Source organism: Pseudomonas sp. KCJK9058 (genome assembly GCF_046230975.1).
Classification (GTDB): domain Bacteria; phylum Pseudomonadota; class Gammaproteobacteria; order Pseudomonadales; family Pseudomonadaceae; genus Aquipseudomonas; species Aquipseudomonas alloputida.
In genome coordinates, this window is the sequence record NZ_JBJJLR010000034.1 from 1 (window position 1) to 57,344 (window position 57,344).

Sequence of the window (57,344 nt, forward strand, 5' to 3'; positions counted from 1 at the left end):
TGTAGGCGCGGGTTTACCCGCGAAGAGGCCCGCAAGGTAGAATGCCGCTTTTTGCCAGCCTGCGATCCGCCATGACCTCGCCCATCGACACCCTTGAGCAACACCTGCTTGCCGCCTTCGACCCTGCCCCACAGGAAACCCGCCGCCTGTTTCACGGGCGCGGCCGCTGCTGGCAGGGCCTGGAGCAGGTCACCGTCGACTGGCTGCAGGGCGTGCTGTCGGTCGCCTTGTTCCGTGAGCCGCCCGAAGGCCAGCTCGCCGAACTGGAAGCCATGCTGCGCAGCTTGGCCGAGCGCCCGCAGTGGACGGGTCAGGCAGTCATCATCCAGCACCGCTACCTGCCCGACAGCCCGGGCCAGTGGCTGCTGGGCGAGCCGTGCCAGCAACGCGAAGTGATCGAGGACGGCCTGACCTACCTGCTGGACTTGGGCGTGCGGCAAAACAATGGCCTGTTCCTCGACATGCGCTATGGCCGCCGTTGGGTGCGCGAGCAGGCGGCGGGCAAGCGCGTGCTGAACCTGTTCGCTTATACCTGCGGCTTTTCCGTGGCAGCGATTGCCGGTGGCGCTGAGCAGGTGGTGAACCTGGACATGGCCAAGTCGGCCCTGTCGCGGGGCCGGGACAACCATCGCCTCAATGGCCACGATGGATCACGGGTGGCGTACCTGGGGCATGAACTGTTCAAGTCGTGGGGCAAGGTGCGCAAGTACGGGCCTTATGACCTGATCATCATCGACCCGCCAACCTTCCAGCGTGGCAGCTTTGTGCTGACCCAGGATTACGCAAAGATCCTGCGGCGTTTGCCGGAGTTGTTGAGCGAAGGCGGGACGGTGCTGGCGTGTGTCAACGACCCGGGGATCGGGCCTGAGTTTCTGATTGAAGGCATGGCAGAGCAGGCGCCTTCGCTGGCTTATGTCGAACGCCTGGAAAACCCGCCGGAGTTTCCGGACGTTGACCCGGCGGGGGGCCTGAAGGCCTTGGTGTTCCGCCGGGTTTGATGTTGCTTGTGCGTTACTGACCGGTATAGATCTGGTCAAACACCCCACCGTCATTGAAGTGGGTCTTCTGCACGGTACGCCAGTCACCGAAGGTTTTCTCCACCGACAGGAAGTCCACTTTCGGGAAGCGGTCGGTGTACTTGGCCAGTACCGTCGCATCACGCGGGCGCAGGTAGTTGTTGGCGGCGATCTCCTGGGCTGCGGGTGACCACAGGTACTTCAGGTATTCCTCGGCCACGGCCTGGGTGCCTTTTCTGACCACCACCTTGTCGACCACCGTCACCGGTGGCTCGGCTTCGGCCGATACGCTTGGGTAAACGACTTCGAACTGGTCGCGGCCGAACTCGCGGGCGATCATCTCGGCTTCGTTCTCGAAGGTGACCAGCACGTCACCGATCTGGTTGGTCATGAACGTGGTGGTGGCGGCACGGCCACCGGTGTCCAGCACGGGTGCCTGTTTGAACAGCTTGCCGACGAAGTCGCGGGCTTTGCTTTCATCGCCGCCTTGCTTGAGTACGTAGCCCCAGGCCGACAGGTAGGTATAGCGGCCATTACCCGAGGTTTTCGGGTTGGGCACGATCACCTGCACACCGTCCTTGAGCAGGTCGGGCCAGTCTTTGAGGGCTTTCGGGTTGCCCTTGCGCACGATGAACACAGTGGCCGAGGTGAACGGCGCGCTGTTGTTCGGCAGGCGGGTTACCCAGTTGTCGGGCACCAGCTTGCCGTTGTCTGCCAGGGCGTTGATGTCGGTGGCCATGTTCATGGTGATGACATCGGCCGGCAGGCCATCGATCACCGCACGGGCCTGCTTGCTCGAACCGCCGAAGGACATCTGCACGTTGACCTTCTCGTTGTGCTCGGCTTCCCAGTGCTTCTGGAAGGCCGGGTTGTAGTCCTTGTAGAAGTCGCGCATCACGTCGTAGGAAACGTTGAGCAGGGTGGGGGCGGCCTGGGCGAGGTTGCCCAGGGCCAGGCCTGCGGCGAGCAGCGAGGCGGTGAAGAGTTTTTTCACGTTGCTTCCTTGTTCTTGAAGGGTGTTGGGGCAGATTGCCAGCGACTATAACGGGTGGGTTTATACGGGTTAAAGAACAAAAAATGCTTTGGTTATGCTTCTGCCTGTGCCGGCCTCTTCGCGGGTAAACCCGCTCCTACGGGGGACCGCGCACGGTCCCGGCCTGTTGGTAGGAGCGGGTTTACCCGCGAAGAGGCCGGCGCAGGCGCTATCATGCTTTGGGAAACAACCCATTCCCACAGCGAGAACAGAACGCTGCCCCATGCTCGTGGGTCTTCTTGTGGCAGGTCGGGCAATCATGCTGCAGCTGCTCCCCACGCATGGCATTGGCCAGCTCGGCGGTAAAGATGCCGGTCGGCACGGCAATGATCGAGTAACCGGTAATCATCACCAGCGACGACAGCACCTGCCCAAGCGGCGTCTTGGGCACGATGTCGCCAAAGCCCACGGTGGTCAGGGTAACGATGGCCCAGTAGATGCCTTTGGGGATGCTGGTAAAGCCATGCTCAGGCCCTTCGATCACGTACATCAGCGTGCCGAACACCGTTACCAGCGTCGATACTGTCACCAGGAACACGATGATCTTCTGCTTGCTGCCGCGCAGCGCCTCCATCAGGTAATGGGCCTGCTTGAGGTACGGGCTGAGCTTGAGTACACGGAAGATCCGCAGCATCCGGATGACCCGGATGATGAGCAGGTACTGGGCGTCGCTGTAGTACAGCGCGAGGATCCCCGGCACGATCGCCAGTAAATCGACCAGGCCGTAGAAACTGAAGGCATAGCGCAACGGCTTGGGCGAGCAGTACAGGCGGGTGATGTATTCGGCCAGGAAGATTGCGGTAAAGCCCCACTCGATGCCGGCCAGCAGGCCGGCGTAGCCCTGGTGCACCTCATCGATGCTGTCGAGGATCACCGTGACCAGGCTGGCCAGGATGATCAGCAACAGGATCTTGTCGAAGCGGCGACCGGCTACGGTGTCGGTCTGGAAGACGATGACGAAGAGCCGCTCGCGCAGGCTCGCTGGGTTGTTCATTGGCTCGTTCCACAAAAGCGATGGGCTGAGCCTAGGGGTTGCGTATCAGCCGTGCAAGCGGCTGGCGTTGCGCTGCCTGGGTTGCGCCAGGTGACTGCCCAAGTGCATCAGCCAGCAGGCGGCAACGAAGGGGGCGGTCAGGCCAGGCACTGGCAGCAGCTTGAACAGCGGTTGCAACAGCAGGGCCAACGCTATCGCCAGCAGCGTCACCCAAGGTTTTTCACCTTGCCTGCTGAAGGCCAGTGCCGCCAGTGCGCCATTGAAGCCGTACAGGCCTAACCAGGCGGCTTGCGCCTGATCGGTGAGCAACGCCACCCCGCCGCCAATGGCCGAGCCGATCACCGCCCACAGCGCCGCATAGGGGTTGGCGATGAACATGCCGACGATGATCAGCAACCCGGCCAAGGGCTGGTCGAGCAGGAAGATCTGGCCCACGCCGCGGGCCAACGCGTACAGCGGGTCAGCTTCGACGAAGCCGCTGGGTGAGGGGCTGACGACTAGCAGTGTGCCCCAGCCCAGCAGCACGAATGGCGCGGTGTAGGCGACCAGCAACTTGCCGCCGCGCTTGCGCCACTGGTGGGTGATGATGCTGGACAGGCCGCCGGCGGCGATGATCAGGGGGGGCAATATGACCGACCAGGGCAGCACGGCGCTGATCAGGATGCCGATCAGCACGCCGTTGTAGCAGTACAGCCCGGCCTGGCGGTCGGCACGGTCATAGCCGCGTGCCTGGGCGGTGAGCAGGCCGGCCAGGGCGCCAAGCAGCGCGCCGCCGACCAGGTTGGGCGCCGTCAGCAGGATGGCAAGCAGGCAGCACAGGCCGCACAGGGGGTTGCGCAGCAGCAGCACCTGGCTGAAACCGTTGAGTAACGCCGTGGCCCAGTCGGGGCACGGGTTGACGAAATTTTTGGTGTACATGGGGCAGTCAGTGAGGTTGATGGGGGAGCGGTGGGCCTCTTTGGGCCTCGGTTTTCCGCGGTCGGGTAGAGCGGTATTCAGGGAGGGCTTTGCCCTCCAATCGCGACACAAGGCCGCTCCCACAGGGATCGCATTCCCTTGTGCCAGCGTGGCCCTGTGGGAGCGGCCTTGTGTCGCGAAAGGGGCGCAACGCGCCCCCGGCAATCTCAGATCAAAGTCTCGATCCGCAGCGTGTTAGTCGTACCCGGCTTGCCGAAAGGCACGCCAGCGGTGATCAGCAGCGTGTCGCCACGGCTGGCCATGCCTTGCGCCTGGGCAATCTCCAGGGCGGTGGAAACCACCTCGTCGACCTGACGCAGGCGGTCGTTGACCACCGAATGCACACCCCAGGCCACGCTCAGGCGGCGCGCGGTGTTCAGGTTCGGCGTCAGGTTGAGGATCGGTGCCCGTGGCCGTTCACGTGCCGCGCGCAGGGTCGAGGCACCCGACTCGCTGTAGTTGACCAGCACCGCCACTGGCAGGATGCCGCTGATGCGGCGGATCGCGCAGCTGATGGCGTCCGACACGGTGGCCTCGGCCTTTGGCCGGCCGACGTCGAGCTGGGCCTGGTAGTCCGGGCCGTTCTCAACCTGGCGGATGATCTTGCTCATCATCTGCACGGCTTCCAGCGGGTAGTCACCCGAGGCGGTTTCGGCCGACAGCATCACTGCATCGGCACCTTCGGCCACCGCGTTGGCCACGTCGGTGACTTCGGCACGGGTTGGCGCTGGCGAGAAACGCATCGACTCGAGCATCTGCGTGGCCACCACCACGGGTTTGCCCAGCTGGCGGCAGGTGCCGATGATGCGCTTCTGGATCTGCGGCACGCTCTCGGCCGGTACTTCCACGCCCAGGTCACCACGGGCCACCATGATCGCGTCTGCCAGCTCGGCGATGGCTTGCAGTTGCTCGACGGCCGATGGTTTCTCGATCTTGGCCATCAGGTAGGCGCGGTCGCCAATCAGCTGGCGCGCTTCGACGATGTCCTCAGGGCGCTGCACGAACGACAGGGCGACCCAGTCCACACCCAGCTCCAGGCCAAAGGCCAGGTCGCGGCGGTCTTTTTCGGTGAGTGGGGAGAGGTCGAGCACCGCTTGCGGTACGTTGACGCCCTTACGGTCGGAAAGCTCGCCACCGTTCAGCACCTCGGTGTCAATCGCGTCGCTGTGCTTGGCGGTCACGCGCAGGCGCAGCTTGCCGTCGTCCAGCAGCAGGTCCATGCCGGGCTCAAGGGCGGCAATGATTTCGGGGTGCGGCAGGTTGACCCGGCGGCTGTCGCCCGGGGTTTTGTCCAGGTCCAGGCGCAGGGCTTGCCCGCGTTGCAACTGCACCTTGCCTTCGGCGAAGCGGCCAACGCGCAGCTTCGGCCCTTGCAGGTCCATGAGGATGCCCAGCGGGTAGTTCAGCTGTTGCTCGACTTCGCGGATCCACTGGTAGCGCAGGGCGTGGTCGGCATGCTCGCCATGGCTGAAGTTGAGGCGAAAGATGTTCACCCCGGCTTCGACCAGCTGGCGGATATCGTCGATGCCGTTGATCGCAGGGCCAAGGGTGGCGAGGATCTTAACTTTTTTATCAGGCGTCATGATTGGGCAGTCTCGAGGATCAGGATGGCGCGGAAGTCGTTGACGTTGGTGCGGGTCGGTTCGGTGACGATCAGCGCATCCAGCGCGGCGAAGTAGCCGTAGCCGTTGTTGTTGTCCAGCTCGTCGCTGGCCGACAGGCCCAAGGCTTCGGCGCTGGCGTAGCTGGCCGGGGTCATGAAGGCACCGGCGTTTTCTTCCGAGCCATCGATGCCGTCGGTGTCACCGGCCAGGGCGTACACGCCCGGCAGGCCTTTCAGGCTTTCGGTGAGGCTGAGCAGGAACTCGGCGTTACGCCCGCCACGGCCATTGCCGCGCACGGTCACGGTGGTTTCGCCACCCGACAGGATCACGCAGGGCGCTTTGAGCGGCTGGCCGTGCTGAACGATTTGCCGGGCGATACCGGCATGCACCTTGGCCACTTCGCGCGATTCACCTTCCAGGTCGCCGAGGATCAGCGGGCTGAAACCGGCCTGACGGGCTTTGACCGCGGCGGCCTCGAGCGACTGCTGGGGTTTGGCGATCAACTGGAAGTGGCTGCGGGCCAGGGCCGGGTCATCGGCCTTGACGGTTTCCGAGGCCGGGTTGTTCAGCCAGTCGATGACCGCTTTGGGCGCTTCGATGTTGTAGCGTTTGAGGATGGCCAGGGCGTCGGCCGAGGTGCTAGGGTCGGCCACGGTGGGGCCGGAAGCGATGACCGTGGCGAGGTCGCCCGGTACATCGGAAATGGCATAGGTGTAGACCGTGGCCGGCCAGCAGGCCTTGGCCAGGCGCCCGCCCTTGATCGCCGAGAGGTGCTTGCGCACGCAGTTCATCTCGCCGATGGTGGCGCCGGATTTCAGCAGCGCCTTGTTGATCTGCTGCTTGTCGGCCAGGGTCAGGCCTTCGGCAGGCAGGGCCAGCAGCGCCGAGCCACCGCCAGACAGCAGGAAGATGACGCGGTCTTCTTCGTTGAGGTTGCTGACCAGTTCCAGCACGCGCTTGGCCACAGCCAGGCCGGCAGCGTCCGGGACCGGGTGGGCGGCTTCGACCACCTCGATCTTCTGGCAGTTGGCGCCGTGGCCGTAACGGGTCACGACCAGGCCGGAGACTTCGCCCTGCCAGCTTTTCTCGACCACTTCGGCCATGGCAGCTGCGGCCTTGCCGGCGCCGATGACGATAACCCGGCCGCTGCGATCGGCGGGCAGGTAGGGTTCGAGGACTTGACGGGGGTGGGCGGCGGCGATGGCTGTGTCGAACAGTTCGCGGAGAAGTTTTTGCGGATCGACCGACATGGCAGGCTCCCAATTATTGTTGTTCTGCAGAATCAAAAACGCCCCTGGAACTGCCTCCGTGCAGGCCGAACCAGGGGCGGGTGTTGCTCGATGCCACCATTGGGCCTGTGGTCGCAGGTTCAACGGCGTTGGCTTCTTCGCGGACAAGCCCCGCTCCTACATGCACAGCTCTGAGCGATTGTGCGGTATTTGGTAGGAGCGGGTTTACCCGCGAAGAGGCCAGTGAAGGCTAAAAACGACTTATTTGTCGTCGCGGATCGAGAAGTTGGCCATGTGCTCCAGGCCTTTGATCAGCGCCGAGTGGTCCCAGTTGCCGCCGCCCAGTGCCTGGCAGGTGTTGAACACTTGCTGGGCATTGGAGGTGTTGGGCAGGTTGATGCCCAGTTCCTTGGCGCCTTGCAGGGCCAGGTTCAGGTCCTTCTGGTGCAGGTTGATGCGGAAGCCTGGGTCGAAGGTGCCCTTGATCATGCGCTCGGCGTGCACTTCGAGGATTTTCGACGAAGCAAAGCCGCCCATCAGTGCTTCACGCACCTTGGCAGGGTCGGCGCCGTTCTTGGCGGCGAACAGCAGGGCTTCGGCCACGGCCTGGATATTCAGGGCGACAATGATCTGGTTGGCCACCTTGGCGGTCTGGCCGTCACCGTTGCCACCGACGCGGGTAATGTTCTTGCCCATGGCTTCGAACAGCGGCAGGGTGCGCTCGAAGGCTTTAGGGCAGCCACCGACCATGATGCTCAGGGTCGCGGCCTTGGCGCCGACTTCACCACCGGACACCGGGGCGTCCAGGTAGGCGGCACCGGTAGCCTTGATTTTTTCGGCGAAGGCTTTGGTAGCGGTAGGGGAGATCGAGCTCATGTCGATCACCACCTTGTTCGGGCCAACGCCTTCGGCCACGCCGTTTTCACCGAACAGGACGCTTTCGACCTGCGGGGTGTCGGGAACCATGACGATGATGAATTCGGCTTCCTGGGCAACTTCTTTCGGGTTGGCCAGGGCCACGGCACCGGCGGCGATCAGGTCGGCTGGCGCGGCGTCGTGGTGGGTGGAAACGAAGATGCTGTGACCTGCTTTTTGCAGGTTCTGGGCCATGGGCTTGCCCATGATGCCGGTGCCGATGAAACCGATTTTAGCCATGAGAGATTACCTCTTTGTAATTGTGATATCTCAAGCAAGCTTTGGCCCCCTGTGGGAGCGGGCTCGCCCGCGAAGCAGACAACTCGGTGGATGGCACCGGCTTTGCCGGTGTTCGCGGGCGAGCCCGCTCCCACAGGGTCCCGAGTTGTTCCTCAGATTGCGTTGTGGGTTTTCAGCCAGCCCAGGCCTGCTTCGGTAGTGGTCTTGGGCTTGTACTCCGCGCCCACCCAGCCCTGGTAGCCAATGCGGTCCAGGTGTTCGAACAGGAAGCGGTAGTTGATCTCGCCGGTGCCTGGTTCATTGCGGCCGGGGTTGTCGGCCAGCTGGATGTGGTTGATCAGTTTCAGGTTGGCTTCCATGGTGCGAGCCAGGTCACCTTCCATGATCTGCATGTGGTAGATGTCGTATTGCAGGAACAGGTTGTCGCTGCCCACCTCGGCCTGGATTTCCAGGGCCTGCTGGGTGGTGTTCAGGTAGAAGCCTGGGATGTCGCGGGTGTTGATCATTTCCATGACCAAGCGAATACCGGCGCCCTTGAGCTTGTCAGCGGCGTAGCGCAGGTTCTCGACGAAGGTCTTGCGCACGGTGGCGCAGTCCGGGCCTTGTGGGCGGATGCCCGCCAGGGCGTTGACCTGGGTGTTGCCCAGCACCTTGGCGTATTCGATGGCCTTGTCGACACCCGCGCGGAATTCCTCGACGCGGTCAGGGTGGCAGGTGATACCGCGCTCACCTTTGGCCCAGTCGCCGGCCGGCAGGTTGAACAGCACCTGGGTCAGGCCGTTGGCCTCCAACTGCTGCTTGATTTCAGCTGCGCTGAAGTCATAGGGGAACAGGTATTCGACGCCGCTGAAACCAGCATCGGCGGCAGCCTTGAAGCGGGCCAGGAAGTCCTGTTCGGTGAACAGCATGGACAGGTTGGCAGCGAAGCGAGGCATGAGTTGTCTCCTTGCGATGAAGGCCCCCAGGGCGTGCCTGGGGGCGTCAGGCGATCAGTCCAGCAGCGAGATGGCGGTTGGCGCGTCGTTGCCGACCAGGGCCAGGTCTTCGAACTCGTTGACCGCGTTGATCTCGGTGCCCATGGAAATGTTGGTCACACGCTCGAGAATCACTTCAACCACCACCGGCACGCGGAACTCTTCGGCCATCTTCTGTGCCTTGATCAGGGCAGGGGCGATTTCTGCTGGCTCGAACACACGGATGGCCTTGCAACCCAGGCCTTCGACCACGGCGACGTGGTCGACACCGTAGGTGGCAGCGTCGGTCGAGTTGATGTTCTCGAACGCCAGTTGTACACAGTAATCCATGTCGAAGCCACGCTGCGCCTGGCGGATCAGGCCCAGGTAGGCGTTGTTCACCAGTACGTGAACGTACGGCAGGTTGAACTGCGCACCCACCGCCAGTTCTTCGATCATGAACTGGAAGTCGTAGTCACCCGACAGCGCCACAACCTTGCGCTTCGGATCGGCTTTGACCACGCCCAGTGCAGCAGGGATGGTCCAGCCCAGCGGGCCGGCCTGGCCGCAGTTGATCCAGTGGCGTGGCTTGTACACATGCAGGAACTGCGCGCCGGCGATCTGCGACAGGCCGATGGTGCTGACGTAGCAGGTGTCTTTGCCGAATACCTGGTTCATTTCTTCGTAGACGCGCTGCGGCTTGACCGGCACGTTGTCGAAGTGGGTCTTGCGCTGCAGGCTCGACTTGCGCTCCTGGCACTCTTCCAGCCAGGCCTTGCGGCACTTGAGCTTGCCGGCGGCTTTCCACTCGCGGGCCACTTCCAGGAACACGTCCAGTGCCTTGCCAGCATCGGAAACGATGCCCAGGTCCGGGGTGAACACGCGGCCGATCTGGGTCGGTTCGATGTCGACATGCACGAACTTGCGGCCTTCGGTGTAGACATCGACGGAACCGGTGTGGCGGTTGGCCCAGCGGTTACCGATACCGAATACCAGGTCGGACTTCAGCAGGGTTGCGTTGCCATAGCGGTGCGAGGTCTGCAGGCCAACCATGCCGACCATCTGGGCGTGGTCGTCCGGGATGGTGCCCCAGCCCATCAGGGTCGGGATCACGGGTACGCCGGTCAGTTCGGCGAATTCGACCAGCTTGTCGCTGGCGTCGGCGTTGATGATGCCGCCACCGGCTACCAGCAGTGGGCGCTCGGCGTCATTGAGCAGCGCCAGGGCTTTCTCGGCCTGTACGCGGGTGGCGGATGGCTTGTTGACTGCCAGTGGTTCGTAGGCATCGATGTCGAATTCGATTTCGGCCATCTGCACGTCGAACGGCAGGTCGATCAGCACCGGGCCTGGGCGGCCGGTACGCATTTCATAGAAGGCCTTCTGGAAGGCGTAAGGCACCTGGCCTGGCTCCAGAACGGTGGTCGCCCACTTGGTCACTGGCTTGACGATGTTGGTGATGTCGACAGCCTGGAAGTCTTCCTTGTGCAGGCGGGCACGTGGCGCCTGGCCAGTGATGCACAGAATCGGGATGGAGTCGGCCGAGGCGCTGTACAGGCCGGTGACCATGTCGGTGCCGGCAGGGCCGGAAGTGCCGATGCACACACCGATGTTGCCCGGGTTGGCGCGGGTGTAGCCCTCGGCCATGTGCGAGGCACCTTCGACGTGACGAGCGAGGACGTGATCGATGCCACCGACTTTCTTCAGGGCCGAATACAACGGGTTGATGGCAGCCCCCGGGATGCCGAACGCGGTATCTACACCTTCACGGCGCATGACCAGAACGGCTGCATCGATTGCTCTCATTTTGCTCATGGTTTGTGCCTCATCGATTTTGTAATTGTATACAACTTGCTTTGCGACAGAGTGTATTCACGCCTGGCGGCTCAGGTCAATGGGTTTTCATCGGGTGGGCTCGCTTTCGTCAAAGCGGCCGTGAAAACGGCTATTTGCGCCATCGCATACGATCGTTTCAAAATATTGTATACAAAAATACATCTCGTTGTGTTCTATTTGCTCTATCGGTTTTCAACTGCCCTTAGGGCTTCTCACAACAAGAAGAGGACCTTTCCATGAACGTCTTGAACCTGAAAATCGCTGTCAGCCTGGTAAACGCCGCACTGGCGGCAGGCCGCAAGATCAACGCTGCGCCACTGACCGTTGCGGTACTGGATGCCGGCGGGCACCTGCTGGCGTTGCAGCGTGAGGATGGCGCGAGCCTGATTCGGCCTGAAGTGGCCACTGGCAAAGCCTGGGGTGCGATTGCCCTGGGCAAGGGGTCGCGCTTGCTGGCGTTGGATGCGCAGCAGCGGCCGGCTTTTTTTGCCGCGTTGAACGGGATGGGTGAGCGGCCCGTGGTGCCGGCGCCAGGTGGGGTGCTGATTCGTGATCAGGACGGCAAGGTGCTGGGTGCCGTGGGGATCAGCGGCGATACGTCGGATATCGACGAGCAGTGTGCGATCAGTGCGATCGAGGAGGTGGGGTTGCGGGCAGATGCCGGGGTAGCGGCGTAAGGCTCAAGTCAGCTGGGGCCGCTTTGCGGCCCATTCGCGACACAAGGCCCCCACAAGGACTGCGCCAGGCTTTAGATGTGTACGGCGACTTTCAGGGCTTCCAGCGCCGGCTCGACCTTGATACCCAGCGCTGCACCCTGCTCCATTACCCAGGGTTGATGGGCGGGTTTGCGGTGATGATGTTTCTCGACACTGCGCTGGGCTGAGGCTGAACACCGGCCTGTGGGAGCGGCCTTGTGTCGCGAAAGGGCCGCGAAGCGGCCCCGGCATTATTTGCATCGACGCTGAACCCCCGGGGCTGCTGTGCAGCCCTTTCGCGACGCAAGGCCGCTCCCACACGGATCGCGCCAGCTTTCAGAAATTGAGCAAGAGAGTTGCTCCCACAGGGGCGTGCGACCCCAGTGGAATGCGGTCCCCATTGGCCATGTCAGGCCACCTCTGGCTCACAACCCTTGAGCACCATGCGGATAATGGTTTCGGCCGCCGCGTCATAATCACTGTCGGCCAGCTTGGCCTTGCCGGTCACCGCAGAAATCTGCCAGTCGAAGTCCGCATAGGTCTGGGTCGCCGCCCAGATGCTGAACATCAGGTGGTGCGCGTCCACATGGGCGATCTGCCCGCGGTCGATCCAGCGCTGGATGCACTCGATGTTGTGCCGGGCCTGCTCGTTCAACTGCTCTACCTGGTTTGCTGACAGGTGCGGCGCGCCATGCATGATCTCGCTGGCGAACACCTTGGACGCATGGGGCAGGTCACGCGAAATGCGAATTTTCGAACGAATGTACGCACTCAGCACTTCCTTCGGGTCGCCGTCTGCATTGAACGGCGTGGATGCCTGCATGATCGGCGCGATGATGCTTTCCAGGACCTCGCGGTAAAGGTTGTCCTTGGACTTGAAGTAGTAGTACACGTTCGGCTTGGGCAGGCCGGCCTTGGCCGCGATATCGCTGGTCTTGGTGGCGGCGAAGCCCTTGTCGGCGAATTCCTCGCTGGCCGCGCGCAGGATCAATTCCTTGTTGCGCTCGCGAATGGTGCTCATGGTCAGGGATCTTCCTCGTGTCTGGCCACCTCTAAGGGGGATCGGGCATGGTAGCACCGGCCTCGACGGGCGCTCAAGGCAGCGGCTTTGGGCTAGAATCCGGCACATTGACTTATTTGGATACAAGCAAACATGGCAGGAAGCAGTCTACTGGTACTGATCGACGATATCGCCACGCTGCTGGATGACGTCTCTCTGATGACCAAGGTGGCGGCAAAAAAAACCGCAGGCGTGCTGGGTGATGACCTGGCGCTGAATGCCCAGCAGGTCACCGGCGTGCGCGCCGATCGCGAACTTCCGGTCGTCTGGGCGGTGGCCAAGGGGTCGTTCGTCAACAAGGCGATCCTGGTACCGGCCGCGCTGCTGATCAGTGCGTTCATACCGTGGGCGGTTACGCCGTTGTTGATGCTGGGTGGCGCGTTCCTGTGCTTCGAGGGTTTCGAGAAGCTGGCGCACAAGTTCTTGCACAGCAAGGATGAGGACGACGCGCAGCACAAGGCTCGACAGCAAGCCGTGGCGGACGCCAATGTCGACCTGGTGGCCTTCGAGAAGGAGAAGATCAAGGGCGCGGTTCGCACCGACTTCATCCTGTCGGCCGAGATCATTGCCATTACCTTGGGGATAGTGGCGGATACGCCGCTGCCGCAACAGATCATCGTGCTCTCGGGCATTGCCATTGTCATGACCATCGGGGTATACGGGCTGGTCGGCGGCATCGTCAAGCTCGACGACCTGGGGCTGTGGATGACCACGAAGGCCTCGCGTCTGGCTCAGTTGGTTGGCAACGGCATCCTCCGGGCTGCGCCCTACATGATGAAGAGCCTGTCGGTGGTTGGTACTGCGGCGATGTTCCTGGTAGGGGGTGGGATCCTGGTGCATGGCATCGAGCCGCTGCATCATGCCATCGAGGCGTTCAGCGAAGGGCGTGGCGGGGCGTTGACCGGGGCGTTGCTCAACGGCGGGGCCGGAGTCATCGCAGGTGCTGTGGTGCTGGCGGTGGTAAGCGTTGCGGGGAAATTGTGGCGGGCGGTTCGGCCAGCCAATTGAGGCGTGTGGCCGGGGCTTTGCCCCGGTTCGCGGGTGAACCCGCTCCTACAGGGGATTGCTTGTTTCTGCAGGAACGGGCTTGCCCGTGAGCACCGGCAACGCCGGTGCCATCGCCGTATTGCAGGTCTACTGTTCGGCCACCGCCCCTTCCTCCTGCGGCTTCCAGGCCAGCAACCCCTTGCTGAAATCGTTGGCAGCACTTTGGTAATAGGCAATCGCCCGGCGGATCAGCGGGTTGTCACTGTCTGCACTCATTTCCCGGCTGTTGCCCAGGGCATCCTGGTGCACCCGCATGCCGCCGCGTGGGCTGAGGATCGCCAGGTCCTTGCCGTCGAACAGCCCCAGATGCTGGTAGTTGCCGATCAGTACCCGGGGTGGCAACTGGTTATTGCGCAGCAGGTCGCGGCCGAAGAAGGTCGAGGTATAGCTCAGGTTGAGCAGGCCGAGCAGGGTGGGTGCCAGGTCGATCTGGCTTGCCAGTTGCGGATCCTCGCGCGGGGCGATCAGCTTGGGTGCATAGATCCACAGCGGAATCTGGTAATTGCGCACCGGCAGGTCTTCCACCCCGGCGCTACCGGCGGTGTGGTCGGCGACAAACACGAACAGGGTATTGTCGAACCATGGCTTGCCCTTGGCTTCCTGCAGGAACTGCGCAATGGCATGGTCGGTGTATTTCACCGCACCTTCGCGGCCATCGCCCGAAGGAATGTCGATGCGGCCGTCCGGGTAGGTGTAGGGGCGGTGGTTGGAGGTGGTCATCAGTTGCAGAAAGAATGGCTGCTGCCTGGCGTGGCCGGCATCGGCCAGCCTAAGGGTCTGCCGGTACAGGTCCTCGTCGGCCATGCCCCAGGCGTTCTTGAAGCTGATTTCGTTCTCGGGGACGCTGCTCTGGTCGACGATGCGATAGCCGTTGCCGCTGAAGAAGGCGTTCATGTTGTCGAAGTAGCCACGCCCGCCATAGACGAACACTGCGTCATAGCCGACAGCCTTCAACTGCTGACCAAGGCTGGCATAGCCGCTTTCGCGGCCGATGCGCTTGACGATCGAGCGGCCGGGGGTAGGGGGGATTGACAGTGTGATGGCTTCCAGGCCCCGGTCGGTACGGGTACCGGTGGCATAGAAGTTGTTGAAGTACAGGCTCTGCGTGCGCAGTACGTCCAGGTTGGGCGTGAGGTTGCGCGGGTCGCCGTTGCTGCCCATGTACTTGGCGCTGAAGCTCTCGATGGTGACCAGGATGATGTTGGGCTTGCGTGGTGCGCCGCTGGCGTTGATATGACGGCGAATGTCCTCAGTTTCGCTGGCTTTGAACTGCGTGTTGGGCTCGGCCAGCTCTTGATGCATCTGCGCTCCGACTTCGCTGGCGTTGAGGCTGGCGTAGAACTGGGTGTAGTCCAGCTCGTTGTTCCGGAACGCGGCAAAGAACTGGTACGGGCCGTTGCTTGCCAGTTCGCGCTGATAGGCGTTACCGCCCTGCCCGCGGGGGAACTGCTGGTCGATCAGGAGTACGCTGAGCCCGCCCAGCACTGCCAGCAGGGCAAGGCCGCCAAGGCGCTGGCGCAGGTTGGCGCTGGGCGCAGCGAGTGCACGGGAGAGCGGTTTGCGCAGAATCAGTGCGAGCAGCACGGCCACCAAGGCAATGCTACCCAGCAGGGTCGGTAGCGGGTACGACTCGCGTATATTGTCCAGCACTTCTTTGGAGTAGACCAGGTAGTCGACGGCGATGAAGTTGAAACGCACACCGAACTCGTCCCAGAACAGCCACTCGGCCACGGCGACGAACAGCATCACGAACAGGCTGACGATGAGTGCGCCGCCCATCAGCCTGCGATGTAAGGCCGTGCGCCACAGTGCGGCCGGGCATATCGCCAGGTACAGCCCCAACGGCAGTGCAGCGTAAGTGAGGAAGCTCAGGTCGTACACGGCACCACTCAAGAATAATGAGAAGTAGTCGCCATGTACTTCATCAAGATGGGTGACCAGCAATACCAGGCGGGTCAGCAGGAAGATGCCGAACCAGAGTGAGCAAACTAGCATAAGATACCGCCACGGGGCGGCGAAGTGGGTGCGCATTAAGTAGGCCTGTTTTCTTTTTGGAATGGTGCGAAGAAAAGCAGATTAGTTCAGGCTATGCAAAAAAAATGTCAAAAGTTTGAGCGGTGGCCATGAGGCGTTCTGCGCGTGGCCAGCAGACGCCACCACAGGGCTGCGTCGCCGCTGCCAGACAAAACGTCGCACCAGTGGATAAATGCCTGTGAGCGTGTAAGTTAAAGCTGATTTTTTACTGCGTAACAGCGCCGCTACATAGCGGCGCTGTTAACTTTTCAGTGCGTCAGAAGTGCACTTTCACCAAGAAACTCATGGTGTTCTGGTCGGTTGTAAAGGCATCGCTGTCCTTGATACCGTACTTGTTCTTCCAGTAATCGTACTCCACACCCACATACAACTGCTTCTCGCCCAGGTGCAGCGCCTTGCCCAGGTCATACTTGATCTGCGGGTTGAAGTGCAGGTTGGCCTGGTAGGTGCCGCGGCGGTTCTCGTCGTTGTCCACCACCCAGTCCATGAAGCCGTCGATCAGCACGTCGGAATCACCGACCGGAATGGTGTACGACCACACCGGGGTGATCTGCCACACGTTGTCGCCAGCGCGGCTGCCGTCGGTGGTGCGGTTGTAGAAGTTCAGCTGGAAGTAGTCGAAGCCCGGGATGGCCAGGTCGAAGCCCGGGCCGATCAGGTAAGACTCGGTGTCACCCTCGCCAAACTCGTAGGTCATCGCCAGCAGCACGTCCTTGACCGGGCCCAACTCCAGCTTCTGGTCGAAGATCTTGCCGAACGACAGGCGTGGGCTGAACTCGCCATAGTAGGTGTTAGGGCCGTTGCTGGCGTCCTTCTTGCCTTGGTAGAAGATCTTGTCGACGAAGAAGAAGTTATCGCCGTACTTCCACGCGTCGGCGTGTTCGAAGGTGAATGTTTGCTGGGTCTCGGGGTTGACCTTGAAGTTCTTGCCCCACAGGTAGGTCAGGCTGTTGTTCTGCCATTGCAGCAGGTCGCCGCCGAAGGTGGTGCCGCAGGCCAGCAGGCCGCCGGCAAGGATCAGGCTGTTGATGGTACGCATTGCGAGTGTCGCTCCCTTGATTGATCTGTTGTCAGCGCTCGTTGTTGGCGCTTTTTTGTCTTTTAAGTCAGCTTTTTTCGATAGGCCACAGCTGTTTGGCAAGGGTCGAGCCAACTTTTCCGGGTTGGCAAAACCTTCCTGCTCGACTTCGTTCTGAACGGATGAAAAGGGTCTTTCAGGCTGGCAACACGTTGGCCAACCGCCCGTATTCATTGACTGAGCGGTCAGTAAACGCAGGCAGAATCCGTTCTGCCCTGATCGAGGGGGCGCGCAGATTACTGGCTTGCGCGCCGCGCCTCAAGTGCTCCGTCCTGGAGCGGGGTGATTCAAACTTGTGCGTTTGGTCAACTTCCTAGAAGTGCACCTTGATCAGCGCACTGGCCACGCTCTGGTTGCTGTCCAGGTTGCCGCGGCTGTCAATGCCGTACTTGTCTTTCCAGTAGCTGTATTCAAAGCCGACGTAGAGCTGCTTGGCGCCCAGGTTCAGCGCCTTGCCCAGGTCGTATTTAACCTGCGGGTTGAAGTGCAGGTTGGCGTGATAGGTGCCACGGCGGGTCTGGTCGTTGTCGGTAACCCAGTCCATGTAACCGTCGATCAGAATGTCTGACCGGCCGACAGGGAGGGTGTACGACCAGCCGGGGGTAATCTGCCAGACGTTGTCACCGGGGCGGCTGCCTTCGGTGTTACGCACGTAGAAATTGAGGGTGAAATAGTTGAAGCCGGGGATGTTCAAGTCAAAGCCTGGGCCGATCAGGTAGGCCTCGTTGTCGCCTTCACCGCGCTCGTAGGTCATGGCCAGCAGCACGTCCTTGATCGGACCGAAGGCAAGCTTGCGGTCGAAGATCTTGCCCAATGACAGGCGTGGGCTGAACTCGCCGTAGTAGGTGGTCACACCTTTGCCGGGGTCGGCCTTGCCGTTGTAGAAAATCTTGTCGACGAACATGAAGGTGTCGCCGTACTTCCATTTGTTGGCGTGCTCGAAGGTGATGGTCTGCTGGATATCAGGGTTGACCTTGAAGTCCTTGCCGTACAGGTAGGTCAGGCTTTCGCCGTGCCACTGCAGCCATTCGCCTGCGTGCGAGGGTAGGGTGGCCAGCAGGCTGCTGCCCAACAACAGGGACGTGGTGATGCGCTTCATGTTGTGATTCCCGGACTTATTGTTTTTGTTGGCGGTTTTTTTGGCGCGCAGGCGCCCCGGGCGACCCATTCCGGCGGGTCGACGGCGTAGCGGTTACTGCAGAGGTAAATGAGGGGCGGTCATGCACCGCCCCTTTTGGCTCAATGCTGGTGACAGACGTCGTTGTGCATTGCGCGGTCGGCACCGCCAAGGATGTTGAACAGAACGTTCAACACCAGGGCACAGACCGTGGCCATGGCGATACCGCTGTGGGTGATGGGTTCCATCCACTGTGGCATCTGGGCAAAGAACTCCGGACGCACCACGGGGATCAACCCGAAGCCGACGCTCACGGCAACCAACAGCTGGTTGCGGCGGTCGCCGATGTCCGCCTCCTGAAGAATCTTGATCCCGGTGGCGGTGACCATGCCGAACATGGCGATGGACGCGCCGCCCAGTACCGCAGGCGGGATCGAGGCAATCAGGAAGGCCGCCTTGGGCAGCAGGCTGAGCAGGATCAGCAGTGCACCGGCCACGATGGTGACATAGCGGCAGCGCACCCCAGTCATCTGCACCAGGCCGATGTTTTGGGCGAACGAGGAGTGGGTGAAGGTGTTGAAGAAGCCCGCAATGAACGACGCACCGGCATCGCACAGCAGGCCGCGACGCAGCATGCCAGGGGTGACTTCGCGATCGGTCACCTTGCCCAGGGCCAGGAACATGCCGGTGGACTCGACGAAGATGATCACCACTACCAGGCACATGGACAGGATCGGCGCCAAGCTGAAGGTCGGCATGCCAAAGTGCAGCGGGGTGACCACCTGCAACCACGGTGCTTCATTCAGACCCGACAGGTCGACCATGCCGATGGAGCCGGCCAGGATGTAGCCAAGGCCCATGCCCACCAGTACCGACACGTTGACCCAGAAACCGCGCATGAAACGGTTGATCAGCAGGATCACGGCCAGTACCAGGCCGGCCACCAGCAGGTAGATCGGCGAGCCGAACGTTTGAGCGTCCTGGCCGCCACCGGCCCAGTTGACGGCCACCGGGAACAGCGACAGGCCAATCGAGGTGATCACCGTACCGGTGACCAGTGGGGGAAAGAAGCGGACAACCTTGGACATGAACGGCGCGATCAGCATGCCGAAGAACCCGGCAGCGATGGTCGCGCCGAAGATCCCCTGCAGGCCCACGCCGGGCATGCCGGCCATGGCCACCATGCTGCCGACGGCAGCGAAACTGGCACCCATCATCACCGGCATGCGGATGCCCACCGGGCCGATACCGAACGACTGGATGATGGTAGCGACGCCAGCGACCAGCAGGTCGGCGTTGATCAGGAAAGCGACTTCTTCACGGGACAACCCGGCAGCCTGGCCGATGATCAACGGCACGGCGATCGCGCCACCGTACATCAGCAGAACGTGTTGCAGGCCAACCAGGAACAGTTGGAACAGGGGCAAGGGTTCTCGCGGCGGCGCAATGGGGATATACGCCTTGCGTGACTCGGACATGCAGCACCTCGAGTTTTGTTTTTATTCTCGGATCCAAGCGGCAGGCCTCATGCCTGCGCGCTCGATGCTTGCTTGTTGCGTAACACATGGAGCTTGAGGCCGGGGCTTCCGGCCTCTTCGCGGGCAAGCCCGCTCCTACAGGGGAAGGTGATTCCCTTGGGGGGCGGGTTGCCTGGCGAGGTGCTGTCAGTTGACCTGGGCGCCTTTGGCGATCCAGTCGCCGACGAGCTTGCGCTCTTCGGTGGTCATCTGGGTGATGTTGCCCAGCGGCATGATCTGGCTGGCAACCGCTTGCGCCTGAATGCGCGCGGCCTGGGCCTGGATCTGCTGCGGAGTGTCGAACATCACGCCGGCAGGAGCGGCGCTGAACAGTGGGCTGGTCGGCTTGGACGAGTGGCACACGGTGCAGCGTTCCTGGATGACATTGTGGATCTTGTCGAAGTCGCCACCACCGGCCTGGGCAGCGGCCTGGGCCGGTGCCTGCGCAGGTGCGGCGGGTGCTTCGGCAGCCTTGGCGGCGTCCTCGGCACGCTGCTCGGCAGCGGTCTTGCCACCTACCGCAGTTGCCGGCAGCGGTTGGTACTCGATCTTCGCTGCGGCTTGCTCAGGGCTTACGGCCATCGGTTTCGGGCCGGTAACGTAAGCTAGGCAGATCATCGCCAAGGCGCCGACGGGCAGGGTCCAGGCGTACTTGTTGCTGTCGTGGCGGGTGTTGAAGTAGTGGCGGATCAGAACCGCGGCTACTGCGATACCGGCCAGGATCAGCCAGTTGTACTGGCTACCGTAGGTGCTCGGGAAATGGTTGCTGATCATGATGAACAGCACCGGCAGGGTGAAGTAGTTGTTGTGACGCGAGCGCAGCAGGCCCTTGGCCGGCAGTACCGGGTCGGGCGTCTGGTTGTTCTCGATCGCCGCCACCAGCTGGCGTTGGGCCGGCATGATGATGCGGAACACGTTACCGACCATGATGGTGCCGATGATCGCGCCGGTGTGCAGGTAGGCACCACGGCCGCTGAACACCAGGCTGAAGCCCCAGCAGGCTGCGATGATCAGCACGAACAGCACACCACCGAGCAGCGCTGGCTTCTTGCCCAAGGGCGAGTCGCACAGGAAATCGTAGATGAACCAGCCAGCGATCAGCGAACCGATACCGATAGCCACGCCTTCGGCACCGCTCAGGGTGCTGCCAGGCGCCAGCAGGTACAGTGCCGGGTTCCAGTAGAACACCACGCACAGCAGGGCGATACCGGACATCCAGGTGAAGTAGGCTTCCCATTTGAACCAGTGCAGGTTCTCGGGCATTTTCGGGGGGGCGAGCTTGTATTTCTCCAGGTGGTAGATACCACCGCCGTGAATCGCCCAGAGATCACCCGACAACCCATCGCGCGGGTTGCTTCGATTCAGGTGGTTCTCCAGCCAGACGAAGTAGAACGATGCACCGATCCAGGCAACGCCGGTGATCATGTGAACCCAGCGAATGCTCAGGTTCAGCCATTCGTGAAGGTGTGCTTCCACAGTATGTACCTCTGCCAGTCACCGAGAAGATGACTGACCTTTTCTTATTGGTGGGGATTGAGGATCAGCATCTGTTCCTCGGTGAAGTAATGCTCATCGCAGTTGTTGCCAGAACCACTGCGATCAACCACCAGGAAATCATCCCGCTTTTCGATCGTCAGCACCGGGTGGTGCCAGACGCCGCGATGGTAATTAACGCCCTGCCTGCCATTACTGCGGAAGGCTCGGACCAAGCCTGATACAGGTGCATCGCCAACGGGCGCGACCACGATCAGAAAGGGGTTGCCGAGCAGCGGGATAAAAGCCTGGCTGCCCAGCGGATGGCGTTCCAGCATGCGCACGGTCAGCGGCATGTCCTGCGCGTCGGCGCGGAAGATGCTGATGATCGCCTTGTCTTCAGGCTCGGCGGTTTCGACCGTGGCGAGCTTGTGAAAGCGCATGGTCGAGCCGTTGTTGATCATGAAGTGGTCGCTGCCGTCGGTTTCGATCACGTCTCCGAACTGGGCGAAGGCTTCTTTGGTCAAGGGCTCGATCATCAGGGTGCGCATGCGGTTATCTCTTCTATTGTTCGTTTTCTGAATAAGGTTCGGCTGTTGCTTACAGCTGCAGCAGGCGGAACAGGGCGATCAGGTTGATCTGCGCCAGGGCTTCCTTGAATTCGGCATCGGCATCGTTGTGGATGCGTTTTTCAAAGGCGGCGAGAATCTGGTGCCGGTTACTGCCCTTCACCGCCATGATGAACGGGAACTGGAACTTGGCCTTGTAGGCATCGTTCAGTTCGGTGAACCGAGCGAACTCTTCGGCGGTGCACTGGTGGATACCGGCACCGGCCTGTTCGTTGGTGCTCGATTCGGTCAGTTCGCCCTGGATGGCGGCCTTGCCTGCCAGGTCCGGGTGAGCATTGATCAGCGCGAGCTGGTCAGCGTGGTTGGCGCTGAGCAGGATGTCGCTCATGCGCTGGTGCAGCGCCTCGATCTCGTCCAGCTCGCCCAGTTGGCCCAGGTCATAGGCTTTTTCGGCAACCCACGGCGAGTGCTCGTAGATGTCGGCGAAGGCCTTGACGAAGGCGTCGCGGTCCAGGGCGGATGGTTTGAGGGTATTGAAGGCGGTCATCAGGCGTTCTCTTTCTTGTACGGGTGGGTGGTGTGCCAGTGGCGGGCGATATCCACGCGACGGGCGAACCAGACCTGGTCATGACTTTTTGCGTAATCGACGAAGCGCTTGAGTGCAGCCAGGCGTGCCGGGCGGCCGACCAGGCGGCAGTGCAGGCCGATGGAAAGCATTTTCGGTGCTTCGGCGCCTTCGGCGTACAGCACATCAAAGGCGTCTTTCAGGTACTGGAAGAACTGCTCGCCGCAGTTGAAGCCCTGTACCTGGGTGAAGCGCATGTCGTTGGTGTCCAGGGTGTAGGGGATCACCAGGTGCGGCTTGCCGGTGGGGTTGTTCGGCTCCCAGTAGGGCAGGTCGTCGTCGTAGGTGTCGCTGTCATAGAGGAAGCCACCTTCCTCCATCACCAGGCGGCGGGTGTTCGGGCCGGTACGGCCGGTGTACCAGCCCAGCGGGCGCTCGCCGGTGAGTTCGGTGAGGATACGGATGGCTTCGAGCATGTGCTCGCGCTCCTGGGCCTCGTCCATGTTCTGGTAGTCGATCCAGCGGTAGCCGTGGCTGCAGATCTCGTGGCCGGCTTCGACCATGGCGCGGATCACGTCGGGGTGGCGCTGGGCGGCCATGGCCACGGCGAAGACGGTGAGTGGCACGCCGCTGTCCTTGAACAGCTTCAGCAGGCGCCACACACCGGCACGGCTGCCGTATTCATACAGCGACTCCATGCTCATGTTGCGCTGGCCCTGCAGGGGTTGGGCAGCGACCATCTCGGACAGGAAGGCTTCGGATTCCTTGTCACCGTGCAGGATGTTGCGTTCGCCACCTTCCTCGTAATTGAGGACGAAAGACAGCGCGATGCGGGCGTTACCCGGCCATTGCGGGTGAGGAGGGTTGTTGCCGTAACCGATCAGGTCGCGAGGGTAATCAGCGCTCACTGCAGTCTTCCTTCTTGTGCGTTAGTGCGGGGGGTGGGCGGGCCGCGTCGGTATGTCGCACCACCGGATGGGCTGATTGTATACAACTTCTGAAATCTTTTGTAAGCCTGTTTTTCCGCATTTCTTCCCTTTTGTCGCCTGACAGCGACCTGGAAATACAGTGCAAGAAACCTGCCTGTTTGGTCAGCTAATGAGGTTGGCATCGTTATGGTGCGTGTATTTGCGACCGATGGGTCGTTTATGGGCAGCAAAGGGAGGGTGTGACAGAGGGGATTAAAAAATTGTGTACAATCCTTGGATGGAATGTCTTAATAACGTCATTCCCGCCTGCCGCAGGCGCTAAGCTGGTGCGATGGCTGAGTATTTTTTGCCCACAGATTGAACAAGAGGCGACACGCAATGGGACGTTTGACCACACACGTACTGGATGCCGCGCATGGCTGCCCGGGTAGCTCGATCAAGGTCGAGCTGTACCGCGTCGAAGGCCAGCAGCTGGAGCTGGTGAACACCGCCCTGACCAACAGCGATGGCCGCGTCGACGCGCCGCTGTTGCAGGGGGACGATTACCGCACTGGCGTTTACCAGTTGCAGTTCAGCGCTGGGGATTACTACCGCGCCCGTGGCGTGCAATTGCCGGCCCAGGCGTTTCTGGATGTTGTCGTGCTGCGCTTTGGCATCGACGAGTCGCAGGAGCACTACCACGTGCCGCTGCTGATTTCGCCGTACAGCTATTCGACCTATCGTGGAAGCTAGTTGGTCGCTAGAAGAATCTTCGTAGGTCCTTTGGCCCGCTCTCACACTGGCGGGCTTTTTTTCGTCTGCTGTTTTTGCGTTGGCTGTGCCGGCCTCTTCGCGGGTGAACCCGCTCCTACGGCGGCCTGCGCCCAATCACCGATGTGTGTCCACCCCCGATCAGGTGTAGGAGCGGGTTTACCCGCGAATACGGTAGCGGCGGCAACGGTGAACGGCGGGTGGAGATTGGCCAGCAGGCCCGGCCCTTTCGCGGGTGAACCCGCTCCTACACGACGGCCTGTGTCCAATCACCAATGCGTGCCCATCCCCGATCAGGCGTAGGAGCGGGTTTACCCGCGAATACGGCAGCGGCGGCAACGGTGAACGGCAGGTGGAGATTGGCCAGCAGGTCCGGCCCTTTCGCGGGTGAACCCGCTCCTACGGCGGGCTGTATCCAACTGTCCATCCCCGTTGTAGGAGCGGGTTTACCCGCGAATACGGTAGCGGCGGCAACGGTGAACGGCAGGTGGAGATTGGCCAGCAGGTCCGGCCCTTTCGCGGGTGAACCCGCTCCTACGGCGGGCTGTATCCAACTGTCCACCCCCGTTGTAGGAGCGGGTTTACCCGCGAATACGGTGGTGGTGGCAACGCTGAGCGGCAGGTGGAGATTGGCCAGCAGGTCCGGCCCTTTCGCGGGTGAACCCGCTCCTACGGCGGGCTGTATCCAACTGTCCATCCCCGTTGTAGGAGCGGGTTTACCCGCGAATACGGTGGTGGTGGCAACGCTGAGCGGCGGGTGGAGATAGGCCAGCAGGGCCGGCCCTTTCGCGGGTAAACCCGCTCCTACGGGCGACCGCGCAGGCCTTTCAAATGTTGAGCAAGGGCGCCATATCGCGGCGTACCAACTAGGCGTTCGCGCGCGTACCTCGCAGGCATTAATGGCCCGAAACAAGCGTAGGAACGACCTTGGTCGCGACGCGCCGCGCGTGCGGCGCTCGAGTTTGATAACACTGGAAATCTAAAGCCAAGCGCTCTCGGTCAGAGGAACACGAACTTGGCAATGAAGATCGCGCACAGCACCCACAGGCTGGCCGAGATTTCCTTGTATTTGCCGGTACCCGCCTTCAGTGCCACATAGCTGATGAAGCCCAGGGCAATACCATCGGCGACCGAGAACGTCAGCGGCATCATGATCACTGTGACGATCGCCGGAATGCTGTCGGTGGCCTCATCCCAATGAATGTGCGCCATGCTGCCCATCATCAGCATTGCAACGTAGATCAGCGCACCTGCTGTCGCATAGGCCGGAATCATCCCGGCCAGCGGCGCGAAGAACATCGCGGCGATGAACAGCAGGCCTACCACCACAGCCGTCAGGCCAGTTCGGCCACCTGCGGCAACCCCCGCAGCACTCTCCACATAGCTGGTCACCGGCGGTACACCGACCACCGCGCCGAACACACTCGAGGCACTGTCAGCCTTCAACGCCTTCGACAGGTTCTCGATCCGCCCGTCCGGCGCCACCAGGTTGGCCCGTTGCGCGACGCCCATCAGCGTGCCGGCAGTGTCGAACATGTGCACGAACAGGAACGCCAGCACCACGCTGATCATGCTGACATTGAACACGCCAGCCACGTCCATGGCCATCCAGGTCGGTGCCAGGCTTGGGGGCATCGACATCACCCCGCCAAACTTGACCAGGCCCAGGCCCCAGCCCGCCAGGGTGACACCAATGATGCTGATCAGGATCGCGCCGAATACCCGCTTGTAGCTGAGGATGGCGATCAGCAGAAAGCACACGGCCGCCAGCAGCGGCCCCGGCTCATGCAACGAGCCCAGCTTGATCAGGGTGGCGGGGCTGTCGACGATGATGCCTGCGGTCTTCAGGCCGATCAGCCCGAGAAACAATCCGACGCCGGCCCCCATGGCATGGCGCAGGCTGACCGGGATGCTGTTGAGCAGCCATTCGCGCACTTTCGACAAGGTCAGGAACATGAACAACACGCCGGAGACGAATACCGCCCCCAGCGCCGTTTCCCAGTTGTAGCCCATGGTGCCGACCACGGTGTAGGTAAAGAAAGCATTGAGCCCCATGCCTGGCGCCAGGCCCACCGGCCAGTTGGCGTACAGGCCCATCAGCAGGCAGCCCAGCGCGGCGGCGATGCAGGTGGCGACAAAAGCGGCACCATGGTCGATGCCGGCGTCGGCCATGATGTTGGGGTTGACGAAAATGATGTAGGCCATGGTGATGAAGGTGGTCACCCCAGCGATCATTTCGGTTTTGACAGTGCTGCCGTGTTGCTTGAGTTTGAAAATCCGCTCCAGCCAGCTCGTTTCGAGCGGCGGAGCAAGATCCAGCGTAGGGGCTTCGGATTTGCGGCTTTCCACAGCGGGTACTCCTCAAGTCTTTCTTGTTGTTATGGAGCCAGTTTCCTGCGCAATGCACTTGGCGGCTCCGCGAGGGAAGGCAGACGTCTGACCTTTTTGTTGACTCAAGGGTCAAGAAGTTGCTCGGTGGATTATGCTTTTGTGTACAAATAAAGCAAATAATGTTTTATGTTTTGTATGCGCAATGCGTCGTACAACGGCTATATAGGTAAAACGCCCCCTGCGGAATCGCCTCAGCCTGTGTACAATGGCGCCATACTTTCTCTTCGTGCCTCGAGAGCCCATGAACGAACAGCTGCAACCTCTGAAAAAACCTGCACGAGTCGGCAAGGCCGGCCGCAGCGGTACCCAGGACGACATCGTCTACGCGCATATTTTCGAGGCGATCCTCGAGCAGCGTCTGGCTCCGGGCACCAAGTTGAGCGAGGAAGCGCTGGGCGAGATCTTTGGCGTCAGCCGCACCATCATCCGCCGCGCCTTGTCGCGCCTGGCCCACGAAAGCGTGGTGCTGCTGCGGCCGAACCGCGGCGCGGTGGTGGCCAGCCCGACTGTAGAAGAGGCGCGCCAGGTGTTCTTCTCGCGGCGCATGGTCGAACGCGCCATCACCGAGCTGGCGGTGCAGCATGCCACCCCCGATCAGCTTAACGAGCTGCGGCAGATGGTGCGTGAGGAGCGCGACAGCTTTTCGCGCGGTGACCGGGGTGCCGGCATTCGCCTGTCCGGTGAGTTCCACCTCAAGCTGGCCGAAGCGGCGGGCAATGCACCGCTGGTAAGTTTCCAGCGCAGCCTGGTATCGCAGACTTCGCTGATCATTGCCCAGTACGAAAGCGGCAACCGCTCGCACTGCTCTTACGATGAGCACATGCAGCTCATCGATGCCATCGAGGCGCGCGATGCCGAGCAGGCCGTGAGCCTGATGATGCATCACATGGACCACATCGACAGCAAGCTGAACCTGGACGAGGAGAGCGCCTCGGACGATTTGCATGCGGTGTTCTCGCATTTGCTGAAAAAGCCCAAGGTTTCCGTCAAGGGTTGAACGTTTGCCGGTGTGATCGAGGGGCTGCAAATCAGCCCCTAGCCACTACTGGCCATAACCCAAAGGTCTGCTAAATTCTTGTGAGCAAACCTTCATCAAGCAGTTGGGCTTGCGCATTCGTTGCGTTCAACTTCTTGAGGAATGGGTTCATGAGCATGTCCCTCGGTAAACGCATGGGTGCCGAACTGATCGGCACCTTCTGGCTGGTCCTTGGTGGCTGTGGCAGTGCGGTACTCGCAGCCAGTTCCCCTCTCGGCATCGGTGTGCTCGGTGTCGCCTTCGCCTTCGGCCTCACCGTACTGACCATGGCCTTTGCCATCGGCCATATCTCGGGTTGCCATCTAAACCCTGCCGTGTCGTTCGGGCTGGTGGTCGGCGGGCGCTTCCCGGCCAAAGAGCTGCTGCCTTATGTGATCGCCCAGGTGATCGGTGCCATCCTGGCGGCCGGGGTGATCTACCTCATCGCCAGTGGCAAGGCCGGGTTCGAGCTGTCTTCGGGGTTGGCTTCAAACGGCTACGCCGACCATTCGCCCGGTGGCTATACGCTGGGTGCAGGCTTTGTCAGTGAAGTGGTGATGACGGCGATGTTCCTGGTGGTCATCATGGGGGCGACCGACGCCCGCGCACCGGCAGGTTTCGCACCCATCGCCATCGGCCTGGCCCTTACCCTGATCCACCTGATCTCGATCCCGGTGACCAATACCTCGGTCAACCCCGCGCGTAGCACGGGGCCGGCCTTGTTCGTCGGTGGCTGGGCCCTGCAGCAGCTGTGGCTGTTCTGGGTGGCGCCGCTGATCGGTGCTGCAATCGGCGGCGCGCTGTATCGGGGCCTGGCGAAAGAACCTTAGCGCTGGTGCACACAGCGCCCGGCGGCGTAGGTTTCACGCACGGTACGGTCATCGCCCAGGGTAGTGAGCACGAACAAGGTTTCTTCGATGCTGTTGGACTGCTGGATGCGGTAGTCCAGCAGTGGTGTGGCCTTGTAGTCCAGCACCACGAAGTCGGCATCGTTGCCTGGGCGCAGGCTACCGATACGGTCGTCCAGGCGTAGTGCGCGGGCGCCGCCGAGGGTGGCCAGGTACAGCGATTTGTACGGATGCAGGCGCGCGCCTTGCAGCTGCATCACCTTGTATGCCTCGTTCAGGGTGTTAAGCAGAGAGAAGCTGGTGCCGGCGCCAACGTCGGTACCCAGGCCCACGTTGACCTTGAACCGCTCGGCCTGGGGCAGGTTGAACAGGCCGCTGCCGAGGAACAGGTTGGAGGTGGGGCAGAAGGCCACGGCCGAGCCGGTTTCGGCCAGGCGCTGGCACTCGTCGTCGCACAGGTGCACGCCGTGGGCAAACACCGAGCGCTCGCCCAGCAGCTCGAAGTGGTCGTAGACGTCCAGGTAACCCTTCTGCTCGGGGAACAGCGACTTGACCCAGTCGATTTCCTTGAGGTTTTCCGACAGGTGCGTGTGCATGTACACGCCGGGGTGTTCCTTGAGCAGTTGGCCGGCCAGGGTCAACTGTTGCGGCGTGCTGGTCGGGGCGAAGCGCGGGGTGACTGCATAGTGCAGGCGGCCTTTGCCGTGCCAGCGCTCGATCAGTGCCTTGCTTTCGGCATAGCCGGACTCGGCGGTGTCGGTCAGGTAGTCTGGGGCATTGCGGTCCATCATCACTTTGCCGGCGATCAGGCGCAGGTCCAGGCGCTCGGCCTCTTCGAACAGGGCGTTGACCGATTCCGGGTGCACGCTGCCGAATACCAGCGCAGTGGTGGTGCCGTTGCGCAGCAGTTCCTTGAGGAAGATCTTCGCCACCTGGTCGGCGTGGCCTTTATCGGCGAACTGCTTTTCGCACGGGAAGGTGTAGGTGTTCAGCCAGTCCAGCAACTGCTCGCCGTACGAACCGATCATGCCGGTCTGCGGGAAGTGGATGTGGGTATCGATGAACCCCGGGGTGATCAGCGCGTCCTGGTAGTGCTCGACCGGGATGCCGGCATCCAGCGTCGGCAGCAGTTCACTGGCGTGCCCAACGGCGCTGATGCGGCCATCGTCGACCACCAGCAGGCCGTCTTCGTAGTATTCATGGGAAGCCTCCAGGCCCACCTCGGCCGGGTCGGCAATGCTGTGCAGGATGGCGGCACGGTAGGCTTTACGGGTAACGGTCATAACACACTCGTCAAATGGCTTGGCTGCGGCGGGAGGGCGGCAGCAATTGGGCAATGGGTCCGGCATTGGCGGCAGCGTCGTGCTGGCCGAAGCAGGCGTTGTAAGTGGCAATGATTTCACCGGCGATAGACACGGCGATCTCGATGGGCAGCTTGCCCTTGACCTCGGCCAGGCCCATCGGGCAGCGCATGCGTGCCATGACGGCCTCGTCGAAGCCTCGCTCGCGCAGGCGGTGCTCGAACTTGACCCGTTTGGTCTTCGAGCCGATCAGGCCGAACCAGGTGAAATCGTTGCGCTTGAGAATGGCGGCGGTCAGTTCCAGGTCGAGCTGGTGGTTGTGGGTCATGACGATGCAGTAGCTGCCGGGTGGTAGGTCTGCGACTTCGTCGACCGGCTCTTCACTGACCACCTTGGTCACCCCGTTGGGGATGAGCTCGGGGAATTCCTGTTCACGCGAGTCGATCCAGCGCACCCGGCAGGGGAGCGCGGCGAGCAAGGGTACCAGAGCCCTGCCGACATGGCCCGCGCCGAACACGGCGATCTGAGCCTGCACGGCGGCCATGGGTTCGAACAGCAGCACGGTCACGCCGCCGCAGCACTGGCCCAGGCTGGCGCCGAGGCTGAAGCGCTCAAGGTGCGGCGTGGTGCGCTGCGCTTCGAGCATTTGCCGGGCGATGTGCAGCGCCTTGTATTCCAGGTGGCCGCCGCCGATGGTGTCGAACAGACCGCTGGCGCTGACCACCATCTTCGAGCCGGCATTGCGCGGTGTCGAGCCGCGTTCCTCGATGATGGTCACCAGCACGCAGGCTTCGCCACGGGACTGGTGGTCGGCGAGGGCGTTGATCCATTGGTGCATGATGCAACCTCTCTAAGCCATGCTGCCGACCCTTGTAGGAGCGGGTTTACCCGCGAATGCGGCGGTGAATCCAACATCGCATTCGCGGGTAAACCCGCTCCTACAAGGGCCTCGCGTTGTCAGGGGGTGATGGTTTCCAGTTCCCGTTCGCGCGACTGTGTTTCAGCCACTGCCTTGCGCATCTGCTCGCAGCCCCACAGCACCCGCTCCGGTGTTGCCGGTGCGTCCACCTGTGGCTGCACGCGGTAGTTGGCGAGGCTGGCCACGGCATCCTTGATCGCGCACCAGGCGGCAATGCCCAGCATGAACGGCGGCTCGCCCACGGCCTTGGAGTGGAACACGGTGTCTTCCGGGTTCTTGCGGTTTTCCACCAGCTTCACCCGCAAGTCCAGTGGCATGTCGGCCACGGCCGGGATCTTGTAGCTGGCCGGGCCGTTGGTCATCAGCTTGCCTTTGGCGTTCCACACCAGCTCTTCGGTAGTCAGCCAGCCCATGCCCTGGATGAAACCGCCCTCTACCTGGCCGATGTCGATCGCAGGGTTCAGCGAATCGCCCACGTCGTGCAGGATGTCGGCGCGCAACATCTTGTATTCGCCGGTCAGCGTATCGACGATCACTTCCACGCAGGCAGCGCCAAAGGCGAAGTAGTAGAACGGCCGGCCGCGGGCCTGGCTGCGGTCGTAGAAGATCTTCGGTGTGCGGTAGAACCCGGTGCTGGACAGCGACACCTGAGCGAAGTAAGCCTGCTGCACCAGTTGCTCAAAGCTGACAATCTGGTCGCGCACCCGCACATGGCCGTTACGGAATTCGACGTCTTCCTCGGTCACCTGATAGTGCCGTGCGGCAAACTCGGTCAGGCGCCGCTTGAGGATTTCGGCCGCGTTCTGCGCCGCTTTGCCGTTCAGGTCGGCGCCGCTGGACGCAGCCGTAGGCGAGGTGTTGGGCACCTTGTCGGTGTTGGTGGCGGTGATCTGGATGCGGCTGAAGTCCACCTGGAAGATCTGCGCCACCACCTGGGCCACCTTGGTGTTCAGGCCCTGGCCCATTTCGGTGCCGCCGTGGTTCAGGTGAATGCTGCCGTCGGTGTAGATATGGATCAGTGCACCGGCCTGGTTGAGGAAGGTGGCGGTGAACGAAATGCCGAACTTGACCGGTGTCAGTGCCAGGCCTTTCTTCAGGATCGGGCTGTTGGCGTTGAAGCGGCGGATCGACTCGCGGCGTTCGGCGTAGTCGCTGCTGGCTTCCAGTTCGGCGGTCATCTCCTCGAGCATGTTGTGCTCGACGGTCTGGTAGTAGTGGGTGACGTTGCGTTCGGTCTTGCCGTAGTAGTTGGCCTTGCGCACGGCCAGTGGGTCGCGGCCCAGATGACGGGCGATATGGTCCATTACCTGCTCGATGGCGACCATACCCTGTGGGCCGCCAAAGCCGCGGTAGGCGGTGTTGGAGGCGGTGTTGGTCTTGCAGCGGTGGCCGTGGACGGTGGCATCGCCCAGGTAGTAAGCGTTGTCGGAGTGGAACATGGCACGGTCGACGATCGAACCGGACAGGTCGGGCGAATAGCCGCAGTTGCCGGCCAGGTCGAAATTGATACCGTGCAGCCGGCCGTTGTCGTCGAAGCCCACGTCATACTCGACGTAGAACGGGTGGCGCTTGCCGGTCATGGTCATGTCTTCGACCCGCGGCAGGCGCATCTTGGTCGGCTGGCCGGTCAGGCGCGCGACTACCGCGCACAGGCATGCCGGGCTGGCGGCCTGGGTTTCCTTGCCGCCAAAACCGCCACCCATGCGGCGCATGTCCAGCACCACCTTGTTCATCGGCACGTCGAGCACTTCGGCGACCAGTTTCTGCACTTCGGTGGGGTTCTGCGTGGAGCAGTAGACGATCATGCCGCCGTCTTCGGTGGGCATGACCGAGGAAATCTGCGTTTCGAGGTAGAAGTGCTCCTGGCCGCCGATGTGCAGGGTGCCCTGAATGCGGTGCGGGGCGCTGGCCAGGGCGGCAGCCGAATCGCCGCGCTGGTGGGTGTGGCTGTCGAGCACGAAGTGCTTCTTGCGCAGTGCATCGACCAAGTCCAGCACCGGCTCCAGGTCTTCGTACTCGACGATGGCGGCCATGGCCGCTTTGCGTGCGGTTTCAAGATCGCGGGCAGCGACAGCGAGCACCGGCTGGCCGAAGAACTCGACCTTGTCGATGGCCAGCAGCGGGTCGCCGGCCACCACCGGGCCGATGTCCTTCAGGCCGGGGATGTCTTCGTGGGTGATGGCAATGCGCACACCCTCGAAGGCATAGCACGGCGTGGTGTCGATGCGCAGGATGCGCGCATGGGCGCGGTCGGCGGTGCGGGCGTAGACGTGCAACTGGTTGGGGAATTCCAGGCGGTCGTCGATGTACACAGCCTCGCCGGATACATGCTTGTCGGCGCTGTCGTGCTTGACGCTGCGGCCGACCCCGGTGGTCAGGTCCTGGCTGAACAGTTCGGCCATCTCGGCCTGGCTCTTGGCTACGTGATGGTTAGACATAAGCGGTCACCCGGGTTTCGATGTGCGGCGTTTGCTGTTCGATGAAGTACTTGCGCAGCAGGTTCTGCGCGGTCAGCAGGCGGTATTCCTTGCTGGCGCGGAAGTCGCTGAGTGGGGTGAAGTCCTCCGCCAGGGCCTGGCAGGCTCGCTCGATGGCGGCCTGGTTCCACGGCTTGCCGCGCAGCGCCGCCTCGCAGGCACGGGCGCGCTTGGGTATCGCCGCCATGCCGCCGAAGGCGATCCGCACACCGCTGACCACACCGTCTTCGATGCTCAGGTTGAAGGCTGCGCACACGGCGGAGATGTCGTCGTCCAGGCGTTTGGACACTTTATAGGCGCGGAACGCCCAGTCACTGGAGGCGCGCGGTACGATGATCTTCTCGATGAACTCGCTGTCCTGGCGAGCCGTGATGCGGTAGTCGATGAAGTAGTCTTCCAGTGGCATCACCCGTTGGCGTTCACCCTGGCGCAGCACCACCTGCGCGTCCAGGGCGATCAGCAGGGGTGGCGAGTCGCCGATTGGCGAGGCGTTGCCGATGTTGCCGCCGAGGGTGCCCTGGTTGCGTATCTGCAGCGAGGCAAAGCGGTGCAGCAGGGCGCCGAAGTCGGGATATTCCTCGTTAAGCGCGCCATAGCAGTCGGTGAGCGGGGTGGCGGCGCCGATTTCCAGGTGGCTGGCGGTTTTCTCGATGCGCTTGAGCTCGGCCACGTGGCCGACGTAGATCATCACGGGCAAGGTCTTGTGGAACTGGGTGACTTCCAGCGCCAGGTCGGTACCACCGGCCAGCAGCCGCGCTTCGGGGTGCGAGCTGTACAGGTCGGCCAGATCCGCCACGGTCAGCGGCACCAGGCAGCGCTTGTCGCCGCTGTTCAGCTCGCCGGTCTGCGTCGGGGCAATGGCCTTGAGGCGGCTGATGGTTTGCGCCTGCTGGGCATCGAACTGGTCGCGGCAGGGCTGGCGGCAGCTCTGCTCGGCGGCGTCGAGGATCGGCCGGTAACCGGTGCAGCGGCACAGGTTGCCAGCCAGGGCTTCCTGGGCCTGGTGCAGGTCAGGGCCGCTGCTGTTCTTTTGCAGAGCGAACAGCGACATGACAAAGCCGGGGGTGCAGAAGCCGCACTGCGATCCATGGCAATCGGCCATGGCCTGTTGCACGCTGTGCAGCTGGCCTTGGTGCTTGAGCCCCTCGACGCTGATCAGTTGCTTGCCGTGCAGCGACGACACAAAGGTCAGGCACGAATTGAGGCTGCGGTAGCGCAGGCTGTCGTTGCCTTGGTCGTCCTGGCTCAGTTCACCGACCACCACGGTGCACGCACCGCAGTCACCACTGGCGCAGCCCTCCTTTGTGCCGGGTTTGCCCAGGTGCTCGCGCAGGTACTGCAGCACTGTCATGTTAGGGTCCAGGGCGTGCTCACTACGCAGCTCCTGGTTGACGAGAAACTGGATCACGGGGATGGCCTCGCAATGGTTTTATTGTTGTTGGGCGGACTCTAAGCAAGACCTGTCTAGCAGGTCAATATTTTTCTGACTCAAGGGTCAAGAAAATGCACATGTCCATGCCCAGCCGCACACACTGCCTCTATTCCAAGCATAGATCGCGCCGGGCGCGGGACTGTCTGAAGGGTCAAATAAACCACCTGGCCCCTCTGCGCGATTACCGCCCAAGTACGCTACAATTCGCCCCTTGTGCCCAGTTCAATGATTTTGAAGGAAAACCATGACGTTCAAGGCCCCGGACAGCCTCTCCGAGCAGATTGCCGATTACCTGGCCGAACGCATCATCCGCGGCGAGCTGGCGCCAGGCGAGCGTATCCAGGAGCAGAAGGTTACCCAGGCGCTCAACGTCAGCCGCGGCTCGGTGCGCGAAGCACTGCTGATCCTCGAACGCCGCCATCTGGTGGCGATCCTGCCGCGACGTGGTGCCCATGTCACCGAACTGGACGAACGCAGCGTTCGCAGCCTGTGCTCGCTGATGGGCGAGTTCTACATCCTGCTGGGCAATGCGGTTGCGCAAAAATGGCGCACCGAAGCCGACCTGCGCCCGTTTCTGGAGATCCAGCAGCGGCTGCAGCGTGCCCATGACCAGCTCGACATCAAGACCTTCGTCGCCGACAGTTTTGCGGTCATGCGTGCGGCCTATCCGTTCGCCGACAACCCGTTCCTGCAGGAAACCGTGGAAAACCTGCAACCGGCCATGAGCCGTGCCTATTACCTGTCGCTGGACCAGCGCCAGGCCAACATGATCGACTATCTCGACCTGTTCGCCCGCCTGCTCGAAGCCGTGGTCTCCCGCGACCTGCCGCGCATTCGCGAGGTGCTCACCGCCTATGGCCAGCGCAGCTGCGAACTGGTGCTGGCGGCACTGGCCAGAGGCTGACCGATGCGCCTGAAGTGCATTCGCCTGGCCGGGTTCAAGTCGTTCGTCGACCCGACCACGGTCAACTTCCCCAGCAACATGGCGGCCGTGGTCGGCCCAAACGGCTGCGGCAAGTCCAATATCATCGACGCGGTGCGTTGGGTGATGGGCGAAAGTTCGGCGAAAAACCTGCGCGGCGAGTCGATGACCGACGTCATCTTCAACGGCTCCAGTGGCCGCAAGCCGGTCAGCCAGGCCAGTATCGAACTGGTGTTCGACAACAGCGAAACCACCCTGGTCGGCGAGTATGCCGCCTACGCCGAGATTTCGATCCGCCGCAAGGTTACCCGCGACGGGCAGAACAGCTATTACCTCAACGGCACCAAGTGCCGCCGGCGTGATATCACGGATATTTTCCTCGGGACGGGTCTGGGGCCGCGCAGCTACTCGATCATCGAGCAGGGCATGATCTCCAAGCTGATCGAGGCCAAGCCCGAGGAGCTGCGCAACTTCATCGAGGAAGCGGCGGGCATTTCCAAATACAAGGAGCGCCGCCGCGAAACCGAGAACCGCATCCGCCGCACCCAGGAAAACCTGGCGCGTCTGACCGACCTGCGCGAAGAGCTCGAGCGCCAGCTGGAGCGTCTGCATCGCCAGGCCCAGGCCGCCGAGAAGTACCGTGAGTACAAGGCTCAGGAGCGGCAGATGAAAGCGCGCCTGTCTGCCTTGCGCTGGCGAGGCCTGGACGAACAAGTCCGCCAGCGCGAATCGGTGATCGGCGACCAGGGCGTTTCTCACGAGGCGCTGGTGGCCGAGCAGCGCAATGCCGATGCCAGTATCGAACGCCTGCGCGACGGTCATCACGAACTGTCCGAACGCTTCAACCAGGTGCAGGGCCGTTTCTACTCGGTGGCCGGTGACATCGCCCGGGTTGAGCAGAGCATTCAGCACGGCCAGCAGCGCCTGCGCCAGTTGCAGGACGACTTCAAGGAAGCCGAGCGCACGCGCCTGGAAACCGAATCGCACCTGGGGCACGACCGTACTTTGCTGGCAACCCTGGGCGAAGAGCTGGTCATGCTCGAACCCGAGCAGGAAATGACCCTGGCGGCTGCCGAGGAAGCCGCTGCCGCGCTTGAAGAGGCCGAGCTGGGCATGCACGGCTGGCAGGAGCAGTGGGACAGCTTCAACAGCCGCTCCGCCGAACCGCGCCGCCAGGCCGAAGTGCAGCAGGCGCGCCTGCAGCAGCTGGAAACCAGCCTTGAGCGCCAGGCCGAGCGCCAGCGCAAGTTGGTCGAGGAGCGCGAGCAACTGGGCAGCGACCCGCAGGATGCCGCCATGCTCGAACTGGCCGAGCAACTGGCCAGCAGCGAAATGCTGCTGGAGGAACTGCAGCTCTGCGAAGAGCAGGTGATCGAGCGCCTGGAAAGCGCGCGCGAGCAAATGCAGCAGGCCACCCAGGCGCAACAGCAGGCACAGGGCGACCTGCAGCGCCTGGGCGGGCGCCTAGCCTCGCTTGAAGCCTTGCAGCAGGCCGCCCTGGAGCCGGGCGCAGGTGCTGCGCAATGGCTGCACGGCCAAGGGCTGGAGCAACAGCCGCGGCTGGCCGAAGGCTTGCGGGTGGAGCCGGGTTGGGAGCTGGCGGTAGAGACGGTGGTTGGCGCCGATCTGCAGGCTGTGCTGGTGGACGATTTCAACGACCTCGATTTTGCGGGCCTGGAACAGGGTGAGCTGCGCTTGCTGCTGGCCGTCGGCGCGGGGGCGACGTTGCCCGGCAGCTTGCTGGAGAAGGTTGAGGGCCGTATCGACCTGGCGCCCTGGCTGGGCCAGGTCAGGCCTGTGGAAGACCTGGCTCAGGCACTGGAGCAGCGCGCGTCGCTCGGCGAAGGGCAGAGCCTGGTCAGTCGTGATGGCTACTGGGTCGGCCGGCACTTCCTGCGGGTACGCCGAGGTGGCGAGGCCGAAGGCGGCGTGCTGGCGCGCGGCCAGGAAATCGAACGCCTGAGCCAGGAACAACTGGAGCAGGAAGCGGCGCTGGAGCAACTCGATCAACAGTTGCAGGCGCTGCGCGAGCAGCAACTGGACCTGGAGGAGCAGCGCGAACAGTTGCGCCGGCGCACACAGGATGAAAACCGCCTGCACGGCGAGCTGAAGGCCAGTCTTTCGGCCAGCCGCGCGCGCGCCGAGCAGGTCGAGTTGCGCCGCCGCCGCTTGCACGAAGAGCTGAGCGAGCTGGAAGAACAGCGCGCCCTGGAACACGAGCAACTGGGCGAAGCGCGCCTGCTGCTGCAAGAGGCTTTGGAGCTCATGGCCCAGGACACCGAGCAGCGCGAACAGCTGATGGCCCGCCGCGACACCCTGCGCGAAAGCCTTGACCGGGTGCGTCAGGAGGCCCGCCAGCACAAGGACCACGCTCACCAGCTGGCGGTGCGCCTGGGGTCGTTGCGTGCCCAGCACGACTCTACCCGCCAGGCGCTGGAGCGCCTGGAACTGCAAGCTGCGCGCCTGACCGAGCGCCAGGAACAACTGAGCCTGAACCTGGAGGAGGGTGAAGCCCCGCAGGAAGAACTGCGCCTGAGACTGGAGGAGCTGCTGGAGCGGCGCATGAGCGTCGACGAGGAAATGCGCCTGGCTCGCCTGCACATGGACGAAGCTGACCGCGAACTGCGCGATGCCGAAAAACGCCGCACCCAGGCCGAGCAGCAGGCCCAGCTGCTGCGTGGTCAACTGGAGCAGCTGCGCCTGGAGTGCCAGGGCCTGGATGTGCGGCGCAAGACCCTGCAAGAGCAGTTGCTGGCCGACGGCTATGACTTGCAAGGTGTGCTCGCCACCCTGGAAACCGAGGCCAGCGAGCAGGGTACCGAACAGGAACTGGAGCAGCTTGAAGCGCGCATCCAGCGCCTGGGGGCGATCAACCTGGCGGCCATCGAAGAATACGAGCAGCAGTCCGAGCGCAAACGATACCTGGACGCTCAGGACGCCGACCTGGTCGAAGCGCTGGAGACCCTCGAAAACGTCATCCGCAAAATCGACAAGGAAACCCGCAACCGCTTCAAGGATACCTTTGATCAGATAAATGCCGGATTACAGGCACTTTTCCCAAAAGTTTTCGGTGGTGGCAGCGCTTATCTGGAACTGACGGGCGAAGATCTACTCGATACAGGGGTAACGATCATGGCGCGACCGCCGGGCAAGAAGAACAGCACCATCCATCTGCTGTCCGGCGGCGAGAAGGCACTGACCGCTTTGGCGCTGGTGTTTGCCATCTTCAAGTTGAACCCCGCACCGTTCTGCATGCTCGACGAGGTCGATGCACCGCTGGACGATGCCAACGTCGGGCGCTACGCGCGTCTGGTCAAGGAAATGAGTGAAAGCGTGCAGTTCATCTACATCACCCATAACAAGATTGCCATGGAGATGGCGGACCAATTGATGGGGGTAACCATGCATGAGCCGGGTTGTTCACGCCTTGTTGCAGTTGATGTGGAGGCGGCCATGGCCATGGTCGACGCTTGATGCACGACGATAGGGGCACATTCTGCAGCGAAATGCCCCCGCCGTGTGCGACAGACGGTGTAAAGTTGTCTTTGGTCGTGCTAGCTTAATGTCACTCGTTTTTTGCGTGGGTAAAACGCCTGTCAGAACATAGAGTTGGCGCCACGTGTTAAAGGGCTTTGAACCCTTTGTTTTCAAGCATATTTTTATAGAGGCACGGGATTACATGGAAATCGGTCTGCGCGAGTGGCTGATCCTCATCGGCATCATTGTTATCGCCGGGATTCTTTTCGACGGCTGGCGCCGCATGCGCGGCGGGAAAGGCAAGTTGAAATTCCGTCTGGATCGCAGTTATTCCAACCTGCCGGACGAAGAGGGTGGCAGTGCCGAAGTGCTCGGCCCGTCGCGCGTGCTCGATACCCACAAGGAGCCTGAGCTGGACGAAAGCGACCTGCCGTCGCTCAGCGCGTCTGCGCGTGATCGCGAGCGTGAGCCCAAGCCGGTCAAGGCCAGCAAGCGCGGCAAGCGTGCCAGTGCGGCTGCCGATGTGCAGCAGGGTGACCTGAACCTGAGCGCCGAGCAGCGCGAGCCCGACCTGTTTGCCGACAGCGATGACGACTTTGCCGCCGACAACAACCGTAGCAGCGGCGCAGCGCCTGCCAGCAGCAGCGTCAAGGAGTTGCCACCCGCCGAAGAGGTGCTGGTCATCAGCGTGATCTCCCGCGACGAGGGTGGCTTCAAGGGCCCGGCGCTGCTGCAGAACATCCTGGAAAGCGGCTTGCGCTTCGGCGAAATGGACATCTTCCACCGCCACGAGAGCATGGCCGGTCACGGCGAGGTGCTGTTCTCGATGGCCAACGCAGTCAAGCCTGGCGTGTTCGACCTGGACGACATCGATCACTTCAGCACTCGCGCTGTGAGCTTCTTCCTCGGCTTGCCGGGCCCGCGTCATCCGAAGCAGGCTTTCGACGTGATGGTTGCCGCGGCACGCAAGCTGGCCCATGAACTGAACGGTGAGCTCAAGGATGACCAGCGCAGCGTGCTGACTGCCCAGACCATCGAGCACTACCGCCAGCGTATCGTCGAGTTCGAGCGCCGTGCGCTGACCCAGAAACGCTGACAGATCCAGACGAAAGAGCAGCCTGAGGGCGTGCTGGCCGGTTCGGGTATCGTCGTTGCCTGTGCCGGCCTCTTCGCGGGTAAACCCGCTCCTACAGGTACATCACCGCCCTAGGGCATGTGACGCCCTTGTAGGAGCGGGTTTACCCGCGAAGAGGCCGGCACAGTCAATAGACACCTGATACCCCACGCACCACCCCCAAGCTGCTCTTTTGCTTTGCAAGAGAAGACAAATCCCATGACCGCCGAAACCCGTATCCTCGAACTGCGTGCCGAGCTCGATCAGCATAACTATCGCTACTACGTGCTCGACGAGCCCAGCGTGCCTGATGCCGAATACGACCGCCTGTTCAACGAGCTCAAGGCGCTGGAAGCCGAACACCCGCACCTGGTAACCCCCGACTCGCCCACCCAGCGCGTTGGCGGCGCTGCCTTGGCTGCGTTCAGCCAGGTGCGCCACGAAGTGCCCATGCTCAGCCTGGGCAACGCCTTCGAAGAAGCCGACCTGCGTGAGTTCGGCCGCCGCGTGGTAGAAGGCCTCGATCAGCCGGGCGCGGTCGACTACAGCTGCGAACCCAAGCTCGATGGCCTGGCCGTGAGCCTGCTGTACCGCGACGGACAGTTGGTGCAGGGCGCTACCCGTGGCGACGGCACCACTGGCGAAGACATCAGCGCCAACGTACGCACCGTGCGCAACATCCCGCTCAAGTTGCAGGGTAAGGGCTGGCCGGCAGTGCTGGAGGTGCGCGGCGAGGTGTACATGAGCAAGGCCGGTTTCGACCGGCTCAATGCCGCCCAGGCCGAGGCCGGTGGCAAGACCTTCGCCAACCCGCGCAATGCCGCTGCTGGCAGCTTGCGCCAGCTGGACTCGAAAATCACCGCCAGCCGCCCGCTGGAGTTCTGCTGCTATGGCGTCGGCCAGTTGTCCGAAAGCATCGGCGACAGCCACATCGGCATCCTCGAGCAACTCAAGGCCTGGGGCCTGCCGATCAGCCGCGAGCTCAAGCATGCGGCGGGCATCGAAGAATGCCTGGCCTACTACCGCGACATTGGCGAGCGGCGTAACAGCCTGCCGTATGAGATCGACGGTGTAGTGTTCAAGGTCAACAGCTTGGCCGCACAGCGCGAGCTGGGCTTCCGCGCCCGTGAGCCGCGCTGGGCGATTGCCCACAAGTTCCCGGCCATGGAAGAGCTGACCGAGGTGCTGGACGTTGAGTTCCAGGTTGGCCGTACGGGTGCCGTAACGCCTGTGGCGCGGCTGAAGCCGGTCAAGGTGGCCGGTGTGACCGTGTCCAACGCCACCTTGCACAACATGGACGAAATCGCCCGCCTGGGCCTGCGCATCGGCGACACGGTGATCATTCGCAGGGCCGGCGACGTGATCCCGCAGGTGATGCAGGTGGTGCTGGAGCGTCGTCCGCAAGACGCCCGCCCGGTAGAAGTGCCAAGCGAGTGCCCGGTGTGTGGTTCGCAGGTCGAGCGCACCCAGCTGGTCAAGCGCAGCAAAGGCAAGGAAACCACCAGCGAAGGTGCGGTGTACCGCTGCGTCGGCCGCCTGGCCTGTGGCGCGCAGCTCAAGCAGGCGATCATTCATTATGTGTCGCGCCGTGCCATGGACATCGACGGCCTGGGTGAGAAGAGTGTCGAGCAGTTGGTGGATGAAGGCCTGATCGGCTCGCCGGCTGACCTGTACAAGCTGCAGTTCGAGCAGGTCGTCGGCCTTGAAGGCTTCGCCGAGGTGTCGACCCAGAAGCTGCTGGATGCCATCGAAGCCAGCAAGCGCCCGAGCCTGGCGCGCTTCATCTACGCGCTGGGCATCCCGGATGTCGGCGAGGAGACTGCCAAGGTGTTGGCCCGCTCGCTGGGCAGCCTGGCGCGCGTGCAGCAGGCATTGCCGCAGGTGCTGACCTATTTGCCGGACATCGGTCTCGAAGTGGCCTACGAGATCCACAATTTCTTTGAAGACGAGCACAACCAGAAGGTTATCCAGCAGCTGCTCGACAGCGGTATGCAGTTGCAGGACGAAGGTGAGCTGGCTGCCGAATTTGCCGCCAGCACCACCTTGGCCGGGATGATCGCCAAGCTCGACATTGCCTCCGTCGGCCCGACCGGTGCCGAGAAGTTGGTGGCCAAGCTCGACAGCCTGGACAAGATCATCGCCGCCGACGGCATTGACCTGCGCCAGGCCCTGGCGGCCAAGCAGGCCGACGCAGTGCGTGAGTTCTTCAAGGATGAAGCAAACCAGAAACTGGCCCGGGACATCGAAGCGCAGCTGCTGGCGTTCGGCATGCACTGGAGCAGCGAGAAGAAGGTGGCCGAAGGCTTGCCGCTGGCCGGCCAGACCTGGGTGCTGACCGGTACGCTGGAGCGCATGAGTCGGGACATTGCCAAGGACAAGCTGGAAAGCCTGGGGGCCAAGGTTGCCGGTTCCGTTTCCGGCAAGACCCACTGCGTGGTGGCAGGGCCGGGGGCAGGTTCCAAGCTGGCCAAGGCTGCTGAGCTGGGTGTGAAGGTACTGGACGAAGATGCCTTCGTCACATTCCTGGCCGAACAGGGCATAGCGGTCTAGGCATCCGTGCCCCCCCTGTGGGGGGCAACTGTCTTGCTCAAAACTTGAAAAGCCTGCGCGGTCGCCCGTAGGAGCGGGTTTACCCGCGAAGAGGCCCGTCCAGGCCGTCTCGCCCCTGACAAGTCATTGAGAAATGATGACTTTTTCTGCCGCAGTGGTTGTATCTGCCCCAAAGACCGGTACAATGGCGCCACTCGCTGCTCAGCGAGGCATGTAGTGGTGGCCCCATCGGTCCCCCCGCATTGATTACCCGTTAACCTGGTCAGGCCCGGAAGGGAGCAGCCATAGCGGGAACATCGAGTGCCGGGGTGTGGCTGGTGGGGCCGCCTCCATTTCTGGGGTCGGAAAACCTCAATCTGTAACGAACGTCTTCGTTCTTTTCTGCTTTTCGCCCAATGCTCCCGCCGCCGACAGCTTCATCAGCCGCTGGAATTTCGGGCATGCCAGATGATCTTTCTCAGGACACTGCGCGGCATGCCGCAAGCCTTTGCTCATCGCTTGCAATCGTTTGATTCTTGCATCCAGTTCATCAGCTTTGGCATTCAGCATCTGCCGGTCGACCTGCAGGTCCACCAGCATCGCCCCCACTTCATCCAGCGAAAACCCCGCGGCCTGCCCCAAGGCGATCAGCGCCAGCCTGTCCGCCACGTCGGCTGCAAACTGTCGTCGCTGGCCGCGCCCGGCCAGCGACTTGAGCAAGCCTTTCTTCTCGTAGTAACGCAGTGTCGATGCGGGTACGCCTGTGCGTTTGGCGACGTCGGCAATGTCCATTTTGGGCCCTTGACTTGAAGTTGACTTCAACTTCTATGCTGCGCGGCATGGGTAAGGACCGTCAACTTTCGAGGGCTTGTTCAATGACGTTTACTGCGATGTTTTTAGCTGCATTGCCGATTGGCATAGGTGCCACTGTAGTGATGGACCTGTGGGGGCTGCTGCTAAGGCGGTTGGGTGTGGCAACGCTGAACTTTGCCATGGTCGGGCGTTGGGCGGGGCACTTGCTAGGCGGGCGTGTTTCGCACCAAGCGATTTCCAAAGCAGAACCGGTGCGAAATGAGTTGGCGTGGGGATGGGTGATTCACTACGCCACCGGCGTGCTTTTCGCGATGCTGCTGCTTGTGATCGTAGGGGAGGGCTGGTTGCGATCGCCAACTCTTTTACCTGCGGTAGTTGTGGGTGTGGGTACAGTCGTGGCGCCGTTTTGCCTCATGCAACCGGCGATGGGGGCAGGGTTCTTTGCGTCCAGAACGCCGACACCTGCGCGGAACTGTCTGAAGAGCCTGGCCACGCATTTTGTGTTTGGTGTGGGGTTGTTCTTGAGTGCGTATTTACGGGCTTTGGTGTGAAGACAGGGAGCCCGATAACAGTAAGCACATGATCAGAGCGCCCACTTTAAGATAGGTCTGATAACAGTCTAGGAAAGCCCCTACACGTCAGGCAGGCATAGCGAATTATCCTACGTGTTCCGTCGACTCCCGTCTGATTGTCCCGGTCAACCTCGCCCACTAGGCTTTCGCGGTCGCTGTCAGTTCAGCGATCGGGTGTGGAAGCCTGGGTGGCACATGGGACAGTTGTCATTTTTGGCGGCTGTGCGCGGGAGGTATTCGTACCTGCCGGGTCTACCGTGTGCCTGGTCTTCCACCCCGCGTACAGTTGCCACCCTAATGTGTGGAAGCAGAAGGGGACAACACAGCCAACACGGAGCTGTCATGAAAAAACTGGTCCCCGATCCACCCCACGTCTTCGATCTTCCCCAAGGCAAATCCCTTTCCCGCGCGATCAGCGAAGGCATCGTCCCGATGGAGTTCGCGTTGATGAATGTTTCCCACTACCTGATGTTCGCCTACAGCGATAGCCGGCGGGCGCTTGAGCGTATTCAGGACGAAGAAACCCGGCAGTTGTTGGAGCATGGGTTGCGGGCCATGCAGATTGCCTGGGGGCAGGCGGATGCTGTCAGCTTGGCGTTTGAACGTAAAGGCCGGTGACATTGAGTTTGTGATAGCGATTGTGAGTGTGCCGCACAACGCTGTGGGAGCGGGCATGCCCGCGAAGAATATAACGCGGTGGATGGCACCGGCTATGCCGGTGTTCGCGGGCAAGCCCGCTCCCACAGTGTTTGCGCAAGCGTTCGCGAAATGAGCAGGGCGTTAGTTGCGCTGGCTGTGTGCCGGCATTTTGCTGGGTATTTCGGGCCGGGCCACAGACATACTGTCCGGGTCGCCCGTCCCTCCATACCGCTGCAAAATCCGCTCGATCTCCCCCGACTGCTTCATTCTTACCAACGCCCGCAACAGCCCTTGTGTCGGTATCGCCGGATCGTTGCGCACCATGCACCCCAAATCCTGTTCCTCCAGCACTGTCAGCGCCTGCAATTGCTGCTCCTCTGGCAACCCTTGGTTGAACCACTGCAACGACAACTGGTTGCTCACCGCATGGCGATACCGGCCTGCCTGCAGCTTTTGCAGCACCAGCAACTGGTTGCGGCTGTCCTCACGGTGCAATTGGCCGTGGTCCAGCAATGGTTGCAGGGTTGAATAGGTGTAGCCCAGTACCGTGCCGATCGCCTGGGGTGGCAGTTGCTCCGGGGGTATCGGGGTGCTGTCGCCGGCGCGGCCAACCAGTACGTCGCGCTGATGAATCAGCGGGATACTCCACACAAAATCCCTTGGGCGGTCGTTGAGCCACTGGGTGCTGACGTAGCAACGCACATCAATATCGCCGCTGCTCATGGCTTCCTCCAGGCGCAGGCGGGCCATGACATGGAACTCGGGGCGAGCGCCCACTTGTCTGGCAACGGCTTGCATCAGGTCGTAAAGCAATCCCTCCACTGGCTGATCGCCTTCGATGCGTACCAGCGGCATGCTCCAGCTCTCGGCGACGGAAAAGCGCAGCACCGGCTGGTCCGCCAGGCTGTTTGTAGACCACAGCAGTAACAGGGCCAGCAGTCTTCGCAAAGGCAATCCTCCCTGGACAATGCGCCATTCCAAGCTTAGACGAGTTGCGCAGGGTGCAATTTTGCCCCCGCTCCGCTAGCATTAGCGATCTTCCGCTCGATCAGGCTACGATGGTTTTTCGATGAGTTATCAGGTTCTTGCACGAAAATGGCGTCCGCGCTCGTTCCGCGAAATGGTCGGCCAGACCCATGTGCTCAAGGCCTTGATCAATGCCTTGGACAACCAGCGCCTGCACCATGCCTACTTGTTCACCGGTACCCGCGGCGTGGGCAAGACGACCATCGCCCGTATTATCGCCAAGTGCCTGAACTGTGAAACCGGCATCACCTCCACGCCCTGTGGCACCTGTTCGGTGTGCCGTGAAATCGATGAAGGCCGTTTTGTCGACCTGATCGAGATCGACGCCGCCAGCCGTACCAAGGTCGAGGACACCCGCGAACTGCTCGATAACGTGCAGTACGCCCCCAGCCGTGGGCGCTTCAAGGTCTACCTGATCGACGAAGTGCACATGCTCTCGACCCACTCGTTCAACGCCTTGCTCAAGACGCTGGAAGAGCCACCGCCCTACGTCAAGTTCATCCTCGCCACCACCGATCCGCAGAAGCTGCCGGCCACCATCCTGTCGCGCTGCCTGCAGTTCTCGTTGAAGAACATGAGCCCGGAGCGGGTGGTGGAGCACCTCAGCCACGTACTGGCCGCCGAGAACGTGCCGTTCGAGGAAGATGCCCTGTGGCTGCTGGGCCGTGCGGCCGATGGTTCCATGCGTGATGCCATGAGCCTGACCGACCAGGCCATCGCCTTCGGTGAAGGCAAGGTACTGGCCGCCGATGTACGTGCCATGTTGGGTAGCCTCGACCATGGCCAGGTGTATGGGGTCTTGCAGGCACTGCTCGAAGGCGATGCCAGGGCTTTGCTGGAGGCCGTGCGTAACCTGGCCGAGCAAGGGCCGGACTGGTCGGGCGTTCTGGCCGAAATGCTCAATGTGCTGCACCGTGTAGCCATTGCCCAGGCGCTGCCCGAAGCGGTAGACAACGGCCAGGGTGATCGCGAGCGGGTATTGGCGCTGGCTTCGGCGCTGCCGGCCGAGGATGTGCAGTTCTATTATCAGATGGGCCTGATTGGCCGCCGTGACCTGCCCCTTGCGCCGGACCCGCGCGGTGGCTTCGAGATGGTGCTGCTGCGCATGCTGGCGTTCCGCCCGGCAGACACGGACGACGCACCGAAGCCGGTGCTAAAGCCAACGGGGATCAGCCAGGCCACAGCTGATCCTGCAGGGCAGGTGGCAGCCGCGGCGCCGGTCGCGCTTTCATCGCCTGTTGCGGCTGTGCCGGCGGAGCCTGTAGCGCAAGCCCCGCAGCTGGAGGTGCCTGCACCCGCGACGGCTGATCATGAACCGGAGGCCGAGGCAGATGTTGAGCTGAAGGCCGAAGCCGAGGCCATCTCCGTACCTGAGCCTGTTGCCGAAGTGGTCGACCTGCCGTGGGAAGAGCCTGCCGTTGCACCCGCGCCGTTAGCGGCCGAACCCGCGCCTGAACCGGCACCTGCGCCCGAGCCTGTTGCCTCGGTGGCGCCCACACAGGCCGCCCCGGCACACGACGAGCCGCCTTTCGACCCGTCTGCCTACGCTGCCGTGGGGATGGAGCGCGACGATGAGCCGCCGCTTGACGAAGACTATTACGGCGGCGAAAGCGATCCGGCAGGTTTCAGCTACCTGGACGAATTGGCCGAACATGTTCAGGAAGACGTGTCCAAACCGGCTGCCGAACCGTTGCCGGCAGCCAAACCGGCAACCGGCCTGGCCTTGCAATGGCTGGAATTATTCCCACAGTTGCCTGTGTCCGGGATGACAGGCAACATCGCGGCAAACTGTACGCTGATTGCCGCCGATGGCGACGACTGGTTGCTGCATCTGGACCCGGGCCAGGGTGCGTTGTTCAACGCCACCCAGCAGCGGCGCCTGAACGAAGCGCTCAACCAGCACTTGGGGCGCACGGTGAACCTGCGTATCGAGCTGATCCTGCCCGAGCAGGAAACCCCGGCTCAGGCCGCAGCGCGCAAGCGTGCCGAGCGTCAGCAGGACGCCGTCGCGTCGATCGAGCAGGATCCGTTGATCCAGCAGATGATCAAGTTGTTCGGCGCCAAGGTGCGGCAGGATACTATTGAGCCTGTAGAAGCCCTGGCCAGTCAGGGCCAGTAACGGATAACCATGCGGCTGGCCCGGTGCCGGGCCGCATCACATGACCCAATCGAGGTATACCCCATGATGAAAGGTGGCATGGCCGGCCTGATGAAGCAGGCCCAGCAGATGCAGGAAAAAATGCAGAAGATGCAGGAAGAACTGGCCAACGCCGAAGTCACCGGTCAGTCCGGTGGCGGTCTGGTGAGCGTGGTGATGACCGGTCGTCACGACGTCAAGCGCGTCAGCATCGACCAGAGCCTGATGTCGACTGATGAAGACGACAAGGAAGTTCTGGAGGACCTCATTGCCGCTGCGCTGAACGACGCCGTGCGCAAGGTTGAGCAAAGCAGCCAGGAAAAGATGGGCGGCATGACCGCCGGCATGCAGCTGCCGCCAGGCTTCAAGATGCCGTTCTAAGGCATTGAGGTGCTCAAAAACGCCGCTGATATCAGCGGCGTTTTTTTTGCGTAGGTTTCAACCCAGACGCGGTCTGCTTTTTTGTGTCGGGACAACTGTTTTGCTCGAACGTTGAAATTTTGCACGATCACTGTGGGAGCGGGCATGCCCGCGAACACGGGCGAAGCCCGTGCCATCCACTGTGCAGCCTGCTTCGCGGGCCTGCCCGCTCCCACAGTGATCACACTAGCTTTCCAGTTTTGTGCAAGGCAGTTGCTCTCATAAAACTGCAGGCCGCGTAGACTTGGGGTGACCTGATTTGACGCCACCGCCCCCGCTGGGTATAAACCGCCTCTTATTGAATTGTCAGGCCTTTCCCATGAGCTTCAGCCCTCTCATCCGCCAACTGATCGACGGCCTGCGCATCTTGCCAGGCGTTGGCCAGAAAACCGCCCAGCGCATGGCCCTGCAACTGCTCGAGCGCGACCGCAGTGGCGGGCTTCGCCTGGCTCAGGCCTTGACCCAGGCCATGGAAGGGGTAGGGCATTGCCGCCAGTGTCGCACCCTCACCGAGCAGGAACTGTGCCCGCAGTGCGCCGACCCGCGCCGTGACGACACCCAGCTGTGCGTGGTCGAAGGGCCGACCGATGTGTATGCGGTGGAGCAGACGGGCTACCGTGGCCGTTACTTCGTGCTCAAGGGGCACCTGTCGCCGTTGGATGGCCTGGGGCCTGAGGCGATCGGTATTCCGCAGCTGATGGCGCGGATCGAAGAGCAGGGCACCTTTACCGAGGTGATCCTGGCGACCAACCCGACGGTGGAGGGGGAGGCGACGGCGCATTACATTGCCCAGTTGCTGAGCGAGAAAGGCTTGGTGGCGTCTCGCATTGCCCATGGTGTGCCGCTGGGCGGTGAGTTGGAGATGGTGGACGGTGGTACCTTGGCCCATGCCTTTGCAGGGCGCCGGCCCATTTCGCTCTGATTCATTGGGGTCGCTTGGCGACCCATTCGCGGGTAAACCCGCGCCTACAAAAAATACGCGGCCTTCGTAGGAGCGGGTTTACCCGCGAATGGGCTGCAAAGCAGCCCCAAAAGCCAACTCAGTACTCGCTGAGGGAAAACTCGGTCAGGCAGAAGGTAGGCACCCCGGCCGCCTGCAACCGACGCGACCCGTCCAGTTCCGGCAGGTCGATGATCGCCGCCGCCTCGAACACCTGCGCCCCAGTACGACGCACCAGGTTGGCCGCCGCCAGCAGCGTACCGCCAGTAGCAATCAGGTCATCGAAGATCAGCACCGAGTCGCCTTCACACAGGCTGTCGGCATGCACTTCCAGGAAGGCCTCGCCGTACTCGGTCTGGTAACCCTCGCTCAACACGTCAGCCGGCAGCTTGCCCTGCTTGCGGAACAGGATCAGCGGCTTGTTCAGCTGGTGGGCGATGATCGAGCCGATCAGGAAACCCCGCGCGTCCATGGCGCCGATGTGGCTGAACTCAGCCTCGACATAGCGCTCGATGAACTGATCGGCCACATAGCGCAGCCCGCGTGGCGACTGGAACAACGGGGTAATGTCGCGGAAGATCACACCCGGTTTGGGGAAGTCCACTACCGGGCGGATCAGGGCTTTGAGGTCGAAGGCTTCGCTGTGCATTGTTGCGGGTATCCTGGGAAAACGAATGCCCAAGTATACCCGCTAAAGACCAGCGTCAGGCCTCGATTGCACCACCGGCCAGCGCGCACAGCTGGATCGGGTCGAGGATGTGCACTTCCTTGCCCTCGGCGCGCAGCAGGCCGTTCTGCTGGAAGCGGGTGAACACCCGCGACACGGTTTCTACCGCCAGGCCAAGGTAATTGCCGATTTCGTTGCGCGACATGCTCAGGCGGAACTGATTGGCCGAATAGCCGCGGGCGCGGAAGCGCGCCGACAGGTTGACCAGGAAAGTGGCAATGCGCTCGTCCGCGGTTTTTTTCGACAGCAGCAGCATCATTTGCTGGTCGTCGCGGATTTCGCGGCTCATTACCCGCATCAGCTGGCGGCGTAGCTGTGGCAGTTGTACCGACAGCTCGTCCAGCCGCTCGAAGGGGATTTCACACACCGAAGTGGTTTCCTGGGCCTGGGCCGATACCGGGTAGGCCTCGGTATCCATGCCTGACAGGCCGACCAGTTCGCTGGGCAGGTGAAAGCCTGTGATCTGCTCTTCGCCGCTGTCGCTGAGGCTGAAGGTTTTCAGGGCCCCGGACCGTACTGCGTAGACCGAGCCAAAACTGTCACCCTGGCGGAACAGAAACTCGCCTTTCTTGAGCGGCCGCCCGCGTTTGACGATTTCATCCAGTGCGTCCATGTCTTCCAGGTTCAGCGAAAGAGGCAGGCACAGGGGGGCCAGGCTGCAATCCTTGCAATGGGCCTGGTTGTGTGGGCGCAGTTTGACTGGCTCGGACATTTGAATCGATCCTTGTGGGAAAGCACACATAAGTCGTAAGGGTAACTCACGACACAGGGTGTAGGCCAGTGTGCGCGGTGATGGTGCGCGCTGGCGAAACCCCGGCAGGTGGCCTGCCGGGAGTCCTTGTGTGCTCATAGTGTGCCTGACAAGGAAGCTTGTCCATGCGGTTGAACGCCTTGTTTTTCAGATCACTCGCGAAAAACGCTGGCGGTTGTGCATCGCCAGATAGGCGTCGAACACCATGCATACCGAGCGCGCCAGCAGCCGGCCGGCGGGCAGGATGCGAATGCCCTTGTCGTCCAGGCTGATCAGGCCGTCGCGCTGCAAGGTCAGCAGCTCGGGCCAGAGGGCGTTGAAGTAACCGCGAAAATCCAGGGTGAAAGCCTGTTCGATGGGTTCGAAATCCAGCTCGAAATGGCAGATCAGTTGCTGGATCACTGCCCGGCGTATGCGGTCGTCGTGGTTGCACAGCAAGCCGCGCTGGGTGGCCAGCTGGGCGTTGGACAGGCTGTCCTGGTAGGTGTTGAGGTCACTGCTGTTCTGGCAGTACAGGTCGCCGATCTGGCTGATCGCCGACACGCCCAGGCCAATCAGGTCGCAGTGCCCGTGGGTGGTGTAGCCCTGGAAGTTGCGCTGCAAGGTGCCTTCTTCCTGGGCAATGGCCAGTTCGTCGTCGGGCAGGGCGAAGTGGTCCATGCCGATGTAGCGGTAACCGGCGGCGGTCAGTTGGTCGATGGTGGCGTGCAGCATCTCCAGCTTGGCGGCCGCGCTGGGCAGATCGTTGCTGTCGATGCGCCGTTGCGGCATGAAGCGCTCGGGAAGGTGGGCATAGTTGAACACCGACAGGCGGTCGGGCTGCAGGCGGATCACTTCTTCCACGGTGCGGGCAAAGCCTTCCGGGGTTTGCTTGGGCAGGCCGTAGATCAGGTCGAGGTTGACCGAGCGAAACTGCAGCGTGCGCGCAGCCTCGATCAAGGTGCGGGTCTGTTCCAGGCTCTGCAGGCGGTTGATCGCGCGCTGCACGGCCGGGTCGAGGTCCTGTACACCCAGGCTGACGCGGTTGAAGCCCAGTTCGCGAAGCAGGCCCATGGTCGACCAGTCGGCTTCGCGAGGGTCGATCTCGATGCCGTAGTCGCCGGAATCGTCGTCCAGCAGGTGGAAGTGCTGGCGCAGGGTGGCCATCAGCTGGCGCAGTTCCACATGGCTGAGGAAGGTCGGTGTGCCGCCGCCAAAATGCAGCTGTTCAACACGTTGTTTAGGGTCCAGGTGGCAGGCGATCAGCTGGATTTCCTGCTCCAGGCGCTGCAGGTAGGGCGCAGCGCGCGCACGGTCTTTGGTGATGACCTTGTTGCAGGCGCAGTAGTAGCAGATGTTGGCGCAGAACGGCACATGCACGTACAGCGACAGCGGGCGCACGGCCCGTCGGCTCTCGCGCAGGGCGTTGAGCAGGTCGAACGAACCCACCTCGCTGTGCAGTTGCACGGCGGTTGGGTAAGAGGTGTAGCGTGGCCCGGCGAGATCGTAGCGGCGGATCAGGTCGGTATCCCAACGGAGGTCGTCGAGCATGAGGGTAGTCCCCGGAAAGAGCAGCAGTGCACCGGAGTCTATGGCCGTCTGTAGGAAACTGTGTTGATTTGTATCAAGGGCATTGGGGCTGCTTTGCAGCCCCCGTCAATGCCCCATCAGCCAGTGCTGGTGTGGGCCCGGCAGGGTCCAGATACCGAATAGCATCACCAGCACACCGCCCGCCACGCGCACGCTGCGTCGCCGCAACAGGGCGTTTACCCGTTCGGCAGCCAGCCCGGTTGCCAGCAACACCGGCCAGGTGCCCAACCCGAACGCGAGCATCAATACCGCGCTGTACCCGGCGTTGCCCTGGCTGGCGGCCCACAGCAGGGTGCTGTACACCAAACCGCACGGCAGCCAGCCCCACAAGGCGCCCAGCAGCAACGCCCGGGGCAGGCTGGACACCGGCAGCAAGCGCGACGCCATCGGCTGGATATGCCGCCACAACCCGCGGCCCAGCGCCTCGATACGGGTCAGCCCGCTCCACCAGCCGGCCAGGTACAGGCCCATGGCAATCAGCAGCAGCGCTGCAGCCACCCGCAGCGCCAGCGCTGCCGGGCTGCTGGCCACGGCCCAGCCTGCCAGGCCCAGCAACAGGCCGGCGCAGGCATAGCTGAAAATGCGCCCCAGGTTGTACGCCAGCAACAGGCGCAGGCGCTTGCCGCGTTGTTCGGGGGGGATGGCCAAGGTCAGTGCGCCCATCAGGCCACCGCACATGCCCAGGCAGTGACCGCCCCCTAGCAGGCCAAGGACCAGTGCCGAGCCCAGCAGTGCAAGCAGGTCAGGCACGGGGCGGTGGTTCCTTGTCGGTGTCGGCCGGGGCATCGTCAAGCTTCACTGCCGCCTGGTGGCGCGGGTCCTGATCGTCGAACAGTATGCTGTGGGCGGGGCCTTCAAGGTCATCGTACTGACCGCTGTCGACCGCCCAGAAGAAGATGTACACGGCCACGCCGACCAGCAGCAGGGCTGCCGGGATCATGACATAGAGGGCGGGCATGGCGACTTCCTCCCGGGTAAAGGGGCTTCGTGGGGCAGCGGGCCCGAGGCCACTGGCATACGGGTCAGGCGCAAGGCATTGAGCACCACGATCAGCGAGCTGACCGACATGCCGATGGCGGCCCACACCGGCGTGATCCAGCCGAGCGCGGCGAACGGCAACATCAGGCCATTATACAGGGTCGCCCACAGCAGGTTCTCGAGGATGTTGCGGCGGGTGCGGCGGGCCAGCTCGAACGCCTGCACCAGCGCTTGCAGGCGGTTGGACAGCAAGACGGCGTCGGCACTGGTCTTGGCCAGGTCGGTGGCGCTGCCCATGGCGATGCTGATATCGGCGGCGGCCAGTACCGGTACATCGTTGACCCCGTCGCCGAGCATCAGCACCTTGCGCCCGTCAGCCTGCAGGGCTTTCAGGCGGTCCAGTTTGTCATCCGGGCGCAGGCCGCCAATGGCCTGCTCGATACCCAGCTGCGCGGCCACTTCGGCAACCATCGGCGAGCTGTCGCCCGACAGCAGCAGGGTGTGCCAGCCGCGCGCCTTGCAGGCAGCGAGCAGGGCCGGGGCATCGTCGCGCAGACGGTCATCCAGGCCGAACCAGGCCAGTGGCCCCTGGCGGTCGCCCAGCAGCAGCCACTGGCCGCGAGGCTCGGGCACAGCGGGGATTTCCGCACCACTCAAGGCGCAGACGAAGGTAGCCTGACCAATGCGCAGGCGCTGGCCGTCGACCAGCCCCTCCAGGCCCAGGCCGGGTACGCTCTGTACGTCATCGGCAGGCGTGGCGGTACGACCAAAGGCGCGAGCGATGGGGTGTTCGGAGCGGTTTTCCAGCGCCGCGGCCAGGGCCAGGCAGCGGTCGGCGGCTTGGCTGCCGAGCGGGCGGATGCTGCGCAAGGTCAGGCGGCCTTCGGTCAGTGTGCCGGTCTTGTCGAAAATCACCGTGTCAATGTGGTTCAAGCCCTCCAGCACGTGGCCGCGGGTGACCAGCAGGCCAAGCTTGTGCAGGGTTCCGGTGGCGGCGGTCAATGCGGTTGGCGTAGCCAAAGACAGGGCACAAGGGCAGGTGGCCACGAGCATGGCCAGCACGATCCAGAACGCCCGTGCCGGATCCAGGTGCCACCACCACAGGCCGATGGCTACCGAGGCCAGTAGCGAGAACAGCAGGAACCACTGCGAGGCGCGATCGGCGATTTCCGCCAGGCGCGGTTTTTCGGTCTGGGCGCGTTCCAGCAGGCGGACGATGGCCGACAAGCGTGAATCATGGCCGAGGGCTTCCACTTCCACATTCAGCGCGCTTTCGACGTTCAGCGTACCGCCAGTGACCCGCTCACCCACCCGGCGTGGTTGCGGCAGATACTCGCCGGTCAGCAGCGATTCGTCGACGCTGGAGCGGCCCTCGACGATGCGCCCGTCGGCAGGGATGACCGCGCCGGGCAGCACCTGCACGATGTCGCCGCACTGTAACTCGCTGAGCAGGATGCGTTCGCTGCGCCCGATGGCGTCCAGGCGCAGGCATGAGGCGGGCAGCAGGTTGACCAACTGCGCAGTGGCCGCCGCTGTGCGCTCGCGGGCGCGGCGCTCCAGGTAGCGGCCGGTCAGCAGGAACAGGGCGAACATGCCCACCGTGTCGAAATAAAGCTCACCGCTGCCAGTGATGGCTGTCCAGATGCCGGCGCCGAACGCCAGGCCAATGGCCAGCGACACCGAAACGTCCATGGTCAGGTGGCGCGTTCGCAAGTCGCGCGCCGCGCCCTTGAAGAAGGGCGCGCAGCTGTAGAACACGATGGGAATGGTCAGGAACAGCGCCACCCAGCGCAGGATCGTGTGCAACTCGGGTGTCAGGTCGATGTTGAATTCCGGCCAAGTGGCCATGGTCGCCATCATCGCCTGGAACCACAGCAGCCCGGCCACGCCCAGGCGGCGTAGGGCGCTGCGGTTTTCCCGGGCCAATTGCTCGGCGGCCTGGTCAGGCTGGTAGGGGTGGGCGGCGTAGCCGATCTGGCGAAGTTCGGCGAGCAGGCGCGACAGCGGCAGCTGCTTGTCGTCCCAGTTCAGCGCCAAGCGGTGGTTGGACAGGTTCAACCGGGCTTCGGCGACACCGGGCAGGTTGCGCAAGTGCTTTTCGATCAGCCAGCCGCAGGCGGCGCAGCTGATGCCCTCGACAAGCAAGGTGGTTTCGGCCAGCTCGCCCTGGTGGCGGACGAAGGTTTGCTGCACGTCGCTGCGGTCGTACAGGGCCAGTTCGTCCTGCAGTTGCTTGGGCAGGGCTTCGGGGTTGGCGCTGTTGTCGCTGCGGTGCTGGTAGTAATGTTCCAGGCCACCCGCGACGATCGACTCAGCCACCGCCTGGCAACCGGGGCAGCAGAACTGCCGCGGCTGGCCGAGGACCACGGCGGTGAAGCGGCTGCCAGTGGGGACGGGCAGGGCGCAGTGGTAGCAGGGGGTCGGTTGGGTCATAGGGCAGACACTGCTCAGGCAGATAGGAAACCCTGTGGGAGCGGGCGCGCCCGCGAATGCGTCAGACCTGGAAATACCTTTGCCTGAGCTATCGCATTCGCGGGCGTGCCCGCTCCCACAGGGATTTGCGGTGTTGCTACTGTTGGTGTTCGGCGCCTTGCAGGGCTTCGTCACCCAACTGCAAGGTCACACCATGCGCCACTTTTTCCTCTTCGAACAGGCGCCACACCTGGCCCCCTTCGCTGCCCAGCAGTTCCACAAAGCGCCGCCCGTCGACCTTGTCCTCCAGTTGTCCCACATAGCGCCCTGCTTCGACACGGCTCAGCAGCACCTTGCGGTCCTTCTCTGGCTGGGTTGGCGAAATCAGGTTCAGCTCCAGGTTTTGCGGGCCACTGCTACCGGTCAGGCGCAGGTCCACTTCGCCGGTCAGTTCGTCCAGATGCACGCTGGCTTTCAGGCCCAGCTGCTGCGCCAGCAGCTCGCGGTCCAGCGAGCGGTTGATGCCCTTGCCGGCCTCGTAGTAGTTGTCATTCACCAGGTTGTCCGGGTTGTGCACAGCGATGCTGACCATGGTCAGGCTCAGGCACACCGAGGTGGTGAGAATGCCGATGATGATCCAGGGCCAGAGGTGCTTGTACCAGGGGCTGGCGGCGGTGGCGGCAGGCATTGTGCGTTATCTCTCTTAGCGGATCTGTGGGCCGATGAAACGGCTCTTGGCTTCAACCTGGGCGTCGCTGTCGTCGGCGCTCTTGAGGATGAAGGTGATTTCGTTGGTGGTCGATGGCAGCTTCTCGGGGGCAACCGACAGCTGCACGGGAAGGCTGACGATGTCACCGGCGGCCACGCGGATCTCGCGCTGGCCTTCGAGCTTGAGGTCCGGCAGGCCGGCGGCGTCCAGCACGTAGACGTGATCGCGCTGATCCTTGTTCATTACCTTCAGGCTGTACACGTTCTCGATCCGGCCCTGGGCGTTTTCGCGGTACAGCACGCGGTCTTTGCTGACGTCGAAACCGACCAGCGAACGGGTGGCGAAGGCCGTCGCCAGCCCGATCATCATTACCAGCAGTACCACGGCATAGCCGATCAGGCGCGGGCGCAGCAGGTGGGTCTTCTGCCCGGACAGGTTGTGTTCGGTGGTGTAGCTGATCAGGCCTTTGGGGTAGTTCATCTTGTCCATGATGCTGTCGCAGGCGTCGATACAGGCGGCGCAGCCGATGCACTCGATCTGCAGGCCGTCACGGATGTCGATGCCGGTCGGGCAGACCTGCACGCACATGGTGCAGTCGATGCAGTCACCCAGGCCCTGGGCTTTGTAGTCGGTATCTTTCTTGCGCGGGCCGCGGGTTTCGCCACGGCGTGGGTCGTAGGACACGATCAGCGTGTCCTTGTCGAACATCACGCTCTGGAAGCGGGCATAGGGGCACATGTACACGCACACCTGTTCGCGTAGCCAGCCGGCGTTGCCGTAGGTGGCGAGGGTGAAGAAACCGACCCAGAAGTAGGCCCAGCCATCGGCCTGTCCAGTGAAGAATTCGACCACCAGCTCACGGATCGGCGAAAAGTAGCCGACAAAGGTCATGCCGGTGACAAAGCCGATCAGCAGCCACAGGCTGTGCTTGGCGAATTTGCGCAGGAACTTGTTGCCGCTCATGGGGGCTTTGTCGAGCTTCATGCGCTGGTTGCGGTCACCCTCGGTGACCTTTTCGCACCACATGAAAATCCAGGTCCACACGCTTTGCGGGCAGGTGTAGCCGCACCACACCCGGCCGGCGAACACAGTGATGAAGAACAGGCCGAAGGCGGCGACGATGAGAATGCCCGAGAGCAGGATGAAGTCTTGCGGCCAGATGGTGGCGCCGAAGATGTAGAACTTGCGTTCGGGCAGGTTCCACCACACGGCCTGGTGCCCTCCCCAGTTCAGCCACACGGTGCCGAAGTACAGCAGGAACAGTGCGGCACCCCCGACCATGCGCAGGCGACGGAACAGGCCGGTGAAGGCGCGGGTGTAGATCTTTTCCCGGGAAGCGTAGAGGTCGACGGAATCCTTCCCTTTGCTGGCAGGCGGGGTGACATCATGTACCGGAATTTGCTTGCTCATCATCAAGTCCCACGGCAGTGGAGAAACGCCGCGGCCTGTGCGTGCGGGCCGCAGTCTCGCGCAATCTGCTAGCGCTCTGCGGTCCATGATACGCCGCTGAGGGCGGTATGGGATCGCACTGCGACCTTTAGTCGCGTTGGGTTCGTGGTATGAAACGTGTTATGGCGGGTGTCAATTGATCCAGGTCATCAGCCTGCGAGAAATGCTG

Annotated in this window: 48 protein-coding genes and 1 other RNA gene; 17 read left to right on the top strand and 32 right to left on the bottom strand. The window is 62.5% G+C overall.

Features of this window, described 5'->3' with window-relative positions; genetic code table 11:
• The first annotated feature begins 71 nt into the window (after nucleotides 1-71).
• Nucleotides 72-998 carry a class I SAM-dependent methyltransferase gene (locus tag ACK59Z_RS17680; protein WP_409293516.1) on the top strand — a complete coding sequence of 309 codons (927 nt, stop codon included), beginning with the start codon at nucleotides 72-74 and terminating at the stop codon, nucleotides 996-998.
• Between the two features lie 13 nt (nucleotides 999-1,011).
• Here the strand turns inward: ACK59Z_RS17680 and ACK59Z_RS17685 are convergent, their stop codons facing one another.
• The 8 genes from ACK59Z_RS17685 to gcl all read right to left on the bottom strand — a co-directional run bounded on the left by ACK59Z_RS17685 (nucleotide 1,012) and on the right by gcl (nucleotide 10,753).
• A complete protein-coding gene (locus ACK59Z_RS17685) occupies nucleotides 1,012-2,010 on the bottom strand; it encodes a sulfate ABC transporter substrate-binding protein (RefSeq protein WP_108190948.1) in 999 nt (332 codons plus the stop codon).
• Between the two features lie 211 nt (nucleotides 2,011-2,221).
• Nucleotides 2,222-3,043 carry an ion transporter gene (locus ACK59Z_RS17690; RefSeq protein WP_012051670.1) on the bottom strand — a complete coding sequence of 274 codons (822 nt, stop codon included), beginning with the start codon at nucleotides 3,041-3,043 and terminating at the stop codon, nucleotides 2,222-2,224.
• 45 nt (nucleotides 3,044-3,088) lie between these two features.
• Nucleotides 3,089-3,961, bottom strand: coding sequence for an urea transporter (locus ACK59Z_RS17695; RefSeq protein WP_047604156.1), 873 nt, complete (start codon nucleotides 3,959-3,961; stop codon nucleotides 3,089-3,091).
• A 206-nt stretch (nucleotides 3,962-4,167) separates the two neighbouring features.
• Complete coding sequence (pyk, locus tag ACK59Z_RS17700; RefSeq protein ID WP_003254349.1) at nucleotides 4,168-5,583, bottom strand: pyruvate kinase; 1,416 nt, start codon at nucleotides 5,581-5,583, stop codon at nucleotides 4,168-4,170.
• A complete protein-coding gene (locus tag ACK59Z_RS17705) occupies nucleotides 5,580-6,854 on the bottom strand; it encodes a glycerate kinase (RefSeq protein WP_003254348.1) in 1,275 nt (424 codons plus the stop codon). Before ACK59Z_RS17705 ends, pyk begins: the two co-directional genes overlap by 4 nt.
• A gap of 240 nt (nucleotides 6,855-7,094) precedes the next feature.
• On the bottom strand, nucleotides 7,095-7,988 hold the full coding sequence (locus tag ACK59Z_RS17710) for a 2-hydroxy-3-oxopropionate reductase (protein WP_003254347.1): 894 nt from the start codon (nucleotides 7,986-7,988) through the stop codon (nucleotides 7,095-7,097).
• A gap of 152 nt (nucleotides 7,989-8,140) precedes the next feature.
• Nucleotides 8,141-8,923: a hydroxypyruvate isomerase gene (gene hyi / locus ACK59Z_RS17715; RefSeq protein WP_003254346.1), complete on the bottom strand. Its 783-nt coding sequence runs from the start codon at nucleotides 8,921-8,923 to the stop codon at nucleotides 8,141-8,143.
• A gap of 54 nt (nucleotides 8,924-8,977) precedes the next feature.
• Entirely contained in the window at nucleotides 8,978-10,753 is a 1,776-nt protein-coding gene (gene gcl, locus ACK59Z_RS17720; RefSeq protein WP_003254345.1) for a glyoxylate carboligase, read from the bottom strand.
• A gap of 257 nt (nucleotides 10,754-11,010) precedes the next feature.
• Here gcl and ACK59Z_RS17725 point away from each other — a divergent pair, with 257 nt between their 5' ends.
• A complete protein-coding gene (locus tag ACK59Z_RS17725; protein WP_003254344.1) occupies nucleotides 11,011-11,451 on the top strand; it encodes a heme-binding protein in 441 nt (146 codons plus the stop codon).
• Nucleotides 11,452-11,528: 77 nt separating this feature from the next.
• Entirely contained in the window at nucleotides 11,529-11,657 is a 129-nt protein-coding gene (locus ACK59Z_RS17730; protein ID WP_409293517.1) for a hypothetical protein, read from the top strand.
• A gap of 221 nt (nucleotides 11,658-11,878) precedes the next feature.
• Here ACK59Z_RS17730 and ACK59Z_RS17735 read toward each other — a convergent pair whose 3' ends face one another.
• Nucleotides 11,879-12,490, bottom strand: a complete 612-nt coding sequence (locus tag ACK59Z_RS17735) for a TetR/AcrR family transcriptional regulator (protein WP_003254343.1) — start codon at nucleotides 12,488-12,490, stop codon at nucleotides 11,879-11,881.
• A gap of 132 nt (nucleotides 12,491-12,622) precedes the next feature.
• On the opposite strand from ACK59Z_RS17735, the gene ACK59Z_RS17740 reads away from it, so the two are divergent.
• On the top strand, nucleotides 12,623-13,537 hold the full coding sequence (locus ACK59Z_RS17740; RefSeq protein WP_108190944.1) for a DUF808 domain-containing protein: 915 nt from the start codon (nucleotides 12,623-12,625) through the stop codon (nucleotides 13,535-13,537).
• Nucleotides 13,538-13,663: 126 nt separating this feature from the next.
• Here the strand turns inward: ACK59Z_RS17740 and ACK59Z_RS17745 are convergent, their stop codons facing one another.
• From ACK59Z_RS17745 to puuE, 8 genes are all read right to left on the bottom strand, one after another.
• Entirely contained in the window at nucleotides 13,664-15,571 is a 1,908-nt protein-coding gene (locus ACK59Z_RS17745; RefSeq protein ID WP_108190943.1) for an LTA synthase family protein, read from the bottom strand.
• A gap of 295 nt (nucleotides 15,572-15,866) precedes the next feature.
• Nucleotides 15,867-16,649, bottom strand: coding sequence for an outer membrane protein OmpK (locus tag ACK59Z_RS17750; RefSeq protein WP_004576922.1), 783 nt, complete (start codon nucleotides 16,647-16,649; stop codon nucleotides 15,867-15,869).
• Nucleotides 16,650-17,001: 352 nt separating this feature from the next.
• Nucleotides 17,002-17,787: an outer membrane protein OmpK gene (locus ACK59Z_RS17755; protein WP_003254337.1), complete on the bottom strand. Its 786-nt coding sequence runs from the start codon at nucleotides 17,785-17,787 to the stop codon at nucleotides 17,002-17,004.
• A gap of 140 nt (nucleotides 17,788-17,927) precedes the next feature.
• Entirely contained in the window at nucleotides 17,928-19,283 is a 1,356-nt protein-coding gene (locus ACK59Z_RS17760; RefSeq protein ID WP_003254336.1) for a nucleobase:cation symporter-2 family protein, read from the bottom strand.
• Between the two features lie 186 nt (nucleotides 19,284-19,469).
• Nucleotides 19,470-20,798, bottom strand: a complete 1,329-nt coding sequence (locus ACK59Z_RS17765; RefSeq protein ID WP_003254335.1) for a urate hydroxylase PuuD — start codon at nucleotides 20,796-20,798, stop codon at nucleotides 19,470-19,472.
• 44 nt (nucleotides 20,799-20,842) lie between these two features.
• Entirely contained in the window at nucleotides 20,843-21,346 is a 504-nt protein-coding gene (locus ACK59Z_RS17770; RefSeq protein WP_003254333.1) for an ureidoglycolate lyase, read from the bottom strand.
• 49 nt (nucleotides 21,347-21,395) lie between these two features.
• Nucleotides 21,396-21,911: a 2-oxo-4-hydroxy-4-carboxy-5-ureidoimidazoline decarboxylase gene (gene uraD / locus ACK59Z_RS17775; protein WP_004576924.1), complete on the bottom strand. Its 516-nt coding sequence runs from the start codon at nucleotides 21,909-21,911 to the stop codon at nucleotides 21,396-21,398.
• Nucleotides 21,911-22,837 (bottom strand): allantoinase PuuE, encoded by a 927-nt coding sequence (gene puuE, locus ACK59Z_RS17780; RefSeq protein WP_003254330.1) that lies wholly within the window; start codon nucleotides 22,835-22,837, stop codon nucleotides 21,911-21,913. Before puuE ends, uraD begins: the two co-directional genes overlap by 1 nt.
• 399 nt (nucleotides 22,838-23,236) lie before the next feature.
• On the opposite strand from puuE, the gene uraH reads away from it, so the two are divergent.
• Nucleotides 23,237-23,590 (top strand): hydroxyisourate hydrolase, encoded by a 354-nt coding sequence (gene uraH, locus ACK59Z_RS17785; protein ID WP_003254328.1) that lies wholly within the window; start codon nucleotides 23,237-23,239, stop codon nucleotides 23,588-23,590.
• 1,017 nt (nucleotides 23,591-24,607) lie between these two features.
• Here uraH and ACK59Z_RS17790 read toward each other — a convergent pair.
• Entirely contained in the window at nucleotides 24,608-25,957 is a 1,350-nt protein-coding gene (locus ACK59Z_RS17790) for an NCS2 family permease (protein ID WP_003254327.1), read from the bottom strand.
• A gap of 283 nt (nucleotides 25,958-26,240) precedes the next feature.
• On the opposite strand from ACK59Z_RS17790, the gene ACK59Z_RS17795 reads away from it, so the two are divergent.
• Nucleotides 26,241-26,996: a GntR family transcriptional regulator gene (locus ACK59Z_RS17795; RefSeq protein ID WP_004577063.1), complete on the top strand. Its 756-nt coding sequence runs from the start codon at nucleotides 26,241-26,243 to the stop codon at nucleotides 26,994-26,996.
• A gap of 149 nt (nucleotides 26,997-27,145) precedes the next feature.
• On the top strand, nucleotides 27,146-27,844 hold the full coding sequence (gene aqpZ / locus ACK59Z_RS17800; protein ID WP_014860254.1) for an aquaporin Z: 699 nt from the start codon (nucleotides 27,146-27,148) through the stop codon (nucleotides 27,842-27,844).
• Here aqpZ and guaD read toward each other — a convergent pair.
• From guaD to xdhA, 4 genes are all read right to left on the bottom strand, one after another.
• A complete protein-coding gene (gene guaD, locus ACK59Z_RS17805; protein WP_003254322.1) occupies nucleotides 27,841-29,145 on the bottom strand; it encodes a guanine deaminase in 1,305 nt (434 codons plus the stop codon). The genes aqpZ and guaD overlap by 4 nt on opposite strands.
• Before the next feature lie 10 nt (nucleotides 29,146-29,155).
• A complete protein-coding gene (gene xdhC / locus ACK59Z_RS17810; RefSeq protein WP_003254321.1) occupies nucleotides 29,156-30,001 on the bottom strand; it encodes a xanthine dehydrogenase accessory protein XdhC in 846 nt (281 codons plus the stop codon).
• A gap of 119 nt (nucleotides 30,002-30,120) precedes the next feature.
• Complete coding sequence (xdhB, locus tag ACK59Z_RS17815; RefSeq protein WP_409293518.1) at nucleotides 30,121-32,520, bottom strand: xanthine dehydrogenase molybdopterin binding subunit; 2,400 nt, start codon at nucleotides 32,518-32,520, stop codon at nucleotides 30,121-30,123.
• Entirely contained in the window at nucleotides 32,513-33,967 is a 1,455-nt protein-coding gene (gene xdhA, locus ACK59Z_RS17820; RefSeq protein WP_003254319.1) for a xanthine dehydrogenase small subunit, read from the bottom strand. Before xdhA ends, xdhB begins: the two co-directional genes overlap by 8 nt.
• A gap of 268 nt (nucleotides 33,968-34,235) precedes the next feature.
• Here xdhA and ACK59Z_RS17825 point away from each other — a divergent pair, with 268 nt between their 5' ends.
• The 5 genes from ACK59Z_RS17825 (at nucleotide 34,236) to ffs (ending at nucleotide 42,377) form a co-directional block, all read left to right on the top strand.
• Nucleotides 34,236-34,895, top strand: a complete 660-nt coding sequence (locus tag ACK59Z_RS17825; RefSeq protein WP_003254317.1) for a GntR family transcriptional regulator — start codon at nucleotides 34,236-34,238, stop codon at nucleotides 34,893-34,895.
• Between the two features lie 3 nt (nucleotides 34,896-34,898).
• Complete coding sequence (gene smc / locus ACK59Z_RS17830) at nucleotides 34,899-38,387, top strand: chromosome segregation protein SMC (protein WP_409293519.1); 3,489 nt, start codon at nucleotides 34,899-34,901, stop codon at nucleotides 38,385-38,387.
• A 205-nt stretch (nucleotides 38,388-38,592) separates the two neighbouring features.
• Nucleotides 38,593-39,486: a cell division protein ZipA gene (zipA, locus tag ACK59Z_RS17835; RefSeq protein ID WP_003254313.1), complete on the top strand. Its 894-nt coding sequence runs from the start codon at nucleotides 38,593-38,595 to the stop codon at nucleotides 39,484-39,486.
• A gap of 237 nt (nucleotides 39,487-39,723) precedes the next feature.
• Nucleotides 39,724-42,054: an NAD-dependent DNA ligase LigA gene (ligA, locus tag ACK59Z_RS17840; RefSeq protein WP_003254312.1), complete on the top strand. Its 2,331-nt coding sequence runs from the start codon at nucleotides 39,724-39,726 to the stop codon at nucleotides 42,052-42,054.
• 226 nt (nucleotides 42,055-42,280) lie between these two features.
• Nucleotides 42,281-42,377, top strand: an RNA gene (gene ffs / locus ACK59Z_RS17845) — signal recognition particle sRNA small type.
• Between the two features lie 28 nt (nucleotides 42,378-42,405).
• Here ffs and ACK59Z_RS17850 read toward each other — a convergent pair.
• Nucleotides 42,406-42,825, bottom strand: coding sequence for a helix-turn-helix domain-containing protein (locus tag ACK59Z_RS17850; RefSeq protein WP_108190939.1), 420 nt, complete (start codon nucleotides 42,823-42,825; stop codon nucleotides 42,406-42,408).
• Nucleotides 42,826-42,908: 83 nt separating this feature from the next.
• Here ACK59Z_RS17850 and ACK59Z_RS17855 point away from each other — a divergent pair, with 83 nt between their 5' ends.
• A complete protein-coding gene (locus tag ACK59Z_RS17855) occupies nucleotides 42,909-43,397 on the top strand; it encodes a DUF2938 domain-containing protein (protein ID WP_108190938.1) in 489 nt (162 codons plus the stop codon).
• Between the two features lie 363 nt (nucleotides 43,398-43,760).
• Nucleotides 43,761-44,036, top strand: coding sequence for a hypothetical protein (locus ACK59Z_RS17860; RefSeq protein WP_012051686.1), 276 nt, complete (start codon nucleotides 43,761-43,763; stop codon nucleotides 44,034-44,036).
• Between the two features lie 162 nt (nucleotides 44,037-44,198).
• On the opposite strand, the gene ACK59Z_RS17865 is transcribed toward ACK59Z_RS17860, so the two are convergent.
• Entirely contained in the window at nucleotides 44,199-45,005 is an 807-nt protein-coding gene (locus ACK59Z_RS17865) for an ABC transporter substrate-binding protein (RefSeq protein WP_108190937.1), read from the bottom strand.
• Nucleotides 45,006-45,126: 121 nt separating this feature from the next.
• Between ACK59Z_RS17865 and dnaX the strand changes: the two genes are divergently transcribed.
• The 3 genes from dnaX (at nucleotide 45,127) to recR (ending at nucleotide 48,562) form a co-directional block, all read left to right on the top strand.
• On the top strand, nucleotides 45,127-47,202 hold the full coding sequence (gene dnaX, locus ACK59Z_RS17870; RefSeq protein ID WP_409293520.1) for a DNA polymerase III subunit gamma/tau: 2,076 nt from the start codon (nucleotides 45,127-45,129) through the stop codon (nucleotides 47,200-47,202).
• Nucleotides 47,203-47,265: 63 nt separating this feature from the next.
• Entirely contained in the window at nucleotides 47,266-47,601 is a 336-nt protein-coding gene (locus tag ACK59Z_RS17875) for a YbaB/EbfC family nucleoid-associated protein (RefSeq protein WP_003254305.1), read from the top strand.
• A 358-nt stretch (nucleotides 47,602-47,959) separates the two neighbouring features.
• The gene (gene recR, locus ACK59Z_RS17880) at nucleotides 47,960-48,562 is read left to right on the top strand and encodes a recombination mediator RecR (RefSeq protein ID WP_003254304.1); all 603 of its coding nucleotides are present in this window, start codon (nucleotides 47,960-47,962) and stop codon (nucleotides 48,560-48,562) included.
• Between the two features lie 118 nt (nucleotides 48,563-48,680).
• Here recR and ACK59Z_RS17885 read toward each other — a convergent pair whose 3' ends face one another.
• The 8 genes from ACK59Z_RS17885 to ccoG form a co-directional block, all read right to left on the bottom strand.
• On the bottom strand, nucleotides 48,681-49,229 hold the full coding sequence (locus ACK59Z_RS17885; RefSeq protein ID WP_003254303.1) for an adenine phosphoribosyltransferase: 549 nt from the start codon (nucleotides 49,227-49,229) through the stop codon (nucleotides 48,681-48,683).
• Nucleotides 49,230-49,284: 55 nt separating this feature from the next.
• Nucleotides 49,285-50,019: a Crp/Fnr family transcriptional regulator FnrA gene (fnrA, locus tag ACK59Z_RS17890; RefSeq protein ID WP_003254301.1), complete on the bottom strand. Its 735-nt coding sequence runs from the start codon at nucleotides 50,017-50,019 to the stop codon at nucleotides 49,285-49,287.
• A 186-nt stretch (nucleotides 50,020-50,205) separates the two neighbouring features.
• The gene (gene hemN / locus ACK59Z_RS17895; protein WP_409293521.1) at nucleotides 50,206-51,588 is read right to left on the bottom strand and encodes an oxygen-independent coproporphyrinogen III oxidase; all 1,383 of its coding nucleotides are present in this window, start codon (nucleotides 51,586-51,588) and stop codon (nucleotides 50,206-50,208) included.
• Nucleotides 51,589-51,693: 105 nt separating this feature from the next.
• Nucleotides 51,694-52,413 (bottom strand): sulfite exporter TauE/SafE family protein, encoded by a 720-nt coding sequence (locus ACK59Z_RS17900; protein WP_219732908.1) that lies wholly within the window; start codon nucleotides 52,411-52,413, stop codon nucleotides 51,694-51,696.
• Nucleotides 52,370-52,585: a cbb3-type cytochrome oxidase assembly protein CcoS gene (gene ccoS / locus ACK59Z_RS17905; RefSeq protein WP_003254296.1), complete on the bottom strand. Its 216-nt coding sequence runs from the start codon at nucleotides 52,583-52,585 to the stop codon at nucleotides 52,370-52,372. Before ccoS ends, ACK59Z_RS17900 begins: the two co-directional genes overlap by 44 nt.
• Complete coding sequence (locus ACK59Z_RS17910; protein ID WP_409293522.1) at nucleotides 52,564-55,038, bottom strand: heavy metal translocating P-type ATPase; 2,475 nt, start codon at nucleotides 55,036-55,038, stop codon at nucleotides 52,564-52,566. The genes ccoS and ACK59Z_RS17910 overlap by 22 nt, the downstream gene beginning before the upstream one ends.
• A gap of 136 nt (nucleotides 55,039-55,174) precedes the next feature.
• Complete coding sequence (locus ACK59Z_RS17915) at nucleotides 55,175-55,705, bottom strand: FixH family protein (protein WP_010955009.1); 531 nt, start codon at nucleotides 55,703-55,705, stop codon at nucleotides 55,175-55,177.
• A 15-nt stretch (nucleotides 55,706-55,720) separates the two neighbouring features.
• Nucleotides 55,721-57,136 (bottom strand): cytochrome c oxidase accessory protein CcoG, encoded by a 1,416-nt coding sequence (gene ccoG / locus ACK59Z_RS17920; protein ID WP_029380549.1) that lies wholly within the window; start codon nucleotides 57,134-57,136, stop codon nucleotides 55,721-55,723.
• Nucleotides 57,137-57,344: the final 208 nt, after the last annotated feature.

Excerpts from the sequence above, each read along its gene's own strand:
- xdhC (WP_003254321.1), bottom strand. The coding sequence starts at position 30,001 with ATGCACCAATGGATCAACGCCCTCGCCGACCACCAGTCCCGTGGCGAA.
- ACK59Z_RS17690 (WP_012051670.1), bottom strand. The coding sequence starts at position 3,043 with ATGAACAACCCAGCGAGCCTGCGCGAGCGGCTCTTCGTCATCGTCTTC.
- ACK59Z_RS17695 (WP_047604156.1), bottom strand. The coding sequence starts at position 3,961 with ATGTACACCAAAAATTTCGTCAACCCGTGCCCCGACTGGGCCACGGCG.
- ACK59Z_RS17910 (WP_409293522.1), bottom strand. The coding sequence starts at position 55,038 with ATGACCCAACCGACCCCCTGCTACCACTGCGCCCTGCCCGTCCCCACT.
- gcl (WP_003254345.1), bottom strand. The coding sequence starts at position 10,753 with ATGAGCAAAATGAGAGCAATCGATGCAGCCGTTCTGGTCATGCGCCGT.
- fnrA (WP_003254301.1), bottom strand. The coding sequence starts at position 50,019 with ATGTCCGAGCCAGTCAAACTGCGCCCACACAACCAGGCCCATTGCAAG.
- ACK59Z_RS17755 (WP_003254337.1), bottom strand. The coding sequence starts at position 17,787 with ATGAAGCGCATCACCACGTCCCTGTTGTTGGGCAGCAGCCTGCTGGCC.
- ACK59Z_RS17875 (WP_003254305.1), top strand. The coding sequence starts at position 47,266 with ATGATGAAAGGTGGCATGGCCGGCCTGATGAAGCAGGCCCAGCAGATG.
- ACK59Z_RS17825 (WP_003254317.1), top strand. The coding sequence starts at position 34,236 with ATGACGTTCAAGGCCCCGGACAGCCTCTCCGAGCAGATTGCCGATTAC.
- aqpZ (WP_014860254.1), top strand. The coding sequence starts at position 27,146 with ATGAGCATGTCCCTCGGTAAACGCATGGGTGCCGAACTGATCGGCACC.
- uraH (WP_003254328.1), top strand. The coding sequence starts at position 23,237 with ATGGGACGTTTGACCACACACGTACTGGATGCCGCGCATGGCTGCCCG.
- dnaX (WP_409293520.1), top strand. The coding sequence starts at position 45,127 with ATGAGTTATCAGGTTCTTGCACGAAAATGGCGTCCGCGCTCGTTCCGC.
- ccoS (WP_003254296.1), bottom strand. The coding sequence starts at position 52,585 with ATGCCCGCCCTCTATGTCATGATCCCGGCAGCCCTGCTGCTGGTCGGC.
- hemN (WP_409293521.1), bottom strand. The coding sequence starts at position 51,588 with ATGCTCGACGACCTCCGTTGGGATACCGACCTGATCCGCCGCTACGAT.
- ACK59Z_RS17725 (WP_003254344.1), top strand. The coding sequence starts at position 11,011 with ATGAACGTCTTGAACCTGAAAATCGCTGTCAGCCTGGTAAACGCCGCA.
- ligA (WP_003254312.1), top strand. The coding sequence starts at position 39,724 with ATGACCGCCGAAACCCGTATCCTCGAACTGCGTGCCGAGCTCGATCAG.
- ACK59Z_RS17710 (WP_003254347.1), bottom strand. The coding sequence starts at position 7,988 with ATGGCTAAAATCGGTTTCATCGGCACCGGCATCATGGGCAAGCCCATG.
- ACK59Z_RS17770 (WP_003254333.1), bottom strand. The coding sequence starts at position 21,346 with ATGCGCACCCTGATGATCGAGCCCTTGACCAAAGAAGCCTTCGCCCAG.
- ACK59Z_RS17740 (WP_108190944.1), top strand. The coding sequence starts at position 12,623 with ATGGCAGGAAGCAGTCTACTGGTACTGATCGACGATATCGCCACGCTG.
- ACK59Z_RS17855 (WP_108190938.1), top strand. The coding sequence starts at position 42,909 with ATGACGTTTACTGCGATGTTTTTAGCTGCATTGCCGATTGGCATAGGT.
- ACK59Z_RS17745 (WP_108190943.1), bottom strand. The coding sequence starts at position 15,571 with ATGCTAGTTTGCTCACTCTGGTTCGGCATCTTCCTGCTGACCCGCCTG.
- uraD (WP_004576924.1), bottom strand. The coding sequence starts at position 21,911 with ATGACCGCCTTCAATACCCTCAAACCATCCGCCCTGGACCGCGACGCC.
- ACK59Z_RS17915 (WP_010955009.1), bottom strand. The coding sequence starts at position 55,705 with ATGCCTGCCGCCACCGCCGCCAGCCCCTGGTACAAGCACCTCTGGCCC.
- pyk (WP_003254349.1), bottom strand. The coding sequence starts at position 5,583 with ATGACGCCTGATAAAAAAGTTAAGATCCTCGCCACCCTTGGCCCTGCG.
- ACK59Z_RS17795 (WP_004577063.1), top strand. The coding sequence starts at position 26,241 with ATGAACGAACAGCTGCAACCTCTGAAAAAACCTGCACGAGTCGGCAAG.
- ACK59Z_RS17850 (WP_108190939.1), bottom strand. The coding sequence starts at position 42,825 with ATGGACATTGCCGACGTCGCCAAACGCACAGGCGTACCCGCATCGACA.
- ACK59Z_RS17900 (WP_219732908.1), bottom strand. The coding sequence starts at position 52,413 with ATGCCCCGGCCGACACCGACAAGGAACCACCGCCCCGTGCCTGACCTG.
- ACK59Z_RS17680 (WP_409293516.1), top strand. The coding sequence starts at position 72 with ATGACCTCGCCCATCGACACCCTTGAGCAACACCTGCTTGCCGCCTTC.
- ACK59Z_RS17860 (WP_012051686.1), top strand. The coding sequence starts at position 43,761 with ATGAAAAAACTGGTCCCCGATCCACCCCACGTCTTCGATCTTCCCCAA.
- guaD (WP_003254322.1), bottom strand. The coding sequence starts at position 29,145 with ATGACCGTTACCCGTAAAGCCTACCGTGCCGCCATCCTGCACAGCATT.
- xdhB (WP_409293518.1), bottom strand. The coding sequence starts at position 32,520 with ATGTCTAACCATCACGTAGCCAAGAGCCAGGCCGAGATGGCCGAACTG.
- ccoG (WP_029380549.1), bottom strand. The coding sequence starts at position 57,136 with ATGAGCAAGCAAATTCCGGTACATGATGTCACCCCGCCTGCCAGCAAA.
- ACK59Z_RS17735 (WP_003254343.1), bottom strand. The coding sequence starts at position 12,490 with ATGAGCACCATTCGCGAGCGCAACAAGGAATTGATCCTGCGCGCGGCC.
- zipA (WP_003254313.1), top strand. The coding sequence starts at position 38,593 with ATGGAAATCGGTCTGCGCGAGTGGCTGATCCTCATCGGCATCATTGTT.
- ACK59Z_RS17885 (WP_003254303.1), bottom strand. The coding sequence starts at position 49,229 with ATGCACAGCGAAGCCTTCGACCTCAAAGCCCTGATCCGCCCGGTAGTG.
- smc (WP_409293519.1), top strand. The coding sequence starts at position 34,899 with ATGCGCCTGAAGTGCATTCGCCTGGCCGGGTTCAAGTCGTTCGTCGAC.
- ACK59Z_RS17760 (WP_003254336.1), bottom strand. The coding sequence starts at position 19,283 with ATGTCCGAGTCACGCAAGGCGTATATCCCCATTGCGCCGCCGCGAGAA.
- recR (WP_003254304.1), top strand. The coding sequence starts at position 47,960 with ATGAGCTTCAGCCCTCTCATCCGCCAACTGATCGACGGCCTGCGCATC.
- hyi (WP_003254346.1), bottom strand. The coding sequence starts at position 8,923 with ATGCCTCGCTTCGCTGCCAACCTGTCCATGCTGTTCACCGAACAGGAC.
- ACK59Z_RS17705 (WP_003254348.1), bottom strand. The coding sequence starts at position 6,854 with ATGTCGGTCGATCCGCAAAAACTTCTCCGCGAACTGTTCGACACAGCC.
- ACK59Z_RS17750 (WP_004576922.1), bottom strand. The coding sequence starts at position 16,649 with ATGCGTACCATCAACAGCCTGATCCTTGCCGGCGGCCTGCTGGCCTGC.